Consider the following 57,671-nt stretch of genomic DNA (forward strand, 5'->3'; position numbering starts at 1 on the left):
TGAGCAGATACCTGAAAAACGCAGATGAGAAAGAATACGTGTTGATTGATAAAATCACCAAGAGTATGATGCAAAAAATCCTCAAGGTGCCAGTGGTCCAACTTAGAGCAGCATGCCAGCGGGATCAGGCTGAGGAAATGATTGAAATCATCACCGATCTTTTTGACCTTGAAAAAGTCAAATCCGAAAAATAAACCAGCCTAAATAAATATTGAAAAGGCCAAAGGTAAATGAGAGTTCCTTTGGCCTTTTTATATTTAAATCCGTTTTTGATTTATCCTAAAATGAACGCACCCATTTCAAAAATCTCCCTACTGATCTCGCTCTTGGGAATCCTAGCTTTTCCCATCTCAGCCCAGACTTGGGAAGCCTATGATTTACAAGGCAACCTGAAATCCAGAGCTGTCTATGATGAAATCAAAATCCTCTCCGAATCTGTCATAATCGGCAAAAAAGGATCCTCACTCTTCCTTTTATCGAGAGACTTAAAGCCAATTGTCAATTTAGAAGGGGAAGACATATACCAGTATCTAGCTCCATGGATTCTTGTAAAAGGCCCAAATGGATTAGGTGCTTATCATGAATATGGGCAGCAAGTTTTAAAACTTGAGTATCAGGAAATCCAGACTTACATCACAAGATTATTGGCCAAAAGAGGAAATGAATATTTTGTCTTTGAAAGAGGCTCTGGCAAAACGACTTCTTTGGGATCTCCCGAATCTGCCAAACTCACCAAATTAGGAATGGTGATTACCCTAGATCAAGGGAAATACTATTTACCTCTTTCAAGTAATCCCCGCAAGGCTTATAACCTATTGGAAGAAAATGAGGGAAAATACCTATTGGCAAAAGAGTCTACAGGTTTTGGAATCATCAATCTAGAAGGCGACTATGTCATGCCTCCTACTTTAAGCCAACTTGAATATTCTAAGAATGACTATTTCTTCGGCTTTGACCAAAACCAATACTTACTCATCGAAGGAGATGAAATCAAAGCTGATGTCAGCTATAACTCATTTCATAAAATCACCAAAAGTGGGGACTTGATGCTGGAATATATTCATGGCAAGCTCAGAAGAGTCATGAACGAAAAGGGAATTCTGCTTGACGTAGTCGGCATGGAAGAGGTAAAATTGGTAGAAAAGGACCATTACTTCATCCGATTTCGGGAAAATAAGTCTGGACTGCTGGGAAAATCAGGCTGGCTGGTTAGACCCGAGTCAGATGCAGACTGGATTGGAGCGGGTTCGGACGGACTCTTCCCTGCAGGAAAAAAAGGAAGCCAAGGCTTTGTGAATTCTTCCGGAAAATGGGTGATCGAGCCCAAATTTTCCAATGTTAAAAAGTTTTCAGAGCAGATTGGTGAATACCAAAACGGCTCTTCCTTCTGGGGCTTATTAGGCTCAAACGGACAAATCATTTCTTCTCCAGAATGGGACGAAATCAAGCCCTTCATATCAGGAAAATCTATTGGAAAAAACTCCTCAGGCCTATTTTTACTAGATAGATCCGGTTCAAAAATCAATGCTATGCCTTACGACCAGATTTGCCGGGTCAATGAAGGATATTTTTTGGTGGAAAAAGGAGGCAAAAGAGGGCTTTTAAACCCGGAGGGTGTGGAAATCGTCGCTCCCGAATTTGACTTGATTCAATTTGAAAACAAGGACTTTGTTCTGTTGGGTAAAGGAGGAAAAGTGGGAGCCATCAAAGATACAGGGGATGTGGTCTTCCCCATTAACTATGAAGCCATCATCCCTGATTGGAGCAATGGTCAGATATATTTGAAAGAACTTTATGTGCCGGTCGTGATTCCGGTAGAAGAATCTAAAAACGGTAAACGCAAAAAGGGAGCTTAATCGCTCCCTTTTCTTATTTTTTCTCTCCTTTGCTTCCGCTGGATTCCTTAGAATCCTTATCAGGATTGGCGATAGATTCTCTCATGGTAGTATCCGCTTTGATATTTTCCATTTTATAATAATCCAACACACCAAGATTACCTGTTCTAAAGGCCTCAGCCAGAGCTTTTGGAACCTCAGCCTCAGCTTCAATTACCTTCGCTCTCATTTCCACGGTTTTGGCTCGGTTTTCTTGCTCCAAAGCCACGGCCATAGCACGTCTTTCCTCAGCTTTTGCTTCAGCTACTTTTAAATCTGCAGAAGCTTGGTCGATTTGAAGTTTTGCACCAATGTTTGTCCCAACGTCAATATCAGCAATATCAATTGAAAGGATTTCAAAGGCAGTACCCGCATCTAAGCCTCGCTGAAGCACTAGTTTGGAGATTTTATCAGGATTCTCGAGGACAGATTTGTGAGTGGATGCTGAACCGATGGAAGTTACAATCCCCTCACCAACTCTAGCAAGAATGGTTTCTTCGCCTGCTCCACCAACTAGCTGAGCAATGTTCGCTCTTACAGTTACTCTAGCTTTTGCAATCAATTGAATCCCATCCGCAGCAACTGCCGCGACACTAGGAGTATTGATTACTTTCGGGTTAACTGAAATTTGAACCGCCTCAAAAACGTCTCTCCCTGCCAAGTCTATTGCAGTGGCTTGCTTAAAACTAAGATTGATATTTGCCTTGTCTGCCGAAATCAATGCCCGAATTACAGTAGGCACATTACCGCCTGCCAAATAGTGAGTTTCTAACTCATTGGTGGTCAATTGAAGTCCGGCCTTAGTAGCGGTAATCAGGGAATTCACAATCACACTTGGGGGAACCTTTCGGATTCTCATCCCTATAAGCTCTCCGATTCCGACACGAACATTCGCAAATTGAGCTGTAATCCAAAGATTAACAGGAACAAAATACAAAAAGATAAACAAGAGAATAATGCCTGCAAAAGCAGCCACCAATACAAACATTGAACTAGATGGATCCATATTATTTGACTAAAATTTTATTATTTTCGATTTTAACAATTTCAACATTTTTTCCGACTTCGATGAAGCCTTCTTCTGATTTCACCTCGTAAACAGCATCTTCAAACATCACTTTTCCGAAGGGTTTGATGTCTGAAATCGCCTTTCCTTTCATTCCAATCTGAAGTCCTGTAGTTCGCCCGTCAAATGCTCCTCCCTGCATGGAGGATTTCAGAGAAAATTTATTCCAAACTCCTGAGGAAAATCCATACCAAACCGCACCTAAATTGACAATTGCAGCTCCTGCTGTAATCCAAAGGGCCAAATTGTAATCAAAGGTGATAAAAGCAAAAACAACTCCTGCAAGAGACACCAAGAATCCCAAGATTCCAACGATCGTGGTTCCAGGAATAAAAAGCATCTCAACCATCAGTAAAATAAGCCCGATTAGAAGTAGACTGGAGAGAATAAGGATTTCCATAATTTGAAAGTCGTTGGACTAAAATACTACTATTGATGAAAACAAAAGCCAATAAAAAATAAAACCCGGAAAAACCGGGCTTTATCATCAATAGGCTTTTGCAAAATATACTCTGCCTTTAGAAGGTTTTCCAGAGTAAACGCAAAGTCCTTCTTCTTCTTTTTGATTCAAGGGGATACAACGGATCGTAGCCTTTGTCAATTCTTTGATTTTCTCTTCAGTTTCTGAAGTTCCATCCCAATGAGCAGAAAGGAAGCCACCTTTTTCTTCCAGTACTTGCTGGAATTCTTCCCAAGAGTTGACTTCGGTAGTTTTTTCAGCCCGAAAATCAAATGCTTTTTGGTAGATGTTATTTTGAATCTCTTCCAGAAGTGAAGAGACCTTCTCTCCGACTGGCATCTCACTTAATGTGAAAGATTCCTTGGTCAGTGTATCTCTTCGTGCTATTTCGATAGTACCATTTTCCAAATCTCTCGGCCCCATGGCGATTCGAAGAGGCACACCTTTCAATTCATATTCTGCAAATTTCCATCCTGGCTTGTGCGTATCCCGATCGTCGAATTTCACGGAAATTCCTTTCTTTCTAAGCTCCGCCATGATTTCTTTTGCCTTTTCAGAAATAGCCTCCAGTTCAGCCTCTCCTCTGTAAATGGGAACTATGACTACTTGGGTTGGCGCTAATTTAGGAGGTAGAACCAATCCATTATCATCAGAATGCGCCATAATCAAGGCACCCATCAATCGGGTAGAAACGCCCCATGAAGTTCCCCATACGTATTCCAATCCACCTTCTTTGGTGGCAAATTTGACGTCAAATGCCTTGGCAAAATTTTGACCTAAGAAGTGAGAAGTCCCCGCCTGAAGAGCTTTACCATCCTGCATCATAGCTTCAATACAGAAAGTCTCGTCAGCACCTGCAAATCTTTCATTTTCAGTCTTTCGCCCTTTGACCACAGGTAGAGCCATAAATTCTTCAGCAAACTGAGCATACACATTCATCATCTGGACAGTCTCATCCATTGCTTCTTGGGCAGAAGCATGCGCTGTATGTCCTTCTTGCCAAAGGAATTCAGCAGTACGCAAAAACAATCGGGTTCTCATCTCCCATCGAACCACATTGGCCCATTGATTTACCAAAAGTGGGAGATCACGATAAGACTGAATCCAATTTTTATAAGTACTCCAAATGACAGTTTCTGAAGTTGGCCGAACAATAAGTTCTTCTTCCAATTTAGCCTCTGGATCTACTATTACTCCGGATCCATCCTCGGCATTTTTTAGGCGATAGTGGGTGACTACAGCACATTCTTTCGCAAATCCCTCCACATGGGAGGCTTCTTTGCTCAGATAAGATTTTGGGATGAAAAGTGGAAAATAGGCATTGGTATGGCCGGTTTCTTTGAACATTCGATCCAACTCGGCTTGCATTTTTTCCCAAATCGAATAACCGTATGGCTTGATCACCATGCAGCCTCTTACTGGGGAGTTTTCAGCCAAGTCGGCTCTTTTTACCAATTCATTGTACCAGAGAGAATAATCTTCGCTCCGCTTAGGTAGTCCTTTACTCATTAGGCTTTGAGGTATATAGAAATGTGGTTAATTTTGCTTAATTAGGGCTGGCAAATATAAACCAAAAAGTATAACCTCAGGTCAATCAGCCCGTATAACAAAGTAGCAAATCAACTTCAACCATGAAGATTATCCCCAATATCTCTCTTTCTTTATTAATAGGTGCTGCAATTCTTTCTTCTTGCAACACTAACAAAATGGCAATGAGCGGTGTGCAAGACAACATGTACTTCCGAGCATCGGATGTCAGCATTGCTACCCAATATGCCGTAGAGAACAATAACCCAAAAACTTTCGAAAATTTAAGTCAAAGCCCGACGCAAGTTCAGGAAAATTTCAGTTCCCGAAATGTCAATCCGGAATACATATCCAGATATCAGGCAACGACTACCGAACTGGATAATGGTCCGGTCTATTTTGATGAAGGTCAGATGGATCAATCCTCTGCCAACATCAATGCTTACGACAATTATTATTCTTCCTCAGGAAACTATAGAAATAATTTCAATTCCTTCCCTTCCATGAATTTCAACATAGGTCTAGGGTTTGGGTATGGATTTAGTCCTTGGGGATATGGATTCTACGATCCTTTCTGGGGCCCATCTTGGGGATGGAGACCAGGTCTAAGTCTTGGAATGAGACTAGGCTGGGGTAATCCTATGCTAGGTTTTGGACCAGGCTGGGGCTGGGGACCTGGATTTGGTTGGGGATCTGGTTTTGGTTGGGGTTACCCGATGTACGGTGGCTGGGGATTCCCTGTCTATGCTGGTTATCCAGTCTATGTAGTACAAGGCGGTGAATTCGGATCCAGAAGAGTGGTTTCTGGAGCAAGACCTACCCGAGGCGCATCAATGGCAGGATATTCCAATAATTCCCGTCAAGCGGCAGTATTACCTTCGACAGGAAGAGCTCAAAATCGAGCCACTGCTTCTGGCTTAACTCCTTCCGCAAGAAGAGTAGTTGCTTCTGAAGGTTCAAGAACCGCAAGCAGGGATTTCAGCAACTCTCAAAATGATTATTATAACAATAGCAGAAGTAGAGTAGCTACTTCAAGAAATGTTAATTCTCCTGCAGCAGACAGATCAAGCTACACTCGATCAAGATCCAGTATTCCTTCAGCTAGACCATCTTCGTCTTACCCTGGAATGAATTCCAGATCTTATACTTCTCCATCAAGAGGGACTAATTCGAATTTCAACAACCGATCTACCAGTCCTTCCTATAATAGATCAAACAGTCCTTCCTATAATAGGTCAACCAGTCCTTCCTACAATCGCTCAACAGCGCCAACATACAATAGATCAGTAACACCATCAAGATCAAACAATAACACCGGAGGCTTCAGCGCTCCAAGCAGAAGCTCCTCAGATGGCGGAATCAGTGCTCCGAGTAGGAGTTCCGGTGGATCTAGCGGATCAAGCTCCGGTGGATCCAGAGGAGGAAGGGGGAATTAATTTCCCCTTTTTTTTTTCAAAACATAAGACCAATACCTCTATCCATCCGTTATTTACAAAAACCCAATTCATCAAATTCATGAGGAAATTAGGATATCTCTTAATCGTTTTTTCCATTTCTTTTTCCATCACCAAAGCCCAGAGTGGATACTTTGAAGACGCCTATCGGTTTGGAAAAATAGTCCCTTCTGGCTCGGCCAGAATTACTGCAATTGGTGGCACACAATGGTCTCTTGGCGGAGATGTTTCCAATCTTACTGGAAACCCTGCAGGATTAGGGTTTTTCAGATCTTCTGAAGCCAGCTTCACTTTAGGATATTCCAATTGGGGAGTGGACACTCGATATTTAGATCAACCCAGATCTTACAAGACTTCCAACTTCTCATTACCACAATTGGCGTATGTCGGAGCTAAGCCTAAAGGTGTCATGGAAACAAAAGCCTTTAAAGGGGGCGCTTGGGGTTTCAGCGTTCAAAGACTCGCTAATTTCAATACCGAATTCGGTTATTTCTCCAACCTTCAAGGAGAAAGCTCCATTCTGGACTTTTACCTAGATAATTCTTTTGGAGTCCCAGAAAATCAAATTGAAAATTTTGGTATTACTGGTTTGGCTTACCAAACCTACCAAATCAACCCGGTGACCCGAGATCAAAACGGCAACCCAATCTCCAATCCAAATACCTACGATTCCTTTGTTCTTGGATTCCCTTTTCAAGATGAAAACATCCGACAAGAAGGAAGTGCCAGCCAGGTGAGTTTTGGATATGGAGCCAACTTTAACCATAAAGTTTTTGTCGGAGGTAGCCTTGGTATCAGGAGTATTTCTTTTGCTTCCTACAAGACCTATAATGAAGAGTTCAACGATGAGCCACTTATCAACTCTTCCTTGCGTGAAAACCTATTTATCGAAGGCCTTGGCGTAAATCTCAATTTAGGATTGATTTACAAGCCAATAGACGAATTGAATTTGGGGCTGGTTTTCCAAACTCCTACCTGGTACACTATGAGTGAAGAATACGAGGCCTCTATGTTTGCCAACTATAATAATTACTATTTCGAGGAGGAGGATATCACGCTCGGCAATCAAGAAGCATTTTCGGATATTATAATTAGTAATTACGGACTCAACACTCCGCTTAAAATTGGAGCAGGGGCTACTTACTTCTTTGGGAAAAAAGGCTTTATTTCTGCTGATGTGGACTGGGTAGATTACAGCCAAGCAAGGATTAATTCCAACGACTTTAATGCAGAACCAGACAATAATGTGATTCGGGACTTCTATTCCAGTACGGTAAACTATAGAATAGGAGGAGAAGCTTGGGTTAATAAATTTAGAATCAGAGGAGGATACTCATTCATTGGAGATCCTTTTAAAGATTCGGGAGATTTTGACCAAAGTGGCCAAATGCTAAGTGGTGGTGTCGGTCTAAAAATCAATTCAATGACCATTGATTTCGCTCTAGTAAATCATAAATATTCCACCCTGTACCGAAGCTATCAAGTTTTTGATCAAAACGGTTTTAACTATGGTCCTATTACAGAAGTCAACCATAGTATCACCTCAGGCGTGTTAACCCTTGGTTTTAGCTTCTAAGCTGATTTATCAACTCATACATCATTAGCTCAGCTGAGAAATCATCTCCGCTGAGCTTTATTTTTGCCTGATTGTAAAAATATTCTCGCTGAGAAAGCAAACTTTTTAGCTTCAGAGTGATCTCACCTTGATCAAGACCTTGAAACATTGGTCTGTTTTGGACTTTAGAAGCCTGAATTCTACTTGAAATTGTCGATAGAGGCACATCCAGATACACTGATATAGATTTGGCATTTATCAAATCCATATTGTCATTGAAGCAGGGAGCTCCTCCACCTGTAGCTAATACATAGGAATCTTCCCTCGAAAGCAATTCATCCAGAACTTGAGTTTCTAATTCCCTGAATTTTCCTTCTCCATGGATTGCAAAGATTTCAGGAATCTTGCTTTGCGTTTTGACTTCGACTTGATGGTCCAAATCCACAAAAGTAAACCCCATGTGCTCTGCAAGCTGTCTTCCAAAAGTGCTTTTTCCAGACCCCGGAAGTCCTACCAAAACAACTTTTAGATTCTTTTTCATGGGATAATTATTTGATTGTCCGAAAACATAAGAAAATGGGCCTACAAAGAAATCATAATGATTTGTACACCAGAAACCCTCCCTAGCTTTATAAGAATAGATCCAAAACCTCTGTTGCTTCTGGAGTATTGTTATGATGGTATTTTTCGAGCACCACCCCATCTTTCAACACCATAATACCGGGATTTGCCCGCATGATGGTCTTGACTACTGTAGCATCGGCCTGCAGTCCAAATATGCTCCAATTCTGTTGGTTCAAAAAAGCATCAATATCCTCCTGAGGAGCTGCTGCTACAAATACCACATCTATTGGAGCACCTTCCAATGATTTTACCATTGCAGTCAATTTATCCAGATTTGCAGAGCTCATTTTACTAAGGTTACTGCTTAGAATCACCACTTTGTTCCCAGCAAAAAGGAATTCAGTCTGATCGCTATCAGAATTCCAAACTGCGAAATCAGAGATCTTTGGCAATGCCTCTGGGTTTTTCAAAACCATTTCGACAAACTCCAAACCTTCCTCGCTGGGATATTGGTCAAATTCCAAGACTTCCTCTCCTCTTTTCATCACATAGGTATATTGCAAAGGAGCAGAAGGCTGCATATTCACTGGAATATTCACCCCATTTTTATAGGCTCTAAAATCAATAAAAGGAAGGTTTTGAATGGCATAGTAGGCTAAGCCAAAAGACAAAACCAAGACTACCCAGGTGAAATTCACTGCCCATTTCGGGCTTTCCTCAGGAAGATCTTCTCGAAAAATGAACAAGAAAGATATCATCACCAACAATACTATGTCCTTATAAAAAGACTCCCAAGGCGTGAGTTTGATCGCATCTCCAAAACATCCGCAATCTGTGACTTTATTGAAATATGCAGAATAAAAAGTGAGAAAAGTGAAAAACAGAATCATCAGGCCAAGAGCCCAGACGGTCTGTTTGAGTTTTACCCCAAGAATAAGCATGACCCCCAATACCACCTCTGCTACCACCAGTACGACGCCAATGTATAAGGCAAAGGGTTTGAAATAATAGAAAAAACCAGCGATGTCATTGGAAAACACATCAAAATACTCTTCCAGTTTGATCGCCGTTCCAACAGGATCATTGACTTTGATCAGTCCGGAGAAGATAAAAAGACCACCTACCAAAATCCGCAGAAGCCAAAGAATTCCTTGTTTATTCATGTCATTGTTATTTTGCTTTGGTCTATATGGAAATCATAAAGTCCAAATTCGTCTCCTTATTTAATAATGATTCAGTTTTTCTCCACTTGGTGATATCCTAATTTGATCAGGCAGAAAACCGCATAATTGATCATGTCTTGGTAATTGGCCTCAATTCCTTCTGAGACAATGGTTTTCCCCTGATTATCCTCAATTTGCTTTACTCTGAGAAGCTTCATCAGGATAATATCCGTCATGGATGACACACGCATGTCTCTCCATGCTTCCCCATAATCATGATTTTTGTTCTCCAAAAGTCCCTTAGTAGCTGAGGCCCAATGGTCATATAAGGGCTCCAATTCTGAAAAAGGAATCTCCAAACCTTCTTCTTTTTCTAGAGAAATTTGAATCAATGCGATCAAGCAATAATTAATGATTCCAACAAATTCATCGACTATAGGATCATCTACTTTCTGATTTCCTTTTTCCTGAATAGAGCGAATTCTTTGGGCTTTAATGAAAATTTGATCTGTAATAGAAGGAAGTCTGAGAATCCTCCAGGCAGTTCCGTAATCGACGGTTTTCTTGCGAAAGAGTTCTTTACATCGGGCGATTACTTGCTTATATTCGTTGCTGGTTTTAGTCTCCAAAATCGTTAATGTTAATGCTCCACGGATCCAATCCGCCATCTTTTTTCGAAGATAGATTATTTCCCCAAAAATATACACTTCAAATTAAGGGACGGCTAATCAGCTTAGAAAAGCCAAAAATAATGGGGATAATCAACCTCACCCCTGATTCGTTTTTTGAAAAAAGCAGAATTGAGGTATCTAAGGAAAAAGTAATCTCCCAAGCCAAACAAATGTTAGAGGAAGGAGCAGACTTTTTGGATTTAGGAGGCTACAGCTCCCGACCCGGGGCAGAAGAGATTTCCATTCAACAAGAAATAGACCGGGTGATCCCTGCTGTCCAATGGATCAAAGAAGAATTCCCCAAGACTTTGATTTCAGTGGATACTTTCAGAAGCAAAGTAGCTTTTGCAGCAATCAAAGAAGGAGCGGATTTAATCAATGATATTTCTGCTGGAAGCTTGGATCCGGAAATTCTGACCGTAGTGGCAAAATCAGAATTACCCTTTTTGGCAATGCATATGAAAGGAAATCCCAAAAACATGCAGGAATTAGCAGTCTATGGGAATTTATTGCCGGAGATTTTGTATTATTTTGCTGAAAAAGTGGAGATTTTTAGAAAAATTGGCATCAAAGATGTAATCATTGATCCAGGTTTTGGATTTGCGAAAACGCTAGAACAGAATTACGAATTATTGAGACTCCTGAACTCTTTTAGGGTTTTTGGACTTCCACTTTTAGTAGGGATTTCGAGAAAATCCATGATCTACAAAAGCCTGGGTGTTTCGGCACAAGAAGCCCTAAATGGAACCACGGCATTAAACATGTTCGCACTCTTAAATGGAGCGAACATCCTTAGAGTACATGACGTTAAGGAAGCTAAAGAAACGATTAAACTATACGAACAATTATACCCTTGAACCTGCTTTTTAAAATAGGATTTTTAGACATCTCCATCGTCAATATGATTGATATTGCGTTGGTGGCTGCGCTATTATACCAGGTTTACAAACTGCTAAAGGGTAGTGTCGCAATCAAAATTTTCCTTGGGTTTCTGTCCATCTACTTAATTTATTTATTGGTGAGAGCTGTCAGAATGGAGCTCCTTTCAGCAATTTTAGGACAATTTATGGGGGTGGGTGTGATCGCTGCGATTATCATTTTTGCTCCAGAAATCCGTAAGTTTCTCTTGTTGATTGGAAGATCTTCCTTTCTATCTAATGATACACTTTGGAAGGACATCCTGTTTTTCTGGAGAAAAAGAGAAAATTCCGCATTCAACATCGCTCCGATCATTGATGCAACCAAAACTCTCGCGGGCACCAACACAGGAGCTCTGATGGTTATATCCAGTAGCACCGAATTGAAGTTTTACGCAGAAAGCGGTGATATCTTGGATGCCGAGCTATCAAAGCGTCTTTTGGTTTCCATTTTCAACAAGTTTAGCCCGCTTCATGATGGAGCTGTAATCATTCATCACGGCCGTATCAAAGCAGCCAGATGTATCCTTCCGGTGACTGAAAGAGAGGTTCCAGCACAGTTTGGCTTAAGGCATCGAGCAGCAATAGGTATGTCTGAAGCGACAGATGCCTTGATTTTGGTAATTTCAGAAGAGACAGGCCAGGTATCTATGATGAAAAATGGAAAAGTCCTTCACAACCTCTCATTTCAAGAGGTTAGGGAAATCATTAATGATTACCTCAACAATGAAGATCTGGAAGACCGGTTTGAAAATCTATCGGAATACGAACTGGCCAAAAAGAATAAATTGAGGCTGACCACGAAATAAAAAAGAGCTGATTGAATTCAATCAGCTCTTTTGCTTTAATAGGTAAAGATTTTTTATTGAATCACTCCCAACTCTTTTCCTACTTCGATGAATGCTGCAATCGCCTGATCCAAGTGCTCACGGTCGTGGCCTGCGGAAATCTGAACCCGAATTCGAGCTTGACCTTTCGGAACGACCGGATAATAGAACCCAATTACGTAAATACCTTTTTCCAAAAGCTTCTCAGCCATCTTCTGGGAAAGAACCGCATCGTACAACATAATCGGAACAATGGCATGCTCGCCCGGCTTGATGTCAAAGCCAGCTGCTGTCATTTTCTCTCGGAAATACTTCGTATTCTCCTCCAGCTTATCTCTCAACTCAGTAGTCTCAGAAAGCAAATCAAAAACCGCTATAGAAGCTCCAGTGATGGAAGGAGCCAAGGTATTTGAAAACAAGTAAGGTCTGGAACGCTGACGGAGTAGCTCAATGATTTCTTTCCTTCCTGAGGTAAACCCTCCAGAGGCTCCACCCAAGGCCTTTCCTAACGTTCCTGTGATAATATCAATCTTACCCATTACACCTCGGTATTCATGCACACCTCGGCCGGTTTTGCCCATAAAGCCAGTGGAATGACATTCGTCAGACATCACTAAAGCCTGATATTTTTCAGCCAAGGCAACGATTTTATCCAATTGAGCAATGGTGCCATCCATAGAAAAAACACCATCAGTCACGATGATCTTTTGCTTGGCTCCAGCCGCATCTGCATCCTGAAGTTGCTTTTCTAGGTCCTCCATGTTATTGTGCTCATAGCGATAGCGCATGGCTTTGCAAAGCCGAACCCCGTCAATGATGGAGGCATGATTCAAGGCATCGGAAATAATGGCATCTTCAGGACCCAAAATTGGCTCGAAAACCCCTCCATTTGCATCAAAAGCAGCGGCGTACAAAATGGTGTCTTCGGTACCTAAGAATTCTGAAATTTTCCTTTCCAGCTCTTTGTGAATATCCTGAGTACCGCAAATGAATCGTACAGAAGACATTCCAAAACCATGGGAATCAATCGCGGCCTTTGCTGCTTCAATTACCTTAGGATGGGAAGAAAGGCCCAAATAATTATTGGCGCAAAAGTTAAGGACTTGCTTTCCCCCAGCTATTGTAATCTCTGCTGATTGAGGAGAAGTGATAATTCGCTCTCTTTTGAAAAGTCCAGCTTCTTCAATCGATTTAAGTTCTTGCTCTAATTTGGGTTTAATCTGATCGTACATTCTTGTAGAATTAAATTGTTTTAAAGTTTGAATGCTCCACTGGTCAAAAAACAAGAGTGGAGAGGTGATTTTTACTACTTTTGCGCAAGCAAACCCAAATATAAACAAAAACCCTCAAGGCGACTTTTGGGGTTTTTCGAAAGACCTTTCTATGGAAAAAATCCTAGTCATTGGAGCTGCTGGTCAGCTAGGCTCAGAACTCACCAAATCACTTGCAGACCAATTTGGCGGAGAACAAGTCATCGCTACAGACCTGCGAGACTCCGCAAAAGCAGAATTTGATTATTGCAGATTCGAAGTACTTGATGTCCTGAATAAAGAAGGAGTTAGGGATTTGATCAAGGAAGAAAAAGTTACTCAGATCTATCATTTGGCCGCTGTTCTTTCAGCCACGGGAGAGAAAAATCCGCACTTCGCCTGGCATTTGAATATGGACAGCTTACTTTCCGTACTGGAATTAGCCAAAGATTTGAAACTGGACAAGATCTACTGGCCATCTTCTATTGCCGTATTCGGCCCAAATACTCCTAAGGTCAACACCCCTCAATTTTGTGTAAAAGAACCAAACACAGTCTATGGAATCAGCAAACAGGCTGGGGAAAGATGGTGTGAATATTATTTTGAAAAATACGGGGTAGATGTCCGAAGCTTGAGATATCCAGGTTTGATCGGTTACAAATCCCTGCCAGGAGGAGGTACCACAGATTATGCGGTAGATATTTATCACAAGGCTTTGGCAGGAGAAAAATTCGAATGCTTTCTTAGCGAGGACAGCTATCTTCCAATGATGTATATGCCGGATGCCATCAAGGCTACTTTAGACCTGATGAATGCACCAAGGGAAGCTGTGAAAATAAGATCCAGCTATAATTTATCGGGGATGAGCTTTTCTCCTAAAGAGATTTACGAAAGCATCAAGAAGCACCTTCCTGATTTTGAAATCAGCTACAATCCTGATTTCAGACAGGCAATCGCGGATTCCTGGCCTGATAGCATCGATGATTCCCGTGCTCAAGAAGATTGGGGATGGAAGCCAGACTATGATTTGGATGCGATGACGGCCGATATTTTAAAAAACCTGCCGGACTATTTTCCACCTCAAAAATAAAAACTAGGCCTGAAATGATTTCAGGCCTAGTTTTTTGGTGCGTTTACCACTTAGAATAATTTGTAACTTTTTGTCAAAGTCTTTCTTCGATTTCCTTGGGATCAAATCCCAAAGTCAATCCACCTTCTGGATAAATGATTACCGGTCTTTTGATCATGCTGGAGTTTTCTACCAAAATAGGAATGGCAGTCTCCTTTTTTTCCAAGGCAACTTTCTGGGAATCATCCATCTTTCGGTAGGTTGTGCCCTGCTTATTTACCAGAGATTCCAGAGTGGTTTTCTTCAGAAAACTCTCTAGTAAATCAGGACTTGGTTTTTGCTTTTTGTAATCGATAAACTCGTAAGACACTCCTTTTTCATCCAAGAAATCGAAGGCTTTTTTCATGGTATTGCAATTCTTGATACCATATACTTTCAATGACATAACTAATGTTTTTATAATTTTTGAAATATATCGAGCAGGATATTCAATCAACTTTTTCCCAAAGCATTCACAAATGGGAAAAGATTGCTGAGATGAATTAACCAAATTGCTATTATTTAGAAAGTGATTTTGATGGAAATTGTTCCTCAAAACTTTCCTTAGATCAAGATTCGTCGGTAATCCGACATCCGATATCCGACATCTAAAAACTCTTTAATCCCCCAAACGATTCCAATTGATCAAGGCATTCCAAACCAATGGCGCATCATGATGATTTAAATAGCGGTGCAAGGGATCAAAAGTAAAGGCGACTACTCTACCCTTTCCTACCGGAACATTGAAAATACCTCCTTGACCTATGATTGTTTGCTCATTTCGAACCATACCTGATCGAACATAAGGAACCGGTTTGCCTTCTGAGTCTTTTTTATCCAGCTTTTTATAAGGATTATCCATCCCCATGATTTCACCGGTATAAGGTTCTTCATCCTTCAATGGCTTGGTTCCATACTGCAAAACCATCTGATTTCTTTTGGCCAAATCCACTTTGTAAAGGGGACCATTTCCTCTAAAAATAGAGAATACTTCAGGAAATCCGTAAAGCAAAGGACTTGATGAATCTTTAGCTTTCACCGTCACCACAGATCCAGGATGGAATAGGCCCGAAGCAGAATACAGCTCCAAATCCCGGGTAATCCCTGTTTCAGCCACCATTTTAGTAGAATTATCCAAAGTGATCACCAAGCCTCCCGCCTCAATGAATTTCTTTAAGTTTTCAATTCCCATAAAGCCTGGTCCTCCAGTCATGTCAGGAGTAGAATCTGGATATCCATGATGGGGGAATTCAGCTGTTTTTGTATAAGGCATTGGGCCAAATCGGCTATCTACCCCATGAATAAAATCCGAAACTTCCCCTCTGGATCTCGGGATTAAAATCACATCAAATTTAGAATTCAGATTTCCAGCTTTTAAATCATCCTTGTCAATGGAAGTATAAGGAATTCCTCTTTGTTCAAAAGTATATCGAGACCATCCTTCGTCTTGGGTATAAAACCAAGTATGATAAATTGCCACACGAGGCAAGGTAACAGGGTGAGTCTCCTCATTGGATGGAGCTTTTCCACCTCTTAGCAAATCCAATTCAAACTTTTTGGTAAGCTCATCAGCTTGGGAGGAAGATAAACCTTTGATCCAAATTGAACCGGCTTTTAGGGTATCCGATCCTGACACGAATTCCTTCTCCAGGACCTGCATTTCAGCAGATTTATTCTGACCCTTAATCCAGTACAAAGCCGGTAAAACCGTGTTTTGAGCACTGTAGGAAATGAAATAATTAGATCCGTTACCATTGACTTTTCCAGAGTATTTGGCATCCTCAGCGATCAAAGTCAACTGACTCCTGTCAAAATCAATAGAATCCTTGGCCTTCACATCTACGCCGTATAAGTAACTCAATGTCCAGGCAATGTCATCGTAAGGTGGAAATTTGGCATCTTTTGGATAATTCTGCTCGGAAAGCAGAGTCACTGCCAAATTACGGTAAGGCTGATCTAGCAATACATAATAGTTTCCATCCTTGTCTCCGTGAACTTCAATAGCCTGTGCTCTTAATTGATTCACCAGATAAGCTGCCATGGCAGGATCCCTTTGATCAGCGGGAATCATATAAGCTCTAGGGCCTTCTGAGGTTCCTTTCCTGATGGAGTTTACCCCTTTCTGATAAAAATTACGGAGTAACTGCTCTCCATTTTGCGCTGCATAGGACAAAGAGGCCAATACACCTGCCTGCATGTAATTCACATTATTTCTAGCTGACCAATACACTTTTTCGGTAGGAGGATCTGGTCGATACCATTCCCGGGTAGTCGCAGGATCTCCTGCATAACGGGCATTGGACAAATCTCTCAAATAGGTATTGGCTCCTGCATTCCCGAAAGTCTCATAAAATCGTCCATTGGAGTTGTGGTTATTTGCAACCCAAATTCCATAACCCGGCCACCAGCCATCATAAAAAGCCCAGGTAAATGCCCCAGGCATACCTTGCGCTGCCAAGGTGGTAATATCATGATTGGCCATGACCTGCCATTCTCCAATAGTCACTGGATCTACCTGCTCATTGTATGGCCCTGTCCCTGTGGAAATGTAAAGCAAAGGAACAGACTCATGCAGATCGAGCATCACGGTTGGATGCCAATCGTAGAAAATGTTAAAAATGGCTTTGGTTAAAGCCTGTGAAACCTGAAGTCCATCTCGGTTATTGTCGTGATAAACATACTTACCCCAGTAAGGAGCAGATCTCGGAAAGCCATCTTCCCATTCCGTGCGATGCTTTGAGTATCGATGATACCAGTCTACAACTTTGTCACGCCCATCAGGCTCAGAGACCGGATTGATTAGCACAATGACATTATCTCGAATCTGTTTGATTGTTTTTTCCTCACTGGTGATCAGTCGATAGGCTAATTCCATCAGCATCTCCGGAGAACCCATTTCAGTGGAATGAAGTCCCCCATTGAGGTAATAAATAGGCTTTGCCCGTTCAATAATTTCTTCCGCTTTCTCCGGATTGATTTTTCTAGGATCTGCCAATTGATCCAAGTATTCCCGATAAGTCTCCAGATTATTCATACTTTCCTCATTTCCGATCATGACCAGGTAAATCGGCCTACCCTCTTCCGTAGTTGAAATCTGCTTGAGTTGGAGCAAAGGTGAGGCTGCTGCAAGGGCTTTATAATATCCATAAATATCCTGCGTATGGTGCATGATTCCCGGAGCACCGATGATTTGCCCAAAATGCTTGGAAGGCGAAGGGATGGTAGGATGGCTAACCAAGTTCAATACCGAACTTGGCAAAAAGCGGGTATCAGTGGTATACTCCCTGATTTTCTCATTATAGGATTGGTCTATTTGCTGAGCTTGTGAGAAAAAATTGATTCCCAAAAGACACGCAGCAATTCCCAGGATCTTGAAGCGCATAGAATTAAGATTTGGTGATGAAAGGTTGAATCCAGAAGTTAAGGCAAATCACCAAAATCACCTGAGAATTTTATATCAACCATCAGATTCTTTTTTAAAATGTGAAGGACCGCATGGTAAAGCTGGACCAAATCCAAAAAATCAGAGGCTGTCTTCACAAAGTGACAGCCTCTAAGAAAAAATAGGCGAAAAAATATTTCTCAAGTATTATCTGAGGTTGCGAAATCAATTTCACGTTGGCTTATTGATTTTGCTTCACAAAGATCAAAAAGAAAAAAACCTCCAGAAATACCCTATTTAGGGTATTTTTGAAGGTTTCCTATACTTAATTAACCTTTCGCTTAGGAGAAAATCTCCTGCATACTTCCGCGGTGCGCATCCAAAATTCTCTGGATCAACTCATCAGAGAGAGCTGTGGAAAGAAATAGGCTTTCAAACTGGCTTGGGGCTAAATACACTCCTCTTTTCAGCATGGCTTGAAAATATTTACCAAACAAGGCAGTATCAGAACCTTTGGCAGACTCAAAATCCACCACCGGATTCGGAGTGAAAAACAGAGAATACATACTTCCCAAATGATTCAAGGTGTACTCCAGATTCAAATCAAGATTGATCTTGGCAATCCCTTCCGTCAATTTTCTGCCAATTTGGTTCAACTCCCCATAGGTCTGAGGATTTTCATTCAGAAAATTTAGCATTGCCAATCCCGCAGCCATGGCAATTGGGTTTCCGGAAAGCGTCCCTGCCTGATAAACTGGGCCTGCCGGAGAGACAAACTCCATAATTTCCTTCTTGCCTCCATAAGCACCAACAGGCATTCCACCACCGATGATTTTCCCCAAAGTAGTCATATCAGGTGTGACACCGAATAATTCCTGTGCACCACCGGGAGCAAGGCGGAAGCCAGTCATAACCTCATCAAAGATCAGCACGATGCCCTCTCGTGTACAGATTTCCCGCAAGCCTTCCAAGTAGCCTGGAAGTGGAAGGGTCAATCCCATATTTCCGGGAACTGGTTCTAAGATCAAAGCTGCTATTTCCCCCTTATTAGCTTCTACAAGTCTTTCAATCGCCTCCAAACTATTGTACGGAGCCAGTAAAGTGTCTTTAGCAGTTCCTTGAGTTACTCCCGGAGAATCCGGATTCCCCATCGTGATAGCTCCAGAACCGGCAGAAATAAGGAAGGAGTCTCCGTGTCCATGGTAGTGTCCCTCCATTTTGATGAATTTGTCACGTCCGGTGAATCCACGCGCCACCCGAATTGCAGACATGGTCGCTTCTGTCCCTGAGTTCACCATACGCACTTTCTCCACAGAAGGCACCATCGCCACGATCAATTCGGCTATCTCTACTTCCTTTCCAGTAGGAGCTCCAAATGAGGTTCCGCTTTCAAGGGCTTTAATTATTGCTTCTTTGATCATAGGGTGATTATGGCCCAGAATCATGGGCCCCCAACTATTGATCAATTCGATGAAAGCATTTCCATCGACATCGTATAAAAAAGCTCCTTCGGCTCTGCTGATAAATAAAGGCTCTCCACCCACTGCCCTGAATGCCCGGACAGGAGAGTTTACTCCACCAGGAATGGAGTTTTTAGCTTGGGCAAAAAGCCTTTTGCTTTCTGAAATTTGCATGGTTTAGTTTAAAGGTATTAACTCCCCATTTTCCAATTTGAAAACAGGAGAATATAGATTGTTTGTTGAATTTCGGAAGTTAAACCCATAGGTGTACTTCCCTGCTTGGAAGGACTTTTGATCGAGATTTTCCCGGAATCCTACCCCATATTTCAAGTCAGAATTGGAATAAATCCAATAAACCAATTCCGCCCCTAGAATGGCGTTGATGCTTGGGTAAGACAGGTATTTTTCATAAAACTTCTCCTTGAAAACCTTTATTTCAGGGGAACCAAACTTTGGGGTATTGTTGGAAATGAAGTAGAAATTCGGAAACTCAAGCATTTCATAATTGGCGAAATTGAAAGAAAGCCAAGAATCCATAACCAAAACTGGGACGGTTGCGGTAATACTCTCAATCAAGGAAAAAGTCGGCTGGGCGATGGCAGGATCATCCGTCAGCAAAATAACCTGATGGACATTGGAATTTGCTCCGCGGCTGATTCCCAATCCCTGTAGAAATGAATTCACAGATCTTTGGTCTATTTTTTCGGATTTGACTACATCAAAACCGGATTTTCGTAATTCATCCTCCAGCTCGCGGGCCATTCTTTCATCCCGGGAGGAGTTGGAGAAGCCAATGGCAACTTTTTTCCCCCAATTCTGGGACTTCAAAGCAGTCACTACTCCATCCACCAAGGATTTGGCAGAAGGTCTGAAAAGATAACTGTACGTCGAAAGTTCAAATCTCTCTCCAAGATTGGACAAGGGGTGAATTAGAGGGATTTTTTCTGACTCAGCAAACTCGCTGACCAAAATAGTTTCATCCCTATAAATAGGACCCACAATCACGTCTGCATCAGAGAGTACCGGATCTTTCAGCAGATTGGACAATACTTTTATGTCTCTCTTCGAATCGAAGGTTTGGAGATTCACTTTTGTCCCCTGCTTTTTCAATTCCTCCACACCAAGCTCTATCCCTTGATATAACTCAAACACAAAATCACTGGTGGAAACCGAAGAAATCGGGCTATTTCCAGTGGTAAAAGGAAGTAAAACGACCACATCCAAGACCTCATCTTGGATGATATTTCGAGAAGAAGGATTACCTGCAACTTCTTTCAGGGCTTCCCGCTCGCTGGCCGTCATGATTTCTTTTTCCTGAAGGACTTTAGCCAAGGCTGCCAAAAAACCCTCATTGGTCTTGAATTCTCTCAAATTGGTTACCAAAAAAGTAGATGACTCATCCTTCACATATTCAAAAGTGGCGTTATAGGCCTTCTGCAAAATATCGGCATCCTTAATCTGCTTTATTATCCGCAAAGCGTCTTCATTCTGATTATTTTGGAAATAGCTGACCGCCAAAAGATATTTCATCTCATCATTCTTATTCCAGTTTCTTGAATACACCGGTCTAAGTACTTCAATCGCCTGCCCCGGTTGATTTACCTGGAGATAAGCTTCAGCGGAATGGAAAGCAGCATAGTTGGCTAGATTTCCATATTTCTCATAGTCCAAAAAAGGCTTGAAGGAATTTACCGCTGACCAATAGTCTTTATTGGAAAGTTCATTTTTTGCTTTCTGGAAATTATCAGGAAGCCCCTGAGCATATCCTAGCTGAAGGGTAAAAAATAGAAGAATGACCAAGAAGATTTTATGCATTTGACCTAAGAGTATGTCTTTAATTTCTTTGCACCCAAATTTAAAGCATTATTTCCAATCCCAAAGACCAAGCCTAAATGGGATCTAAAGAGAAAACCCGAAGCATTGGCTCCGGGTTTTAACATCTTTTCAATTTATTGAAGATCAGGTATAAATTATTCCCACTCGATGGTTGCTGGTGGCTTGGAAGAAATATCGTAAACCACTCTATTGACGCCTTTTACACGGTTGATGATCTCATTGGACATTTTGCCCAAAAATTCATAAGGTAGATGAATCCAATCCGCTGTCATTCCATCCACTGATCCAACTGCTCGTAAGGCCACTACTCGCTCATAGGTTCTTTCATCCCCCATTACTCCTACTGATTGGATCGGCAAAAGGATTGCTCCTGCCTGCCATACCTGATCATAAAGACCATGGTCTTTCAGTCCTTTGATAAAGATATAATCCACCTCTTGCAGGGTTTTTACTTTTTCTTCGGTGATATCTCCCAAAATTCGAATCGCTAGACCCGGACCAGGGAAAGGATGCCTTCCGATGATAGTTTCAGGGATTTCCAAAGCACGACCTACTTCCCGAACTTCGTCTTTGAACAAAGTATTCAAAGGTTCTACAACGGATAGTTTCATAAAGTCTGGAAGTCCACCAACATTGTGATGAGACTTGATCGTGGCGGAAGGACCCTTTACGGAGACAGACTCAATCACATCCGGATAAATCGTTCCTTGACCTAGCCATTTTACGCCCTCGATTTTGTGTGCTTCGTCATCAAAGACTTCAATGAAAACCCGACCGATTGCTTTTCTTTTTGCTTCAGGATCTGTCAAACCCGCTAGAGCATCGTAAAACCTCTGTTTGGCATCGACTCCGATCACATTCAAGCCCATATGTTGGTAAGAATCCAGAACCTCTTCGAATTCATTTTTTCGAAGCAGACCATTGTCCACGAAAACGCAAGTCAACTGATCTCCAATGGCCCTGTGAATCAAGGTAGCTGCAACCGAAGAATCTACACCACCAGAAAGACCCATCACTACCTTATCAGCTCCGATTTTTTCTTTAAGCTCGGCTACTGTAGAGTCAATGAAGGTGTCTGAAGTCCAGTCTTGCGCACAACCACAGATTCCCACCACAAAATTTCTCAGAAGGTTTTTCCCTTCTAAAGAGTGGGTTACTTCTGGGTGAAACTGGATCCCGTAAGTTTTTTCTCCTTCCACCTTGAAAGCTGCCACACGTACAGAAGTCGTACTGGCAATCACCTCAAATCCGGAAGGAAGTTCTTTGATGGTATCTCCATGGGACATCCAAACCTGAGATCCATGGGTCATCTCTTTCAAGAGGTCATGATGAAGATCGATGTGATCCAAATTGGCCCGACCGTATTCCCGGATAGTGGAAGGCAATACTTCTCCTCCATATTTGCTGGCTAGCAACTGAGCGCCATAGCAAACTCCCAAAAGGGGCAGTTTTCCTCGGAATGCATCAATATCCAAATCCGGAGCTCCCGCATCTCTTACAGAGCAGGGAGAGCCTGAAAGGATGATTCCTTTAATATCGGCCGTGATTTCAGGAACTTTATTATATGGGTGGATTTCGCAATAAACGTTGAGTTCGCGGACTCTTCGAGCAATGAGCTGGGTGTATTGAGATCCAAAATCTAGGATCAGGATTTGTTCTGCCATGCGCAAAGGTAAGAAGCTCAGACGGCTTGCAGAAATCAGACGAAGAATATTTGGCAAGAGATTTTACCTACAGGCAACATCTTCCACAAAAATTACTGAATTTCAAAAACTTAAACTTAACTCCCTTCAAAACACAACTGGCGATACGGAGATATAAATTTATTTTCTTCGAAAGATCAAGGAAGAAGATTGAAATTCATCTCCTCAAATTTCCTTCGGTGCCACATGTGGCTTAGGGTATTCTAATCTACTGAGTTTTTTCCCGAGATGGTATTCGTCCAATCCAGTAACGGAAACCGTTTCTAAGGCATTCAAGTCCAGAGAACCATCTTTTCTAACTCCCTTTTCCTCCAAAAAAATATGTTCAATACTACCAATCACCAGCACGGTCTTATTGACCTTTAGGGTCTGAGACTCTACTAGCTTGCAGCCAACTTGCACCAAACTTTCCGCTACAAAAGGTGCAAAAAATTCATTTTTAAACTCTTCTTTGATTCCGGTGGATTCAAATTCACTGCCCTCCCAAGATGCTGCGGTCCAGTGAGCTTCTTTCAAGAAATTGGGATGGACATGGTTAAGGGTGAAAAAGCCAGTTTCGTAAATATTTTCTAAAGTGTCTCGCTTGACTGTATGAGGCCGGAATAGAATTCCAACTAAGGGTGGAGTAGCACCCACATGAAAAACCTGCGAGAAAGGAGCAAGGTTATTTTGCCCAATTTTGCTTCTTGTCCCAATCAAATTCAGGCTTTTATATCCCGAAAGGGCATTTACCAGATTTTTCCTATAAAAGGAATCCATGTCTTGAAGACTTGCGAAATCAAAATGAATTTTCATCGTCCGATTGCCTCTTCGATTGAATCGCAATACACAATATCCAATTGATCAATGATATTGTCTGGGTTGTTTTTCATGATCTGCTCTTTGGCGATCTGCACCATTTTTTCAAACCATTTTTCGGCCGGAAGGATTTTTCGGTGCTGATTGAGCCCATATCCAAGCATTTCTTTTTTCCATTCCAGGAAGTACCACTCCATGGTAGGTTGATGGAATGCTCTAAGTGCCCGCTTGTCGAAGATGAATTTTTGGTAAGAGCCATTTTTGACAAGTTCTCCAATTTTCCCAAAGGCAATCTTGAAATCCTCTATCGGAACATAATCAGCCAATAATTCACAGATAATTATCTTTTTGGAAGGGTTATTACTCACTTTACAATATTTTCCTTCAAAGGCTACTTCAAAACCCATCATCTCAGTAGTATCAATTGTGGTGTTCATTTCATTTGGGGATTAAAACAGTGATTTCTTGGAATTCTCCTCAGCTTTTTTGATTTCCCCCTGATAATCACAGAGTCTTTTCTCCAAATTGGAAGCATATTCCAAAGTGGTCTTCATCATCTCCTGCTGAGCAGTAATCTGTTCTTTCAATCGGGATAACTCCCCGTTGACTTCCTCTAGCTTCGCTTCGTATTCAAGTTTAAGCCTTTCTTTTTCAATTTTGGCTTTTTTCAATTTCTCCCTGAACAGCAAATAGGAATCTGGCAATGCCTTCATATTCATCAATGCTTTCTATCCGTCTATCTCTTTGTAAGACAAAATACCCCCCAAATTGTTTTCGGTTATTTTAAAACCGACATCCCTCCATCTACATGAAATATCTGCCCTGTCACCCACGAGGACTTGCCTGAAAGAAGAAAGAGGGTGGCTTCTGAAATATCTTCCGGTTGTCCTACTCTACCCAAAGGATGTCGCTTGTCTGAGGCTTCCTTTTTTTCCGGGCTGGAGAGGATTTTTTCAGCCAGAGGAGTATCAGTCAAAGATGGAGCAACAGCATTCACACGGATGCCTGAGGGAGCCCATTCAGCCGCCAATGACCTTACCAAACCCTCAATAGCGCCTTTTGCTGAGCTGATTCCTGCATGAAAACCCATTCCAGTCTGAACGGCCACGGTGCTGAACATCACCACAGAGGCTTGAGAAGATTTTTTCAAACCTTTCATGCAGGCCTGCAAAACTCTGACTGCACCAAAAAAATTCACTTCCATTTCTTGTTTGAAGTCATCGAGGGAAATTCTATGAAAAGGCTTCAAATTGATGGTGCCCGGACAATACACCAGTCCATCAATGACCTCAGGAAGATTAGGGATTTCAGAAAAATCTTGGGAGATGTCCAAAACTGTGGTTCCTTCTCCGCTTTTCGAATACAAGTAAACTTCTGCTCCATCTTCCCGAAGACGATCAGCAATTTCTTTTCCTATCCCAGAATTCCCACCGATGATTACAATATTTTGTCCTTTCATGAATTATAGATTTTACTCATAGAATTAAAAAAACCAGGAATTGTTTATCCAAAAACAAAAAACCCCGGCTTGACCGGGGTTTAAATGCTTTATAATTTGCTTGGTACTACTTCACCAAGGTGATGTACTTCATAAACTCGTTTCTGCTTTGTTCGTCCTGCTCGAATTTGCCGGAATAGAAAGAAGTAACGGTAGAACTATTGGTGTCATTTACCCCTCTGGAGCTAACGCACATGTGGTATGCATCCATGATTACTGCCACGTCATCTGTGCCCAAAACCTCCTTGAGCTCATTACCGATTTGCATTGTCAGTCTTTCCTGAACTTGGGGCCTTTTGGCATAGTACTGAACAATTCGATTGATTTTGGATAGACCAATTACGTTCCCGTTGGAAATGTAGGCCACATGAGCTTTTCCGTAAATCGGAACGAAGTGATGCTCACAATGAGAATGGAAGGTGATGTCTTTTTCCACCAACATTTCATTGTATTTGTACTTGTTTTCAAACAGCTTCGCTGCTGGTTTGTTCTTTGGGTTTAATCCTGAAAAGACCTCTTTGACATACATTTTTGCAACTCGGTGTGGAGTGCCTTTTAGGCTGTCATCTGTCAGATCCAATCCTAGGATATGCATGATTTCCCGAAAGTGCTTTTCGATAAGTTCGACTTTCAGATTATCATCCATTTCGAAAGCATCCTCTCGAAGCGGGGTTTGAAGGGAAGTGCCTACGTGCTCATCGCCTAGCTCCTCTAAAGAAGCTCTTACCAAGTTAATTCCCATCGTATTCAACAAAGTTTCTTTCTGTTTCATAGAGTCGAACTGTTAATTCGAATTTCCGATCAATTTTTTCCCTCAAAATATTCCAAATAACCACAGCGATATTTTCAGCTGATGGGTTGAGATTTTTGAATTCATCGGTATCCAAGTTTAAATTTTTGTGGTCAAATTTATTTAAGACGTGCTCTTTAATCAGGTCGCTGAGCACCTTCATGTCATAGACATACCCTGTATCCGGGTCAATATCCCCTTTTAATTTTACGATCAATTCATAATTATGACCATGGAAATTGGGATTATTGCACTTTCCGAAAACTTTTTCATTCTGCTCATCCGTCCAATTCGGGTTAAATAATCTGTGAGCCGCATTAAAGTGCTCTTTTCGGTAGACTGATACTCTCATCATTTAAGCAAACATAGATTTCCAAATTATTGTTTGTTTTCTCCTATTTTATTTGAAAAAAGGCAAACAACTCTTTAAAAACCAATAGTTTAATTTTAAAACCACGCAAAGGTAGAGATAATTCACTTCCTGACAATTCGTCGCATTAAATGCACTTTCAAAGTTATAATCTGGAATATTTTGCCCAAAATCGGGAAAATCTGACCCAATTCGGAGTTAATGCCAGCAATACCCTACCTTGGCAAAGTTTTTGAAAATGAGGATAATACCTTAAATTTAAATCTCCTTCTCACCCAAACTCAAACGAATGAATTTAGGAATCTCCCTTTTCTTAATCTGGTCATTACTCTTCTCTTCACCCACCCCTTCCACCGAACTTACAACCGAAATCAAATCAGAATCTGAGATTTTGATCGAAGTTCTAGAATCCAAATATTCCGAACTTCCTTCTCTGGAAGCTTTGGAAATGGCTTTGGAGGGCTACGAGAAATTGAATGCCAAAATCAAAAATGAGGTCTTAACAGTCATCGATTTCAGTCTTCCATCCACTGCTAAAAGAATGTGGGTCATTGACCCGCTGAATGGAGAAATTCTTCTTCACACTGTGGTGGCACATGGAAGAAATTCAGGAGGTCTAATGGCTGAAAAGTTCTCCAATACCCCTGAATCCTATCAAAGCAGCATCGGCTTCTACATGACAGCGGAAACTTACCATGGAAAACATGGCTATTCTCTTCGCTTGGATGGCCTGGAAAAAGGCTATAATGACATGGCAAGAGCTAGAGCGATTGTGATTCACGGAGCTGATTATGCTACCGAAGCCTTTGCAAAATCTGTGGGAAGATTGGGAAGAAGCCTAGGTTGTCCGGCTTTGCCTTCCGACCTTTCTAAAGAAGCTATCGATCTGATCAAAGATGGATCTCTGTTGTTCATTTTCGGCAAAGACCAAAATTATCTTGAAAAATCAAGCCTGATCAAGGCTTGATTTTTTCCTTTTTAAAGCTCGGATGAGAGCTTCGTCTCGCCCATAAATATCCGGTCTATAGTTTATTTTTCCATTTTCACCAGACCAGAAGGTCAGGTACAATAGTACCACGGGGATAGATTTTTGAAGCTTTACAGTTTGCTCATTATCTTGATTCATCGCTGAATGGATCTTCTCCTCCGTCCATTCTGAATTATCCAATAAAATCTTGGCAAACTTGTCCGGATACTGGATTCGGATACAGCCATGACTTAATGCCCTTGACTCTTTGGTAAACAAATTTCTGTTTGGAGTATCATGGATATAAATGTTGTATGGATTGGGAAACATAAATTTCACCAAACCCAAGGAGTTACTTCCACCTGGTTTTTGACGGATTCGAAAAGGTAAATCCTGACCTTCTACTTGTTCCCATTTCACGGAATTTGAATTAATCAAATCCCCTGATGAATCAACTAGCTCCATGTTTTTTTGAGCCAAGTAGCTTTTATCTTTTTTGATCGCAGGGATGATTTCTTCTTTGGTAATAGAACTCGGCACATTCCAATAGGGACTAAATACGATATAACTCATTGGCGCCGTAAAGGAAGGAGACTCGCTGTAATCCTTTCCTACAATCACTTTGGTGGAAAATAAGGTGTCATTATTATTGAGGTAATCCAATTGGAAATTGGCCACATTGACCAATACCATCTCCTGATCCCATTCTATTTTGGGCAACCACCTCATACGTTCCATATTTGCCGCTGCGAGGTCAATTAAGTCCTGAGGGGATTTGTTGAGCTGAGTAACCAAGAGTGGTCCAATGACCCCATCGGGCTCCATCCCCTGAGCGGCTTGATATTTCTTCAATCCCTCTTCCATTTTCGCGTCGAAGGTCAATGGATTATCCAAAGAATAGGGGGAAAGAAATCCCCAGAAAATCAATCGATCCCTGAGTTTTGGAACTTTAGGATGGCTCTCTCCTACTTTAAGTGAGGCACTAAGCTTCACCTCTGACCAATCCAGGGTGTCCTTTTCCTTCAAGCTATACAATTCGCGGATCGCATCTCTTCCGTAGGTATAAAGCTCAAATTCGGGATTTAATTTCTCCAAAGTCTTTGCGACGGAAGCCCCTTCCGCTACTTCATTCAGTAAATCGGCATAAACAAACTCACCCTTTTTTTCTTCAAATTTCCAATTGGCATCCAACTTCCTAGGATCGACTTTTCCATAGTCCAGATCCTTGGCCAAGATGAAAAAGGCATGAGTCATCAATAATTCCATCCTTGTCAACTCTTCTTCTGAAAGCTTTCTGTGAATCTCAGGATCATCCTTTTTCTCGGAAAGCAATTCCTGAATTTCTTCCCAATGGTAATCTTCAGGCTGAAGTCCTTCAAAGGAAATGGTTTTTAGATGAGTTAAAAACTCTTTACCGGAAGGAGAAAGTTTGTGGTTAAAAAGCCACACCTCCAAAAACTCCCGATCCTGATAAAATTTGCGAATATCTTCCCAATAAGGTGATTCGACCAAAAAGCCAGGCTTGTCCACTTCTAGCAATTGTTCAAGCTTCTCGGAAAGGTCAACGCTCCTCTGATTCAAAAGCCAAACAATCCCAAGTCCAAGGATTACAAATGAGGCAATTCCTATGAAAAATTTCTGGTTCATAATGAGGTGTTTTGGTTCACCACCTCCTTATTTCAAAATTTGTACTGTTTCCTATTCCAGGAGAAATTATCCAAATCATTTATTTTAACTACTGTAAATCAATGATATACAATAATTTTTCTGAAAATGGACTATTAGTATCCAATACAAAAAAAGCGGAAGGATTACCCAGGTTGGGGAAAAGCGTCTCCAGTCTTAAAATCTTATTTTCTTAACAAGTCCAAGACCTCGGGGTCCCGATTGTAAATATCCGGTCTAAAATGTGCCTCTCCCTTAGAGTCCGCCCAAAAAGTAAGATACAAGATAACGACAGGGATTTTTTGAGGAAGATTCACTATTTGCTCCGATCTTCTGTGCATCGCCAAATCAATTTTTTCAGGCGTCCAAGTTGGATCATGTGACAGAAGAATCTGGGCAAATTTTGCCGGGTTTTGTAAGCGGATACAACCATGGCTCATAGCCCTTACCTCCCGGTCAAACAAAGATCGTGTAGGGGTATCATGGATATAAACACTGTACCGATTGGGAAACATAAACTTGACCAATCCTAATGAATTATTTTCTCCAGGTTTTTGTCGAATCAAGTACGGGAAGGATTTCGAACTCCAGTTGATTGTCGAAGGATCCACCACCCTTCCCGAGGAGGTGATGACCTCCATGTTCTTTTGATAGAGGTAGTTGGAGTTTCTTCGTACAGCTGGAATTATTTCTTTCCGAGTGATGGAATTGGGAATGTTCCAATATGGACTAAATACGATGTAGCTCATTTGAGCAGAGAAAATCGGAGAAGCAGTGTATTCCTTGCCTACAATTACTTTAGAAGAAAAAAGCGTGTCCAACTTACTGAGGTAGTCCAATTGGAAATTGGCTATGTTTACTACAATCAAATCCAGATTTTGAATAGTATCAGGAAGCCATCTCAACCGTTCCAGATTGACAGCCGCTTTGCCCATTAAGTCAGCAGGAGAAAAGTTCAAAGCACTGACTGTATTTTTCCCAAGAATCCCATCTGACTCCATTCCGTTTTTCTTTTGAAAAGCCTGGACGCTTTCAGCCATAAGGGAATCATAGACCTTGGAGTCCTTTTGAAGGGTGTCATTTAAATATCCCCAAAAAGCCAACCTCTCCCTCAGCGCCGGGATCGAGGAATGAGTATCTCCGACTTTAATGGATTTATCCACTTTTATCTTTTTCCATTCCGGCAATTCACCTTTGGTTTGCTCATCCAAGGCCCGCAGGACTTCCCTGCTTTTCTTGTAAATGGTGAAATTGGGATATAGTTTTTCCAGATTCCTACGGATATCTTTTTCTACAATTGCGGTCTTCAGCAATTTCGAATAATCCATAGTGAGAGGTTTTCGAGGAATTCCCCATTGCCCTTTCAGCTGGGAAGGATCGACTTTTCCCTGATGCAAATGTTCGGATAAATGAAAAAAAGAATTGGTCAGAAGTAAGTCCAAGGAGGCAAGATCACCCGGTTCATTTTCAGCTTGAGAAGCTTTGTTGGTTTCAAAAGTCTTGAAATAAGCCTCAATCAGCGAAAGATTGTAATCCTCGGGATTGAATCCGTCATATTTGGATTGACGGATTTCAAACCTCATTTCATAGGCAAGTTCCAACAATACCCCATTTTCTGACCAGATTTCTTCAAAATTCCTGTCAGCATAGAAGGCGAGGATTTTAGCTCCCGATCTTAGTTCTTTTCCGGCTACGATGATATTTTCTCCGGGTCTTTCATAATCCAGTTTTGCCCGAATCTGGTCGGTAACATCACTTGAGATCTCTTGAAAGCCAAAAGAAAAATTCACATAACTCAGGAGAATAACCAAAACCAGAAAAATCCTCATCGCTCGCTCTATTTTAAATCACTGAAAAGTCCTGATACTTTCTTCCTACCTCCCAAACTTCCTTGAGCATGGCAATAAAATCGCCCATTCGATGCAAAGGAATCAAATTAGGACCATCACTGAGAGCTTTCGCTGGTTCAGGGTGGGTTTCAATGAAGAACCCGTCAATCCCCGTGGCGGCGGCAGCTCTTGCCAAAATCGGCGCAAATTCCCGCTGACCTCCACTGCTTCCACCTTGTCCACCAGGCTGCTGCACGGAGTGAGTGATGTCAAATACCACTGGAGCAAACTGACGCATAATCGGAAGCCCTCTCATGTCCACAACCAGATTGTGGTATCCCAAGGAAAAACCCCGCTCCGTCAAACATACATTTTCATTGCCCGTGGATCGGACTTTCTTCACTGCATACTGCATGTCTTCAGGGGCCATAAACTGCCCTCTTTTGATCTTAACAGCTTTTCCGGTATTTCCTGCGGCTAGCAAAAGATCAGTTTGTCGACAAAGAAAGGCCGGAATTTGAAGTACATCCACCACCTCTGCCACTTCTGCAGCTTGGTAACTTTCATGAATATCGGTCACCAAGGGCACATCTAGAGCTTTACCTACCCGTTGCAATACTTCCAAGGATTTATCCATCCCTATACTTCGGAAAGACCCAGAAGAGGTACGGTTTGCCTTATCGAAAGAGGCCTTGAACACATAAGAAAATCCATTTTCTTCGGCCCAAGCTTTCACTTGAGTTCCAATTTCCAAACAGATATCATAACTCTCTACAGCACAGGGACCCGCAAAAAGCACGGGTTTTTCGGAACCGAGTACAATGCCTTCTCGGATATGCATCGGTTGGGTATTTCTATTCATCATTCTTCGGGATTAAGGATTCAATTAGGGGAATTAGATTGCCTCGCGAATGGAGTAAGATATCTCCGACTTCTCTGAAAACGCCTTTTCCACCGGCAAATAGAGAGGTATAATGAACTGCGGATTTAACGTAAGGCAAGGCGTCAGCAGGGGCAATCGAAAGTCCTACCCTCGTCAAGATAGGAAGATCAATCAGATCATCTCCGATGAAGGCGACTTCCTCAGGCTGGATTTCCATGGTTTCGAGTACTTCCTGGAGTTTTTTCCATTTGTCCTTGATCCCATGATAATGAAAATCAAACCTGAGTTCCTCACATCGATTTTGCACGACTTGGGAATCTCTTCCGGTAATCGCTCCGACCAGAACTTTATTTTTTCGAAGATGCTGGACAATCAAGCCATCCTTTACATTGTACTTTTTGTATTCGGTGCCAAAGTCGTCATAAATGATCCCTCCGTCAGTCAACACTCCATCAACATCTGTGATTAAGACTTTGATATTTTTTGCCCTTTCCCATATCTCTTCTGAAACATGGCTTAGATAGGCTTGAATTATTTTTTCTGTTTCCATTGAATTGAATAAAGGTCCAGTCTTCGCTGTTCCAAATTTCTAACACTACCTGCTTTCCGCTGCTTGGTCAATAGATCCAAATCCACATCCGCCACGATGGTAGTTTCGGCATTTTCAGAGGCTTGGGCCACTATCGAATCATGAGGGAAAGAAAAGTCAGAAGGAGAATAGATCGCTGCCTGGGAATATTGAATGTCCATGTTTTCAACTTTTGGCAGGTTACCCACCGAACCCGTGATGGCTACATAGCACTCGTTTTCTATAGCTCTGGATCGGGCACATGTATTGACGCGAAGGAAGGCGTTTTTGGTATCTGTCCAGAAAGGAACAAATAAAATATCCATGTCCTGCTCGGCCAGAATTCTCCCCAACTCCGGAAACTCCACATCATAGCAAATTAGAATTCCAATTCGACCAGCGTCTGTCTCAAACACGTTGATTCCGTTACCTCCTTGAAGTCCCCAGTAAGCTTGCTCATCGGGGGTAATATGAAGCTTGTACTGCTTGTCCATCGTACCGTCACGACGGCAGAGGTAACTTACGTTTCTCAGTTTCTTCCCGTCATATTCAGGCATGGATCCTGCGATGATATTGACGTTATAAGATACCGCCAAATCACTCATCCTACTTACGATTTCTTGGGTATAATCCGCCAAATTCCGGATCGCTTCGGAGGCATCCATGTCATTGAATTCGGCCAGCATAGGAGCATTGAAGAATTCCGGCAAAAGGCAAAAGTCTGATTTGTAGCCAGAAACTGTATCCACAAAAAACTCCACCTGCTGCATCAAATCGTCCACGTTGGAAAAGCGGCGCATTTTCCACTGGACCAATCCGAGTCGAACGATGGATTTCTTGTTTCCGATGAGTTTTTCGTCTTTCTCATAGTAAATATTGATCCACTCCAAAAGAGTCGCATAAGCCCGTGAATCAGTATCGTCCGGCAGGTATTTGGTAATTACTTTACGAACGTGGAATTCATTGGCCAGCTGAAAAGACAATACAGGATCAAATATTTCCCGGTTTTTCACCAGATCAATATATTTCCGCGGAGTCATCTCATCGGCATACTTGGAGTAGCCTGGGATTCTGCCACCTGCAATGATGGAGCGGAGATTTAGGTTTTCACAAAGCTCCTTTCGGGCATCATATAGACGTCGCCCAAGACGCATCCCGCGGTATTCGGCATGTACAAAAATATCGGTACCATACAGGGTATCTCCCTCCGGATCATGGGTATTAAACTTCCCATATCCAGTGATTTCATCGTAAGTATGGTTATCACCAAATCTTGCATAGTCCACAATGATGGATAGGGCAGCTGCAATCACCTTTCCGTTATCTTCAATACAGATCTGGCCTTCAGGAAATGCCTTCAGTTGGTTTTTGAGTTCTTCTTTAGACCAAGCACCACCCTGATTTCTGTAGATAGAAACCATGATTTCTCGGATGTCTTCGTAATCCGAGAGCTTGATATTTCTTAATCTGAGCCGGTGCTCTAATTCTTCTCTATGTTTACTCATGCCTCAAAATTAGGGAAATCAATCAATTGTTTTAAAACTAAGAAAGCTTAGTCTGTCAATCCAAATTATATTTTGATCAAAAGTTTTATTTCAAATAAAATAAATAATCAACCTCTTGATCATTCATTTTTTAGATATATTCTTGCGTTGAATCTGCAAGTTCAACTTATTCTTGAGATCAAAACATGAAGGAGCAAAACGATTTCTGGGCTTGGTTTGAAAATATTTTAAACCAAAACATATTCACCCTTGGCGAATCCAAATTGACTGTCGGACTCATTTTGACTTTGGCGGTTTCATTCACCCTGTTATTTGTAATATCTGAGTGGATAAGGAAAATATTGGTCAAAAAGATCCTCATGAAGCGCCAAGTAGAGGTGGGCACACGAGAATCTATCGGAACTATTGTCAAATACATCATCATTCTGGCCGGTATTTTTTCCATTCTCCAGACCAATGGAATTGATTTAAGTGCCTTTGGAGTATTGGCGGGAGCAATCGGTGTAGGTATTGGTTTTGGTCTCCAAAATATCACCAACAACTTTATTTCCGGGCTTATCATCCTTTTGGAACAACCCATCAAAGTCGGTGATCGGATTGAAGTCGGAGAGGTGAATGGAGATGTAATTAAGATCTCCGGAAGATCTACCACCATTCTTACCAATGACAACATCAGTATCATCGTTCCAAACAGCCAGTTCATTGACAGTCAAGTCATCAATTGGTCTCACAATGAACACCGGGTGAGGTTTAACTTTCCGGTAGGAGTCTCCTACAAGGAAGACCCTCAGAAAGTGAAGAGAATTCTTCTGGAGGTTTCGGAGGCCAATTCAGGAGTCCTGAAATTCCCGGAGCCGGATGTGCTTTTTGACAGCTACGGTGATAATAGTATTAATTTCAACCTTCGGGTTTGGACAACAGAATATGTTAACAAACCCAAGGTGCTTAAGAGTCAGTTGTATTATGAGATCTTCAAGAGATTTGGGGAAGAAAACGTGGAGATCCCATTCCCACAACGAGATTTGCACTTGAAATCAGGGTTCGAAAAATTGAAAAATTAGGTAAATTTTCGATAGTTTTGGAGGTAGGGGAGATGATTACCCGGTTGATAATGAAAAGATTACTAATTATTATTTTTTTAATTGGTGGTTTGGAACTCCAAGCCCAGAGCTTTTATCGGTATAGATTTGAGGAGCCATGGTCTATATCTGCCGGGATTGGCCCCACCCAATATTTTGGCGAATTGTATTCTTTTTGGAAATACAATGAAGGCATACAGCCAGATTACAATGCCAACTTTGCTTTCAATTACATCTTTGGAACCCACCTTAAAGCCCGAGGAGAATTCACCTATTATCAAATTTCCGGTCAGGATCCCCCTTCCGATCCGAGAGCATTCAGAACTCCAAGAGACCTTCATTTCCGGGCTAGAAACTGGGAGGTAGCCGGAATTGTGGAGTATTACTGGCATCCCATCAAGCTAAACAACATTACGCGCCACCTCTGGAATCCTTATATATTTTTCGGAGTTGGGATGTCTACCAATAATCCACAGGCAAGGCTGGATAAAAACGACAACACCTCCTGGGTAGATCTACGGCCTTATCAACTGGAAAACAATCCCTATGAGAAATACATCATCGTATTCCCAATGGGCCTAGGCTTCAAATACAAGCTCAATGTGTACATGGACTTCAAATTTGAAGGAAATTATAGATATACATTGACCGACTACATGGATGACATTTCGGCCTACAATGTCAGTGAGTTTTATCTTGACCTGGTGGAAGACTATGTAAACGGAACCAACCCTGACAGACTTCGACTGGCCATTCGGAATCCTAGTTTTTTATTGGACAACGGCGAACCGGACGTTCAAAAGATTTTGGATAACAGGGGCAGAATCCGTAGAGGATCAGGACTTACCCATAGATATGACGGATACCTCACCTTCAACGCGGGGGTAGAAATCTTCCTATCCAGAGATATTTTTGATAACTGGATTTTCAGAAATCGTATTTACGAAAAGAGGTTTAGATTCTGGTAAGAAAGAAAAAGAGCCGCCAGAAAAACATTCGGCAGCTCTTATATTACCCTGAAAAATTATTCTCCATTAATGCTGAGTACTCCAAATTCAGATTTGAAAATCAATGTCTCTGTAGTTCCGATCATGTAAGCAGAGCTAGAGACTTTAGGTCTAGCTGCCAGAGAAACAAGATTGATCCCTTTTCTTTCGCAGAATTCCAAGATACCTTCTTCGGCCTCCTTGTGATTATAGATGTGTCTATGAATCACAAATTGCTCATATCCTTTGGCAAAGGCAGCCATTTTCTCATCAGATTCGGAAGAATTGGTGAAGTGTTCAGGAGTATTGACAAAGAGCAAATGAATGGAAGATTTAAAAGCCTTGGCCAGGGGAAGGATCTTTTCAAAGGCTTTCTTTCCGGAATTATCAAATACTGTGGCGAATGCGATTTTACGGAAGGCATTTCCATCCAACTCTTTTTTGATTGCCAATACAGGGCAGTGAGCTTTTCTTAGCACCTTTTGAAGGTTTGAGCCTATGAATTTTCCTTCCTCATATCCTTTGCCATAGGCACCGAGCACCAGAATATCGGCTTTATGTTGATCGGCAACACGGACAATCTGCTCGTGAGGAACTCCAATTTTCACCACAGCCTCAATCGGGGCTTTAGCAGGAGCCACAGACCGGATATATTTAGGAAGGACTTCCAAGGCTTCCTCACGCTCTTCAATCAAGTCAGGGTGCTTGTTTTTTGCCTCTTCAGGCAGCAAGTCCCAATCAATTTCAGAAGGGATCACGGACACGCACAGAATCCTTGCCCCAGTTTTGGTGCTGATTCTTTGGGCTGTTTTCAAAGCTTCAAGTGAATAGCTGGAAAAATCAAATGGAACAACGATGGTTTTCATGGCTTTCAGGGTTTTTGTACATCCCCAAGTTGCCAATAAAATCTAAAAAATAAGGTGTGAAAAATCACCTCAAAAAATGACAAATATTAGGTTTTCAGGACATTACAATACCAAAATCATCTTGACATCACATCGTCCATAGGGGTTGCAACCGACCTCAACCTGCTTGAAACCCAGTTTTTGATACAATCTCAGGGCCGATTCAAGTTTAGTACTGGAATAAAGCTCCATACTGGAAAACCCGAGTTCTTTTGCTTTTTGAATGATGGATTCTCCCAAAATCATCCCTACTCCTTTCCCCTGAGCCGAGGGTTTCACCCCCATTTTGATCATTTCGCAGGAGTTTTCTCCATGAGGAACTAAAGCAACTGTGCCGACAATATCGTCCTCAATTTGTGCAAAAATGATTTCGCCACCCTTGTTTAGAATTGAATCTTCAGGATTTTCAAGTTGAGCCAAATCAAAGGGTTCAAGCGAAAAATATTGGCTCACCCATTCCTTGTTGATTGATTCAAAATGAGGTTTGAGATCCGGACTGAAAGGTATAATTTCTACACTCGCCATTTTTTGGAGAATTTTTCGGCAGGAAAAATACTGAGAATGCCTTAGCTTAGAAGAATAAAAGTAAGGCAAAATGAAAAAAATCTATCTCCTCCCCTTCCTGTTCCTCTGTTTTCTTGCTTTTTCCAAGGTAAAAGCCCAAACCCCTGAGGAAAAATTAAAACAGCTTGGCCTTGAATTGCCTGAAGTCAGCCAGCCTATGGCAAATTATGTGAAGTGGAAGCAGGTGGGTAACCTTCTTTTTTTGGCCGGAAACGGTCCGGATATGTTTGGCAAAGTCGGGGAAGACCTGACTCCTGAGCAGGGCTATGAAGCCGCAAGACTCACCGGTTTAGAAATTATCGCAGTGCTCAAAGCGGCTACTGGTGACCTCAGCCGAATCAAACAATTTGTCAAAGTGCTAGGCATGGTAAATTCAGCTCCTGACTTTACCGGACATCCCAGAGTAATCAATGGCTTTTCAGATCTGATGGTAGAGGTCTTTGGGGAAAAAGGCAAGCATGCACGATCCGCGGTCGGAGTTGCAGCCCTACCAAATAACATCGCGGTAGAGATCGAGGTGATTGTGGAACTGGAGGAGCAGAAGTAGGCAGTTTTCAGCTTTTCAGTCTTAGCACCAGTCTGACCTGTAAGCAGGAAGCATCCTTTTTTCAAAGAAATCCGCTGGTTGCTGCGACTTTTACTGCGCCAATCTGCAGGAACTTAATCAATAGGCAATGGGCAAAAGACAAAAAGTAAAAGCTTTTGGATTTATCGATCTGCGGAAATCTGCGATTTTTTCTGCACCAATCTGCGGGAAATTTAATCTGTGAAAATCTGAAATTTTGATCAGTGAGAATCTGTGGGATAGGAGACAGCATTTGGGGATCAGTCATCAGTCTCAGTAGGCAGTTTTCAGGTTTTCAGTCTTAGCACCAGTCTGACCTGTAAGCAGGGAGCATCCTTTTTTCAAAGAAATCCACTGGTTGCTGCGACTTTTACTGCGCCAATCTGCAGGAACTTAATCAATAGGCAATGGGCAAAAGACAAGAAGTAAAAGCTTTTGGATTTATAGATCTGCGAAAATCTGTGATTTTTTTCTGCACTAATCTGCGGGAAATTTAATCTGTGAAAATCTGAAATTTTGATCCGTGAGAATCTGTGGGATAGGAGACAGCATTTGGGGATCAGTCATTAGTCTCAGTAGGCAGTTTTCAGGTTTTCAGTCTTAGCACCAGTCTGACCTGTAAGCAGGAAGCATCCTTTTTTCAAAGAAATCCGCTGGTTGCTGCGACTTTTACTGCGCCAATCTGCAGGAACTTAATCAATAGGCAATGGGCAAAAGACAAAAAGTAAAAGCTTTTGGATTTATAGATCTGCGGAAATCTGCGATTTTTTCTGCACTAATCTGCGGGAAATTTAATCTGCGAAAATCTGAAATTTTGATCCGTGAGAATCTGTGGGAGATAAATGGATTTAGGCAGTGATTTGACAATTGATCATTTTTTTGGAGGATTGAAAATTACTCAACTCATCGCCAAACGATATTTCCAAACTTCCCGAATCTGACTTGCTTCAACTTCGAAAGGAGAATAGATGGGATTAGCCGAACAAAGCAGCAGTTTCTGGTCGGCCTTGATTTTATTGTAAGCAATTTTAAAAGTCACCCCGTCTTGCTCGGTGACGATGACATAGCGTTCTCCATCTTTGATTGCAGTCCAGTCCTCTACATACTCACAGACTATCCAAGCTCCATCCGGAATAGGCAGCATGGAATCTCCGTCCACTTGAAAAACCCGGTGCTTTTTATCCATAGGAAGGAAAGGCAAGGAAAACCTGGGCAATTCAGAAATAAACTCCGGATCTGAAAATCCCGCCAAATAACTTGCTTTTGCTCGTTGTGATACCACTTCAATGAGCTCCCTTCCCTGTTCATCCACGGTAGTCGCCAAGATCCGAAGCTTTCGGCCCCTCAAAAATTGATCTGTCTCTAAGAGTTCACGAAGCTTATATTCAGTATAGCTTCCTAAGTTTTCCTTAATCAGAATATCCAAAGAGATACTGAAATATTCAGCTATCCTTACCAAAGTATCCAGCGGAGGAGTAATATTCAACTCATATCCGGCGAGTTTGGACCGGGAAATCATCAATCTCTCAGCAAGTTCTTCCTGAGTTAAACTCTTCTTTTTTCTTAAAAACTTAATGTTCGAATGGAGATGCATGAGCCAGTAGAATTAAGACACTTTCAGTCAATCCTTTTTTATTCTATCATCCAAATTTATTCTTTTTGATTAAATTATAAACATATAAATGTTAAAATAATTAACAAAAAGATTATGGAGGGGAGAAGGAGTATCGCACACATGGATTTGGATACGTTTTTCGTATCAGTGGAACGGCTTTTTGACAGCAGGCTCAATGGCAAGCCTATATTAATCGGAGGATCCAGTGACCGGGGAGTCGTGGCTTCCTGCAGCTATGAGGCAAGGAAGTTTGGCGTACACTCGGCCATGCCGATGCGGACGGCGAGGCAGTTATGTCCCGAAGCCATCATCGTGAAAGGGGATTTTGAAAAATACAGCCAAAAATCACACGAGGTCACTGAGATTATCAAGGAATCTGTTCCGCTTTTTGAAAAGTCCTCCATCGATGAGTTTTATATCGATCTGACGGGAATGGACCGCTTTTTCGGTTGCTTCAAGCTCGCCCACGAGCTCCGCCAACGCATCATCAAAGAGAGCGGATTGAACATTTCCATGGGACTGTCGGAAAACAAGACCGTGTCCAAAGTAGCCACTGGCGAAGCCAAACCCAACAATGAAAAGCAGGTGCCCATTGGAGAGGAAAAACCCTTCCTCGCTCCCCTATCTGTGCGCAAAATTCCCATGATCGGAGAAAAAACCTCCCAAACGCTCTATAATATGGGCGTGAAAAAAGTCCAAACGCTACAGCAGATGCCCTCTCAACTGCTGGAGGCAACCTTTGGGAAAAATGGGAAGATGATCTGGGAAAAAGCTAACGGAATCGACAAAAACCCGGTCATCCCCTACTCCGAGGCTAAGTCAGTCTCATCTGAAAACACCTTTGAGCAAGACACCATCGATATCAAGATGCTCGAGGCAACCCTCACCGCCATGACCGAGCAACTTGCCTCTAAACTCAGGCAAAAAGGGCAACTCACCGCCTGCGTGAGTGTGAAGATCCGCTACTCGGACTTTGAGACACACACCATGCAGCAGCGAATTCCTTACACTTCGGCTGATCATACCTTGCTGCCGATTGTGAAGGAGCTATTCAAAAAACTATACAGTCGTCGCCTCCTCATCCGACTTATCGGGGTTCGATTTAGCAGCCTAGTCTATGGAAATTATCAGATCAAGCTCTTCGAAGACAGTCAGGAGCAAATCAACCTCTACCAGGCATTGGATAAATTGAACGTAAAATACGGGGACAAAACCGTCTGCCGAGCCGTAGCAATGAGTGTAGGAAGGCGCAGATTTAATCCCTTTAATGGGATGGAGGTTTGAGAAGTTTGACGTGAAAAGTTTAAAGTTTAAAAAGCCTGTAGCTTTTTGGGGAATGTTGATTTCAGCGAGTCTTATATCCCATCTTTTCCGCTTTTTCTTCGAATCTCAGACTGCCGCATGGGCATGGAGTCTATTTGCCGAAGCAAAAGTTCCATCGGCACTTTTCCTGCCCCCTGGTTTTTAATTCCTCCATCCAAGCCGATTAAAGCCCATGAAGAACCGGTACGAATCTGCTTCCGCAATTCCAAAAATCCGGGGAGATTCAAACTCTCCTCTGAATTAGTCCAATGAAGATTATCTTCAACGAAATGGACCAAAAGCAGCTTTCGTTCCTGAATGTCACTCAGATGTCCTTTCAGAAAATTCTCCTCAAAACCATCCTCCCCAAAACTGATCAAAATGCGTTTTTCCCAGCGAAAATCTTCAGGGGATTTAGGATTAGAAAACAAACCAAAACCAATCAATAAACTGAAAATCAATGCATTCATAAGAATAAAACTCATCTCCCAAGAACTTGTTTAGCGAAAGCTCAAGCTATATTTTTGAAATCCCCAATTTCTCAATGAGCATCTATCTTTTCACTACTCCCCGGCTGGGATTCCGAACCTGGCAATCCTTCGATTTGGAGGACTTCTCCCTGATCAACGCTGATCCAGAAGTCATGAGATTTTTTCAAAAACCCTATTCCAAAGAGGACACACAAGCCATGATGGAGCGGATGCAAAGGATGTTTGAGGACCGGGGATACTGCTATTTCGCTGTCGATCATTTGGAGACCAAGGAATTGATCGGAACCATCGGTTTGGGTTGGAAAACCTTTACCTCAGACTTTACTCCTTGCGTGGATATCGGTTGGAGAATCGGGAAAAAGTGGTGGAATCAAGGACTCAGCAGCGAGGGAGCGAAAGCTTGTCTGGACTTTGCCAAGCAAAAAGAAATCCCGGAAGTAGTCTCCATGGCATCAATAGGCAATTTGGCATCCATTGAGGTCATGAAAAAAATCGGCATGAGCTTTTGGAAAAATTTTGACCATCCTGACCTAAAAGATTTCCCTGAAATCAGCGCCTGTGCCCTTTATCGGATCCAGCTATAAACCGGACTTTAATTCATAATTTCTAATTCATAATTATAAATAAAAAAAGGCCACCCCCTTTCAGAGGCAGCCCATACCAACCTTTACCCAGCTTAGTTGGTACCCAAAAATAACCCCGCTATATCCAAAACCTGATTCATTGACAGTGGCTCATCCCAAGCCTCGGATACAGCACCTGCATCGATTCCAGTCAAGCTGACCACATTTACTCCGGCATGGCTGACATTTTCTTCTCCCGCATAAATCGCCTGAGTAGCTGCTGGCAAACTTCCTATGGAGGCATTGGTAATCCAGCCCTTTTGTGTATCCAGCCCTTTTTTGGTTCTCAGCCTTCTGACCATGGAGGCATGTCTGGCTTCTACCGAATGAATGGACAAAGCCGCCGTCAACACCACATCACTTTCCATCACATTGGCGGCTTGTCCTTTGTAAGCTCTTACTCCGGTATCCTCAAAAGCCTGTGCTAAGGCCAAAAACGTAGGATAATCCGAAAACGGTGCAAATGCACCACCGACGGTGAAATCAAATTTAGGCTCTGCCACCGGAGTACCTTTCAGCACATTGGCAATCACTTCTGTTAAAAACTTAACGTGAGCCAATTCATGATCTCTGATTTTCTGAAAAATCGGACGCTCAGATGCCTGAATCACCCCTGAGTCTAAGCCCAACTGGTAGTATCTGTATTCTAAATGTTCCAAAGTCAAGGCGTAATTCAACACACCAATCAAGGTGGCGGTATCTGCTTTGGCTACATTCGGAAGTGCTGTCAGTATAGAAAGTGGAACTGCTCCTAAAGCAACTTTTTTACTGAAATCTCCAAACTGCCGAAAGGCATCCCTACGGGAATAAAATCGGTCTTTTTCTTCTGCGGTATTGGTATCCGGACAGATGCTGTCCAATAGTTTGATCAAATTCATGTCTTTAATGTTTTGGTGAATGGATTATCTTGGCAGCTGACTAAAGTCAATTTCAGTCTTTACAAAGGCACTTGCTGCAGTCAGCACCTGCTGGAAGTTGAGTGTTCTTTCCAGACCATTGGCATCAATCAGATCATCTCCGGCAAAATCCACGGAATTGGGATTGATCAAATCACGAATCGCCGCGGCATGCCTGGCTTCTACAGACACGATTTTTCCGGCAATCAGCAGAAGGTCTGCACTTTCCAGAAATTGTCCGGCACCATTGTAAGCTGCTACTCCCAAGTCTTCAAAAGTCTTTGCGGCAGCGAGTACAGAATTTCTGTTGCTGAAATCAATACTGCTAAAATCCACTTCCAGATCCCCAATAGCATTGGCTCCCAGAGCAACCTTAAAAAACTCACGATGTGCACGTTCGTGCTTCTCCAGGTCACCGAAAATTATCTTTTCTTCAGCCGATGCATTGGCAAAAAAGCTTCCCATCATCACTTGCGCATAAAACGCCGCCTCCAATTGCTCCAATGCGTAGGCATAATTTAGAATCCCTGTATCTCCAGAGCCTAAACTCACCTTGCCTCCCATATTTGGCATACGGTCCTCATCATTACACCCCATTAGAAGCAATCCAGCTCCTGCTACGGTCAGACCGCTCATTTTGAGAAATTGTCTCCGGGGGTTTTCTGTCTTCAGCCCTTCAGGCTTAAATAATTCATTTTTCATTGGTCTTGTGTTTAGGTTAAAATCCGGTTTAGAATTCCATGGAAATTTGGTCTTGGACCGTATGAAAAAGACTTACGAAGTGTACTTGGGAATTGGATTTTAGGGATTGAAAAAAATCTGATTAAATAAGGTAAAGCCTGAAAGTTTCATCTAATAAATGAAAACCCACTCTTACTCATTGAAATAGATCACTTAATCAATTTTGCTTAGAGTTTAGATTAAAAGAGGGGATTTTATAGGATTAAAAGCACATTCTATGAAAACCTACACCCCTACTCACCAGCGTGCCTTTACCCTTTACCATTTTACCGGAACCACCGAAGAATCCGGGAAAAACATGGAGACCAAAGTCTCAGGCGGAGGCGGAGGCGGAGCAACCTATCAAGGGACAGGCGGCACTGCTCCAGTCACCATCACTTCCAGAACAGTAGTTCACGACCAAGTTTTTTTGATAAACAAAGAGGGAAAAGAAAAATCATTTCAGCTTCAAGATTTTAACCTCGCTGCTCGAAAAGGCAACCAATTGACCGTCTTTTGGGGAATCAAATCAGGAGACCAGACGGGCGAATATTTCGCAGTAAAAAATCACAGCACAGAAGAGGAATTTTACCGGAATGATCTGCTCAAGAAGTTTTTTATCAAGGGTTGGTTGCAAGGGCTTTTAATGCTGATTTCCTCATTCACCCTTTTGATAGGTTTGTTTGGAGACGGTGGATTCCTTTGGATTTTAATAGGAGGCGCTGGTTGGTTCTGGGTTTGGAAAAGATGGAATACAGCCAATCGTGAAATCCAAGCATTTAAGGCCGATATCGCATCATTTTCTGCGGAATAGATTGGATAGGGCTTTAGCTTATTGTCTTTACTATTAAAGGCCAGTTAAACAATTGAAAGCTCAATTTGGAACTTGAATTAGTAGATTTTAAGAAAATGAAACCATCAATAATCTTCTATAAAACTGGCATCTCCCCCCATTTTTTTCTATTTTAAATATTCATTAAGCTGATTATCAGCATATTTTCCCTAAGAAACCCCTTCGAGGGGTGACTTTCTTTTATTCACAATTTCAGTTAACTCAACCCAAAATTATGATGAAGTTTTTAAACCAAACCCAAATGCTAGGGGTGGCAGTCTTGCTGTCTTTTCTCCTATTTTCAGGCTGTCTTTCCGAAGATAGTACTTTGACCGAACCGCTTCAACCAGAAGCCAAGGTGGAGCTTAAGTCTTCCAATCTTTGGCCCAACCCCTTAGAAAATCTAAGGATGGATCCCGGTACTCTGAAAATGTTGGCTGACTTGAGAAAAGCCACCACCAAATATCACGACATCGAAGTTGCCATGGAAGATGGCTATGCCCTAGGATCAGAATGTGTTTCACATCCCGATTTAGGCGGAATGGGCTATCACTTTGTTAATTTCACATGGGTAGATGGGGTTTTTGACCCCACTCAGCCAGAAGCTTTGCTTTATGAAATGGACCATCATGGAAACATGCACCTGGTCGGAGCCGAGTTTGTGATTGTCCAAGCTCCTTGGGATTTTGAAAATGAAATGCCTCCCTACTTTGGAATCCGGGAATTCGATTATGACCCGGCAAATGTCCTACCCTTTCCGAATTACCAACTTCATACTTGGATCTGGAAAGGAAATCCAAAGGGGATTTTCACCAAGTTTAATCCCAACGTTTCCTGTAATTAAGCCTAAAAGCCTTCCAAAATTGGAAGGCTTTTTCAATTCCCTATTTTAGATTTTTTATCTTCAGGACATACAATCATCAAACTCCAAATGAAATTTTCTTTTCTAATCCTTTTCGCTTTTTCTATTCAAATTTCAGCTTTCTCTCAAAGTCCCTCCACCCGAGAAATGGACCGGATCAACTGGATGGAATTTGCGGAATTTATCCCTGAGAAAATCAATACCGTCCTCCTCCCGACAGGCACACTCGAGCCTCATGGAGTCATCAATAACGGCGCCGACAATACCGCTCCTTTTGCCATGGCAAAGGGCATCGCCGAGGACCTGAATGCGATGATCGCACCCACACTGAACTATGGAATTACCGGTTCCATGGCTGCCTATCCCGGTGCTTTTCAAATCAGTGAAGAGGCCTATGCCCCATTTATCAAGGATATTTTAAAAGGACTAGCTAAAAACAAATTCAAAAACATCATCATCCTCAACGGACACGGAGGAGGACAAACTGCCGTTTTGCAGAAAGTAGCCGCAGAGGTGGCGAATGAACTGGGTGTTCGGACTTTGGTGATCAATTGGTGGTCGTATGCCTCGGATGTGACTTTGGAGGTATTCAAGGAAGACGGAGGACATGCCGGATTGAATGAAACGGCTTATATCCAAGCGATTGATCCGACTTTAGTGCATAAAGAAAGATATAACCCGGATCAAGCTACTGCCTATCCTAAGCCTAATACCTGGTCTGCAGTGCCTTTCCCATCCTCCATCGGCTTGTATCAAGAAGGCCAAGGCTATCCCAATTTTGACGAAAAGCAAGCCAAGGAATACTTCGAAAAAGTGAATGCAAAAGTGCTGAAGCTGATTCAGGAGACGATTCGAAAGTGGGATTTGGCCGGTTTATAATCTTCGACATTCGATATTCAGCGTTCGATGTTCTTTATTAAGACTAAGAAATATCGAATATTGAACACTGAATGATGAATACCGAAGTGATCTTGAACAGGATTTAATTCAAAATGACCCTCTTCTCCGACCAAACCTTCCAAAACCTTACTGCTTCAGATTTTCAGATTGGAGAATATGACCATTGCACATTTCTAGGCTGCAATTTTTCCAACTTCAATTTTCATGGAGCCAGTTTTGAGAATTGTTCTTTCAAGGATTGCGACCTAAGCAATGCTAAAGTTTCGGGGGTAAGCTTTCAAAAAGTCAAGTTTGAGCGATGCAAAGTCTTGGGTGTGCACTTCAATTCAGCTAATCCCTTTTTGTTGGAATTCAATTTCCAAAACTGCCAGTTGGACTACTGCAATTTTTTCAATCTCCAACTCAAAAAATCCATCTTCCAAAACTGTCGATTGCTGGAAGTAGACTTTTCTCAAACTGATCTCAGCGGTGCCAGTTTTTCGGGTTCAGATCTCAGCGGAACCGTCTTTGACCGAACGAATCTGGAAAAAGCTGATTTCAGGGAAGCCATTCACTATCGTCTCGATCCCGAAATCAACAAAGTCAAAGGAGCTAGATTTGATCTGGAGGGATTGCCGGGTTTGTTAGGGAAGTGGGGGATTAAGATTGGATAAATGAGCAATTTTCAATGTGCAAACTCAATGATCAATATTCCATGAAATCCCCATGCCTCAAAAGCAAAAAAGTGCCTGCAAGATGAAATTGCAGACACTGAATATAATTAAAGAGCGAGAATTAGAATTCGGCAGGTTTGGGGGAGAATTTGGTAAGAATCGTTCTTTCTTAATTCATTCCAAAAGGCATACCCATTCGGCTCAAATTTATCCCAATTCCCAAACCCCACCATCTTTTTCCATGGTAAACATAACTTCTTCCAACGTTGTCTAAACCAAAATCCCATCCAAAAGGAACAAAAGAAAAATTAACATTATTATAAGAATAATTAACATTGACTCCAGATGAGAAAAATACTTGGGTTACATCCTTAAAATCATTCTCATTTTCCATATTTATGTTATCCTTTGTTAGAGGAATGGCAGTAAATCCAAGCAACCCTCCAATTGAAAACCTATGAGTACTTGATGTTCCAAATGAAAAATACCTATCTCTAGTTAAGTTTAAAAAATTCACTCCTAAATAGATGTTTTTGATATCGATTCCACCCTCCATAGGTCTATCTACATTTTTTGCTAATTCCTTATTCGAATAAGAAAGATCTGGTCTTAATTTAATGGGAACTGAAAGAATTGAAAACTTTGGTGAATAAAACTTTGGGCTATAATCTTCCTTAATTACATCATCTTTATTTACAGTCACATCAAAAATCGAATAATTATCACCTTCCCATCCTTCAAATTTCCAAATACCTCTACCCTCAACAAACTTCGAATTCGCAATTAAAAATTGATCACTATCTAGTATTTTTTGAAATTCCGATTTACTTATTTTAGTTTGTGAGTATGAAAATTTACCAGAAATCAGAAACATCAATATGCAGGCAAGAAACAAATTACTTATTTTTTTCATTTTAAATTTCGTTTTATTAAGTCCGTTTACAAAAATTAAATTTCACCCTAACTAGATTTATATTTTTATCAAACTCATACATTAAAATACAACAAAGAAATTTTTAATCTTTCTTATCGCTTTAATTTAAAATCATTTTAATTTTATTTTAAAATAATTAAGCATTCAATCATAAATTAGATTCTGGCAACATTCTATTAGAATTTGGTCATTTTTTTCCTTATTCATCACAAAAATCCAAAACTGATACAGATTGCGCAGTTTCCAAACTTGGTGAATGATCTCGGCGTGAGCGATCAGATCGATAAAAAACGTCACGAAGGATTAGAAAAAAATCCCGGAGAGGATCTAAAAACTAGGGTTATCAAACTCAATGGTCAATTATTAAACCCAATTTTCAAGGTTCAATGAGTACTGCCAATTAAGCTTGATCCATGGTCATTGATAATTGTCAATTGGTCATTGATAATTGAGAATTGGCAATTCTCATAAGCCCCACCACAAAAAACACATACTGGATCATGTTCAGAAGTGTCCGGAATTTCCAGAGTTCCGGACCGATGGCGGTATAGGTAAGCATATCGATAAAAAAGACTGAAAAGCTGTAAAAGAATATTCCGGATAAGATCCAAAACCAGGGATCTCGCATGATTTCCCCATTTTTCTCTGCCAAACCGAGTAAGGCAAAAGCCATTAAAAATGCATTAAGCACCAACACCCCGGAGACAATAAATGAAGTATAAATATCCATGGGATTACCAAAACCGAAACGGATAACCCCCTCTATCAAAAAGAGAATTGATATTCCTATCCAAAGTACCCTTTTCCAAAAGGTGTTTCTCTTTGTCTCTAGAAACTCAAAAACTACCCAGATAAAAAATAAGGCTTCAAACCAAAGGTAGAAGTACAGCAAATACGCATGGTAATTCCCGATTTCTAGATTTTCTAATATCCCATAAACCAGCCAGCCAAACCCATCTGTAATTACCCCAAATAGCAGAAATACAAAAAACAGGCGGATCTTTTGATCGCCTGTTTTCCAACGCATTCCTGCCAAGATCATAGGAATCCAAATAGCAAAAGTGGAGATTTCTTGAATGGGAAGTTGATTCAGCATAGAAATCAGGAATTCGGTGGAGGTGGCCAAGACTTTTGGAGTAACTGAACATCATTAAAAAAACGATTTGATACAGTTACAACCTCCGTATTTTTCCCTTTTTCATCTACTGGGACTAAAATTAGCCTAAGAAACTTTCCTTTCGAGGTTTCTTCAAAACCCAAATAATATCTCAGAAAGGCTACTTCTCCCTGGGTTACAAAATACTTTAGAAAGGATTTAACTTGAGGTTGATCTTCAATGAAATCTGAAAAATAAGCCATTCCATATTTATGATTCTCCTTATAGAATGAATTCTGTAAAAAATTCGCATTGTAACCTTGCATATTTGATTTAGATATAATTCTATCCAAAATTGGAACCGGTCTTTTGTCGTTCCTCAAAAATCTCTCAAAGTCTCTTCGTATAGGTAAGGAGAAATTAAATTCAAGCCCAGGACAGACAAAGATATCAGCGCTAGGCTTATAAGTACTTACTGAATTTTCGTCGTATAAAAAATTAAATTTCGGCTCAACTCCGACAAAACATTGTCCATCAGGTTGGTTTGGATCTAAACCGTACCAAAACATTAATCCAGAAAACCCTGGTAAATTTGCCCAATACCAAAAGTTTGAAATAGTAAAAGTTCCACCACATAAGTATTGTTTTTTATTGGGTGGATATTTTGTGTCCGGCAGGTTCCCCATGTATTGTCCTGCTTTTTGGTAAGAAACAAAATCAGATAACATCATTTTTTTCATAGTTCTTAAATTAGATGTAAACCCGGAAAAAATACCTCCGGAAAATTGCTTAATCACCCCAATAAGTTTTCCTTGGTCCGGTGGGAAGTCAAATCACCCTTATTCTTTTTCCCTTTGTGAAAAGTCTCTTCAAGCTGACTTTTCTTCCTTTCCAATAAAACCATAAATCAGATTTCGGTGAATCTGAACCAGATTTTGGCAAATCCTATTTTCCCACTATCCTAACCAAGTTTGAAAATCCTCAAGCCCCCTTAGAAAGTGAGACTTGGATCAGTTTCCAAACCAGATTAGTCATACCAATGCATGATTTCTTATCATTCAAAAACTTTTCACTTTCTCCAAAAACTCCTCCTTTCTTCTCCTCGATACATCCACTGTGCTTCCGTCACTGAGCTTTACCTGTCCGCCTTCTCCCTTTAAATACTCCGTAACCTCTTCCATATTGATCAGGTGAGAATTGTGCACCCGGAAAAAACCATAGCTTTCCAGCATACTTTCTACCTCTTTGAGAGTGCGGGACACCAAAATTTTCCGCTTGTCCTTCAAGAAAAAGGTGGTGTAGGTATTGTCTGACTCACAGCGGATAACTTCTTTAATTTCTACAAACAAGTAGCCATGTAGAGTAGGCAAAGCGATTTTGACTTTCTCTTTGGGAGCCTTAAGATTCTGAAGCAAAGACTGAATTTGAGCGACCTGACTTTCTTTTTTCTCCAAAAACCGTCCGATTGCTGCCTGAAAATCCGCTGGATCCAGAGGCTTGAGCAGGTAATCCACTGCAGCTAATCGAAAGGCCTGAATGGCAAAATCCTGAAAAGAAGTGATGAAGATCAAGTCGAAATCGATCTTTTTCAAATTGAGTAACCAGTCGAAAATAGTCCCTCCAGGTAGCATCACATCACAAAAAACCAACTCCGGTTTCAAGGATTGACAAATCTGATCAGCTTCCGCTAGACTTCCAGCTTCTCCGACAACTTCAAATTCCGAATACCCAGTCACCAAAGTCTTCAATTGCTCCCTGGCCTTGGATTCGTCTTCAATTAATATTACTCGATATTTCTTGCTCATTCTTCTTCCATGGGGATTTTTAAGGTCACTACCCTTCCTCCTGACTCGCTTTCTTCTAGTTCAAATCCAGCCTTCAGGCCTCTTAATTCTGTCAAATTCTTGAATCGCTCCTCCATCAACTGCACGCCCAAACTACTTTTTTTGACCAGTTTGCTGAGGTCATATTCCGGTTTTTCAATCCGTGCTTGCCCTTCATCGCTGATTTTACAGATTAAATGGGTTCCTCCATTGGGTTGGAATTCCATTTGGATCCTGCCCTCCTGACTGAGCCCATGCCAAACGGCATTTTCTAAAAAAGGTTGAATTAACATTGGGGGAATAAAAATCCGGTCTGGATTAGCTATGTTTTGACATTTAAATTCGAACTGAAAAGCTTGGTTTAGTCGCAGCTGCTCCAATTGCAGGTAAATGGAATTTGCCTCTAATTCCTCTTCCAAAGTCACCCAGTTTTTCGAGGAACTCTCTAATACATAGCGAATCAGTTTTGAAAACTTGATCAAGTATTCACTAGCTAGTTTGGGTTCCTGTGTTTGGATAAAATGATGAATGGAATTGAGGCAATTGAAAATAAAATGAGGGTTGATTTGGGCTCTTAGGGCTTTCAATTCCCCTTCTGCTTTGCTCAATCGAAGTTCGGTTTCTTTTCTTCGAACATCCGCTTCTCTTCTGGACCGGTAAATCACAAAAATGATAAAAGCGAAGGCTAAAACCACTGGAATCAGACCTAAGACCAAAGCTTGGGACACATCCACAGAAGCCTGTGCTGATTCTTCCAATGAATCCGACAGATTATTTTCCTGAATTAATCCCAATAAAAATTGAATCATAAAAATGGTTAGGGTAGAATGGCACAATAAGATATTGAATATCAATCAAGTTTAACAATACTTCAACTTGATATTTCTGACTATGAAAAAATTTATATGAAAAAAGAAAAAGGCTGAGTTTCAAAACCCAGCCTTTTGGCGTAATCAATATTGAGTTCTTATTCAATCTTTGCCTGTAGTGGAAAGATTTGAATCTAATCTTGCTGAAGAAACTGATGGCAAGAGTCTCGCAGTTTGCAAATTAGAAATAGGAGTGGTATTGATAGCGGCAACACCTGCTAATAGTAGGGAGTTTCCTGTATCAAAGAATAATGGAAAATCATTGGGCCCTGGAACGATCACCGAGGCACAGGCCACTGTTAAACCTGTCATCCCATTAGTAATCTGATTGGGTCTGAGGGAGGTATTTGGAAGCAAGGTGTAATTACAATCCACAGCATTGCCGACATTTCTTAACTCTGCGCCAAGATTTATGAGAAGGTTATTTTCCACCTGGATTCCTTGGGAGGTATAGAATTCCAGATATTCACCTACAAAGATTATCCTTCCGCCTTCCTCGGCAAATTGTTTAAGAGAGTTTACTTCCTCAAGGGTATAATTTACCAAAGGCAGGATAAGAAATAAAACCTTTACTTCTGGATCTATCCCGATTATAGAGTTGGTGGGAGAGGAAATAGTTTGAACTGAGTAACCTTCTCCTTCAATTACCTCTTTGAATCTAGTAAACTCACTGCAAAAGAAAGGGTATCTGGAGTTTTTCCCACAGTCCAACCAAACTTTTTTAGCGGTAGAACGAAGGCCGGTGGAGGTGTAATTGACTAAATTTCTTAGCATGACTACATTATTCACGTCGGACTCCAGGGCAAAATTATCGAAGATGTTTACGTCATTGAAAACCACAATATCCCTACCCGGAGGAGGTGGGGTGTCACCTCTTTCTACAGCAATTGATGCACTTGCCGTCAAATAGGAATAAGATGCCCAAATATTGGTCTGGCCTTCTTCTACACCCATCGCTACTCCATCTTGGGATATAGTCGCTACTGATTCGTTTTCTGATGCCCAATAGATACTTAAACCATTTATCTCCTGACCATGCAAGTCCAAAACTTTCGCCTGAAACTCAATTTCATCTCCAACTTTAATTATTGCTTCCTCGGGATCAATTTCCATTGAACTGGCAATATTTTTTTCAATCCTGAATTTGATGGGAACAGTCTGATTTATAACTGCTTTAATTAATCCAGCCCCAACTTTTTGATTTGATTTCTGAACAATGAAAAAATCTGCGTATCCAAGAACCATATCTCCTACTCTTACCCGAATGCGGAAGTGTTTATTCGCCGACTCTCCAAAACTCCCAATATTCCAATTGAATTGATATTGCTGGTCAATTTCATTCAGCAGGATAGAAGAAACCGAGTTGCCCAATTCCACCGTTCCCAATATTTGTGTAAAATCTTTATCAACACCTATTTCTAATACTGGGCTAAGATTTGGATCAAATTCACCAATAAAGGATGGTTCCTTTACGATTGGAGGCAAGAAATAAAACCCTTCAATACCTCCATGGGCTCCATCCCAAACTCCAAAGGCATCATCTTGAAGTTTTGAAGCTATATCTTGATTTGGAGTATTTTGCCACATCAATACCTCTGCACAGGAGGACAAAATGACCAAAACGAATAAGTAGAAAACCTTTTTTGATTTTCCTAGAAAGCTTCTTCCCAGAAACTGATTTCTGGTTTTGACATTAAAATTTTTCATGAGATTAGAATTTAAAAGTTAGTATAACTGAGTTTCCCTATCTCTACCCTTTCTACAACTAGATTTAAAGGGGTTTTTAAGGTTAATAAAAATTAGATTTTTTAACTCAGCCTTGGGAGAGGCAATTAGATTTCGGCAGGTAAAAGAAAGAATTTGGCAAGTTTCAAAATGTTGGAAAAAATAGTTAGAAGCTCAAAAAAAAGGTCTGTTTGCACAGACCTTTATATCATTTATCTTTTCATATATCCATCCCGCACCGCCTTAAACTCCGATCCTTCTTTCCAACCCGGCCATTTGTCCGAGTTGGCTAGACTTTTACCAACGTTGTAAAGCACCTGCACATCGTCCACTGCCCCATCCAGATTCCATCTACTGGTATCGTATTCGTCTGAAGGCTTGTGGTAGTAGACTGCCACGTATTCATCTTGGAGTGATTTACCGTATTCTTTTCCTTTTTCGAAATGGTCTATTCCTGTTCCAAAATAAAGGGCTGGCACTCCGACTTTGGCAAAATTAAAATGGTCGGATCGAAAGTAGTAGCCGGCAACCGGGTTAGGCTCGGGCGCGCTGTAGCGACCCAGTTTTTCCAGTTCCACATTGAGCAAATCTTCCATTTCGGATTGGCCTACACCGATTATTGAGACATCTTTCATCTTCCCGTAAGGATTGATTCCATCCATGTTGATATTAGCCACGGTTTTTTCCAGAGGATAAATCGGGTTTTCAGCATAGTAGGCCGAACCCCAAAGTCCCTGCTCCTCTGCGGTAACTGCCAAGAAAATGACTGAACGATCCGGCTTTTCATCCGTTGCATAGGCCTTGGCCAAAGCCAAAAGCGCTGCAGTTCCGGAAGCATTGTCCAAGGCACCATTGTAAATGCTATCTCCAGTTTCATCCGGTTTTCCAATTCCAAAATGATCCCAATGCGCGGTGTAAATGATGAATTCCTCGGGTTTGGTCTTTCCAGTTAGCTTGGCAACCACATTCTGGGAAACATTGTATTCTGCTTCGACTTGAATGGAAGTGGTCAAATTCACTCCCAAAGACTCTCCTTGAAAACCTTGCTTTCTGGCTGCAGCCAAAAGTTCTGAGTCATTTTTTCCTGCCAATTCAAAAAGTTTCTTGGCTGAAGGCAAAGTCAACCAACCCTCAACGCCTAGCTTGTAATTTTCCTTTCCCCGATCATCCAGATACAAAATCGGTTGATGGTGCTTTCCCTGAACTACATTGAATCCATAACCTGCGGGGATGGTATTGTGTACGATCAGACAACCCAAAGCTCCTTGCCGGGCAGCTTCTTCATACTTATAAGTCCAGCGTCCATAGTAAGTCATGGTATTCCCCTTGAAAAAGGTAGCGTCCTCGGTTCCAAAACCAGGATCATTAACCAGTACGACTACGATTTTCCCTTTGACATCTAGTCCTGCGTAATCATTCCAGCCATACTCCGGAGCTACAATCCCAAAACCTGCAAATACTACTTCCGCATCTTTGATTTCTACCAAAGAATCGGTTTTCTGGGTCCAGATCACAAAGTCTTGGAAACCGGTTAGCGAAACGGAAGAACTTGAATTCTTCAGCTCCATGGTCTCAGCAGACTTGCTGACAATGGAAACCATAGGCACATCCTGATAGTAGGAATCTCCATTTCCGGGCTCCAGTCCTAGATTTTTGAATTCTGTTTCCAGAAAAGCGGTGGTGATTTTTTCCCCTTCAGTGAAAGGTCTACGCCCCTGAAATTCATCCGAAGCGAGTTTGATCAGGTTGGGCTCGAGATCAGAAACCTGAAATTGATAATGGGTTTCTTCTTGGGCGCAGCCTGTCAAAAACGATAGGGCTAGCCCGAAATAAATTAGATTTTTGTACATGGTAAAAGTTTTGTTTGGCTAGTGAAATTTAGGCTGAAGGTTTGATAATCAAAGCTCCCGGATTCGGATATTTTTAAACAGGACTCCCTGACCCTCACTCTGCAGACCAATATATCCAGACTGAAGCGGAGTTCCATCTACCTTAATCGAAGGATCAAAACGATTTGCTACACCTCCGCCAATCTGCGGAAAGCTGTAGGTCAAAACCGTGTCTCCATTCACTAAATGATGCACAATCGAATCTCCATAGACGATCAATTCGGCTTTCACCCATTCGTCCCATTGGAAAGTGGGCGAACTGGAATTAATGCAATGTCGGTCGTCCATTTTTCCTTCGAAAACCACATCTGTGCCGGGACTGCACATATTTCCAGTTGGCCTGGCTTCCCCTTCTTTTTCCTCCGCTAGCATCTGATATTCCACAGATATGGGCCAATCCTGTTCTTTCAAAATCGTCTCAGGAGCCTGGGAATGAAACATCACCCCGGAATTACGATAGGTGTAGCTAGGCGCAGTTTCCAGAAACTGCTCGGTAAACCGATACTCCCAAACGAGATGAAATCGGGAAAAGGGCTTTTCATAGAACAAGTGTCCAAATCGATCTTCAAAATCTCCATATCCGTCATAATTCACTTCAATCGCTCCATCTTCCACACGAAAGGTATTGGCATAATTTTCCCCTACTTCATGGTGATGGATTTTGGGAATCCAGCCTGCGAGATCCTTTCCGTTGAATAGTTCTTGCCATTCAGGTTCCTCAGCCTGGGATGAAGTTGCTTCTTTCTCGGCTTTTTGGCAGGAGATAAAAAGAATGAGAAAAAAGATAGGGATGAGCTGTTTCATAAGCTTTAGAAGTTAAGAAAAAAAGTGGTCTGTGAGGATTACTAACTTCGATGTTCTTTATTCGATATTCGATATTCGATATTCGATATTCGATATTTAAATCTTCAATATCGAACGCTGAATGATGAATGTTGAAGGTAGAAGGGATCAAAGAAACCCTCCAAGGGTTTAAAACCCTTGGAGGGTTTGAATTTAATGTTTCCAATCGTATCCATCAACCTGCTCTAGACAAGCCACCAAAAGGGAAATCGAATCAGCAATATCTTTTTTGTGTGCCATCTCAATCACCTGATGCAGATGACGGGTTGGGATTGAAATCGCTCCGGCAATCGCTCCCTGCTTACCCATTCGCTGCACTCCTGCGGTATCTGTGCCTCCAGCAGTCAGGATTTCCGGTTGCCAATTGATGGCTTCCTTGGTAGCAGTTTGCTTCATAAACTCCACCATACGGTAATCACAGATCGTCATCGCATCCATGATTTTGATGGCGGTTCCTTTTCCTAATTCTGTGACTTTTTCGTGAGCTGAAGCTCCGGGCACATCAAATGCAATGGTTGTATCCAAGGCAATCCCAAAATCCGGATTAATCCCGTGGGCCGCAACATTGGCTCCACGAAGCCCCACTTCCTCCTGCACCGTAAAAGTAGCATAGACATCGTAAGCGGGATTTTTCAGCTTTTTCAAGGCCTCAATCAGGATAAATACCGCTACCCGGTTGTCTATAGATTTGCAGTTGACACAATCCCCCATCTCGATCAGTTCCCGATCCCGGGTCACCGGATCTCCAATGGTCACATACTTTTCCACTTCCTCTTTGGGCATTCCCAGATCGATGAAAAAGTCGGTGGTTTTGGGAAGTTTGTCGCGCTCCTCTTGACTCATCACATGGATGGGTTTGCTGCCCATGACCCCGATCAGGTCCTTTTTCCCATGGACAATCACCCGCTGTGCAGTCAGGGTCTTGGGATCGAATCCACCCAAAGTATGAAATCTCAAAAATCCCTGGTCGTCAATATGGGTGACGATAAAACCAATCTCATCCATATGCGCGGCGACCATCACTCGCTTTCCGTCCGGGTTTCTCTTGCCCTTTTTGATGGCAATGACATTGCCCAGATTATCGGTTTTGACTTCATCGGCTAGAGGCGTGACTAAGTCAATTACAAGATCACGAACTCGTTTTTCAAAACCCGGAGCGCCGGCGATTTCACAGATTTGTTTAAGAAGAGGGACGTTTATTTCCATTATAAATAATAATTCAATTTTTGGTTGAAAATAGAAATTTTGAATCCAAGAACCACGGCCAAAAATGGAAAAAGGCACAAAGAAAAAATCTTTGTGCCTTTCCAGAATATTGAAATCCTTGAATTATTAATACGCCCTCACCGTCTTCCCTTCCATGTAATTGGCAAAGGCCCGGTTCACCACACGCATACCGCCGGTAGTCGGATAATCCCCTGTAAAATACCAGTCGCCTAGGTGGTTTGGAATACACTTATGCAGGTTATCTACAGTTTGGAAAATCACTTTCACTTCCGCACGGATCTCCGGTGTAGTCACGATCTCCGCAACTTTGTCGGAAATCTCTTCATCCGTAAAGTTGCTATAAACGCCCTTCACAAAATTCTCCATAGAGTTGGGCTGGGCCACACACTTGTCATAGACCTCGTCCAAAACGTTTTCCATTTTCCGTTCTTTGATCAAAGCAATCGCAGCACGGAAAGCGATGAATTCTTTCATCCTGGACATGTCTATTCCGTAACAATCCGGAAAGCGAATCTGAGGTGCGGAAGACACAATCACAATTTTCTTGGGATTCAAGCGATCTAGGGTAGTCAGGATGCTCTT

The 57,671-nt window shown here is 41.6% G+C and carries 56 protein-coding genes (2 of these 56 running past the window's edge); 17 read left to right on the forward strand and 39 right to left on the reverse strand.

All coding sequences use genetic code 11. The features are described from left to right. Positions 1 to 194, forward strand: partial view of a glutamyl-tRNA reductase gene (hemA, locus tag G458_RS0101820; RefSeq protein WP_026950395.1) — the 3' end only. The gene continues 1,075 nt to the left of window position 1, outside the view; only the last 194 of its 1,269 coding nucleotides appear in the window; its start codon lies off the left edge, out of view; the stop codon is at positions 192 to 194. A 90-nt stretch (positions 195 to 284) separates the two neighbouring features. Continuing rightward, the gene (locus G458_RS0101825) at positions 285 to 1,856 is read left to right on the forward strand and encodes a WG repeat-containing protein (RefSeq protein WP_026950396.1); all 1,572 of its coding nucleotides are present in this window, start codon (positions 285 to 287) and stop codon (positions 1,854 to 1,856) included. Positions 1,857 to 1,869: 13 nt separating this feature from the next. Here G458_RS0101825 and floA read toward each other — a convergent pair whose 3' ends face one another. The 3 genes from floA to proS form a co-directional block, all read right to left on the reverse strand. Beyond that, positions 1,870 to 2,880 carry a flotillin-like protein FloA gene (gene floA, locus G458_RS0101830; protein ID WP_026950397.1) on the reverse strand — a complete coding sequence of 337 codons (1,011 nt, stop codon included), beginning with the start codon at positions 2,878 to 2,880 and terminating at the stop codon, positions 1,870 to 1,872. Between the two features lies 1 nt (position 2,881). Beyond that, positions 2,882 to 3,340: an NfeD family protein gene (locus G458_RS0101835; protein WP_026950398.1), complete on the reverse strand. Its 459-nt coding sequence runs from the start codon at positions 3,338 to 3,340 to the stop codon at positions 2,882 to 2,884. Between the two features lie 87 nt (positions 3,341 to 3,427). Further along, a complete protein-coding gene (proS, locus tag G458_RS0101840) occupies positions 3,428 to 4,909 on the reverse strand; it encodes a proline--tRNA ligase (RefSeq protein ID WP_026950399.1) in 1,482 nt (493 codons plus the stop codon). Between the two features lie 122 nt (positions 4,910 to 5,031). Here proS and G458_RS0101845 point away from each other — a divergent pair, with 122 nt between their 5' ends. Then, complete coding sequence (locus G458_RS0101845; protein WP_026950400.1) at positions 5,032 to 6,363, forward strand: hypothetical protein; 1,332 nt, start codon at positions 5,032 to 5,034, stop codon at positions 6,361 to 6,363. A 79-nt stretch (positions 6,364 to 6,442) separates the two neighbouring features. Further along, positions 6,443 to 7,957: an OmpP1/FadL family transporter gene (locus G458_RS0101850; protein WP_035467636.1), complete on the forward strand. Its 1,515-nt coding sequence runs from the start codon at positions 6,443 to 6,445 to the stop codon at positions 7,955 to 7,957. Here the strand turns inward: G458_RS0101850 and G458_RS0101855 are convergent. The 3 genes from G458_RS0101855 to G458_RS0101865 form a co-directional block, all read right to left on the reverse strand. Continuing rightward, entirely contained in the window at positions 7,947 to 8,477 is a 531-nt protein-coding gene (locus G458_RS0101855; protein ID WP_026950402.1) for a shikimate kinase, read from the reverse strand. The genes G458_RS0101850 and G458_RS0101855 overlap by 11 nt on opposite strands. 88 nt (positions 8,478 to 8,565) lie before the next feature. After that, entirely contained in the window at positions 8,566 to 9,663 is a 1,098-nt protein-coding gene (locus tag G458_RS0101860) for a BT_3928 family protein (protein WP_026950403.1), read from the reverse strand. 71 nt (positions 9,664 to 9,734) lie between these two features. Continuing rightward, entirely contained in the window at positions 9,735 to 10,331 is a 597-nt protein-coding gene (locus G458_RS0101865) for a DUF1599 domain-containing protein (RefSeq protein ID WP_407636904.1), read from the reverse strand. Between the two features lie 83 nt (positions 10,332 to 10,414). Between G458_RS0101865 and folP the strand changes: the two genes are divergently transcribed. Then, a complete protein-coding gene (gene folP, locus G458_RS0101870) occupies positions 10,415 to 11,191 on the forward strand; it encodes a dihydropteroate synthase (RefSeq protein ID WP_157359657.1) in 777 nt (258 codons plus the stop codon). Further along, complete coding sequence (gene cdaA / locus G458_RS0101875; protein ID WP_026950406.1) at positions 11,188 to 12,060, forward strand: diadenylate cyclase CdaA; 873 nt, start codon at positions 11,188 to 11,190, stop codon at positions 12,058 to 12,060. Before folP ends, cdaA begins: the two co-directional genes overlap by 4 nt. Before the next feature lie 53 nt (positions 12,061 to 12,113). On the opposite strand, the gene kbl is transcribed toward cdaA, so the two are convergent. After that, entirely contained in the window at positions 12,114 to 13,310 is a 1,197-nt protein-coding gene (gene kbl / locus G458_RS0101880) for a glycine C-acetyltransferase (protein ID WP_026950407.1), read from the reverse strand. A 151-nt stretch (positions 13,311 to 13,461) separates the two neighbouring features. On the opposite strand from kbl, the gene G458_RS0101885 reads away from it, so the two are divergent. Then, entirely contained in the window at positions 13,462 to 14,418 is a 957-nt protein-coding gene (locus G458_RS0101885) for an NAD-dependent epimerase/dehydratase family protein (RefSeq protein ID WP_026950408.1), read from the forward strand. Between the two features lie 73 nt (positions 14,419 to 14,491). Here the strand turns inward: G458_RS0101885 and G458_RS0101890 are convergent, their stop codons facing one another. From G458_RS0101890 to G458_RS0101950, 11 genes are all read right to left on the reverse strand, one after another. After that, positions 14,492 to 14,842 (reverse strand): Spx/MgsR family RNA polymerase-binding regulatory protein, encoded by a 351-nt coding sequence (locus tag G458_RS0101890; RefSeq protein WP_026950409.1) that lies wholly within the window; start codon positions 14,840 to 14,842, stop codon positions 14,492 to 14,494. Between the two features lie 213 nt (positions 14,843 to 15,055). After that, positions 15,056 to 17,818, reverse strand: a complete 2,763-nt coding sequence (locus G458_RS0101895; protein WP_026950410.1) for a M14 family metallopeptidase — start codon at positions 17,816 to 17,818, stop codon at positions 15,056 to 15,058. Positions 17,819 to 18,159: 341 nt separating this feature from the next. Further along, on the reverse strand, positions 18,160 to 19,452 hold the full coding sequence (gene hemL / locus G458_RS0101900; protein ID WP_026950411.1) for a glutamate-1-semialdehyde 2,1-aminomutase: 1,293 nt from the start codon (positions 19,450 to 19,452) through the stop codon (positions 18,160 to 18,162). Positions 19,453 to 19,455: 3 nt separating this feature from the next. After that, positions 19,456 to 21,093 (reverse strand): ABC transporter substrate-binding protein, encoded by a 1,638-nt coding sequence (locus tag G458_RS0101905; RefSeq protein ID WP_026950412.1) that lies wholly within the window; start codon positions 21,091 to 21,093, stop codon positions 19,456 to 19,458. Between the two features lie 155 nt (positions 21,094 to 21,248). Continuing rightward, on the reverse strand, positions 21,249 to 22,778 hold the full coding sequence (gene guaA / locus G458_RS0101915) for a glutamine-hydrolyzing GMP synthase (protein WP_026950413.1): 1,530 nt from the start codon (positions 22,776 to 22,778) through the stop codon (positions 21,249 to 21,251). Positions 22,779 to 22,982: 204 nt separating this feature from the next. Further along, on the reverse strand, positions 22,983 to 23,576 hold the full coding sequence (locus G458_RS0101925) for a flavin reductase family protein (RefSeq protein ID WP_245579217.1): 594 nt from the start codon (positions 23,574 to 23,576) through the stop codon (positions 22,983 to 22,985). A gap of 32 nt (positions 23,577 to 23,608) precedes the next feature. Then, the gene (locus tag G458_RS0101930; protein WP_026950415.1) at positions 23,609 to 24,052 is read right to left on the reverse strand and encodes a hypothetical protein; all 444 of its coding nucleotides are present in this window, start codon (positions 24,050 to 24,052) and stop codon (positions 23,609 to 23,611) included. 12 nt (positions 24,053 to 24,064) lie between these two features. Then, complete coding sequence (locus G458_RS0101935; protein ID WP_026950416.1) at positions 24,065 to 24,328, reverse strand: hypothetical protein; 264 nt, start codon at positions 24,326 to 24,328, stop codon at positions 24,065 to 24,067. Between the two features lie 65 nt (positions 24,329 to 24,393). Then, entirely contained in the window at positions 24,394 to 25,074 is a 681-nt protein-coding gene (locus G458_RS0101940; protein ID WP_026950417.1) for an SDR family NAD(P)-dependent oxidoreductase, read from the reverse strand. Between the two features lie 106 nt (positions 25,075 to 25,180). Next, a complete protein-coding gene (gene folE, locus G458_RS0101945; RefSeq protein ID WP_026950418.1) occupies positions 25,181 to 25,885 on the reverse strand; it encodes a GTP cyclohydrolase I FolE in 705 nt (234 codons plus the stop codon). Beyond that, positions 25,845 to 26,255 carry a 6-pyruvoyl trahydropterin synthase family protein gene (locus G458_RS0101950; protein ID WP_026950419.1) on the reverse strand — a complete coding sequence of 137 codons (411 nt, stop codon included), beginning with the start codon at positions 26,253 to 26,255 and terminating at the stop codon, positions 25,845 to 25,847. The genes folE and G458_RS0101950 overlap by 41 nt, the downstream gene beginning before the upstream one ends. Before the next feature lie 307 nt (positions 26,256 to 26,562). On the opposite strand from G458_RS0101950, the gene G458_RS0101955 reads away from it, so the two are divergent. Further along, positions 26,563 to 27,240 carry a murein L,D-transpeptidase catalytic domain family protein gene (locus G458_RS0101955; protein ID WP_026950420.1) on the forward strand — a complete coding sequence of 226 codons (678 nt, stop codon included), beginning with the start codon at positions 26,563 to 26,565 and terminating at the stop codon, positions 27,238 to 27,240. Here the strand turns inward: G458_RS0101955 and G458_RS20020 are convergent. The 5 genes from G458_RS20020 to G458_RS0101985 form a co-directional block, all read right to left on the reverse strand. Then, positions 27,220 to 28,887, reverse strand: a complete 1,668-nt coding sequence (locus G458_RS20020; RefSeq protein ID WP_051286957.1) for a L,D-transpeptidase family protein — start codon at positions 28,885 to 28,887, stop codon at positions 27,220 to 27,222. The genes G458_RS0101955 and G458_RS20020 overlap by 21 nt on opposite strands. Before the next feature lie 203 nt (positions 28,888 to 29,090). Further along, positions 29,091 to 30,734 (reverse strand): L,D-transpeptidase family protein, encoded by a 1,644-nt coding sequence (locus G458_RS0101970; RefSeq protein WP_026950422.1) that lies wholly within the window; start codon positions 30,732 to 30,734, stop codon positions 29,091 to 29,093. 13 nt (positions 30,735 to 30,747) lie between these two features. Continuing rightward, a complete protein-coding gene (gene kdsA / locus G458_RS0101975; RefSeq protein WP_026950423.1) occupies positions 30,748 to 31,596 on the reverse strand; it encodes a 3-deoxy-8-phosphooctulonate synthase in 849 nt (282 codons plus the stop codon). Further along, positions 31,589 to 32,167, reverse strand: coding sequence for a KdsC family phosphatase (locus tag G458_RS0101980; RefSeq protein WP_051286959.1), 579 nt, complete (start codon positions 32,165 to 32,167; stop codon positions 31,589 to 31,591). Before G458_RS0101980 ends, kdsA begins: the two co-directional genes overlap by 8 nt. After that, complete coding sequence (locus G458_RS0101985) at positions 32,149 to 33,690, reverse strand: bifunctional GNAT family N-acetyltransferase/carbon-nitrogen hydrolase family protein (protein WP_026950425.1); 1,542 nt, start codon at positions 33,688 to 33,690, stop codon at positions 32,149 to 32,151. Before G458_RS0101985 ends, G458_RS0101980 begins: the two co-directional genes overlap by 19 nt. Positions 33,691 to 33,875: 185 nt before the next feature. Here G458_RS0101985 and G458_RS0101990 point away from each other — a divergent pair, with 185 nt between their 5' ends. Beyond that, positions 33,876 to 34,751 carry a mechanosensitive ion channel family protein gene (locus G458_RS0101990; protein ID WP_026950426.1) on the forward strand — a complete coding sequence of 292 codons (876 nt, stop codon included), beginning with the start codon at positions 33,876 to 33,878 and terminating at the stop codon, positions 34,749 to 34,751. Positions 34,752 to 34,801: 50 nt separating this feature from the next. Continuing rightward, the gene (locus G458_RS0101995; protein WP_026950427.1) at positions 34,802 to 35,737 is read left to right on the forward strand and encodes a hypothetical protein; all 936 of its coding nucleotides are present in this window, start codon (positions 34,802 to 34,804) and stop codon (positions 35,735 to 35,737) included. Between the two features lie 56 nt (positions 35,738 to 35,793). Here the strand turns inward: G458_RS0101995 and G458_RS0102000 are convergent, their stop codons facing one another. Both G458_RS0102000 and G458_RS0102005 read right to left on the reverse strand, forming a co-directional pair. Beyond that, positions 35,794 to 36,621 (reverse strand): universal stress protein, encoded by an 828-nt coding sequence (locus tag G458_RS0102000; protein WP_026950428.1) that lies wholly within the window; start codon positions 36,619 to 36,621, stop codon positions 35,794 to 35,796. Positions 36,622 to 36,723: 102 nt separating this feature from the next. After that, positions 36,724 to 37,185, reverse strand: coding sequence for a GNAT family N-acetyltransferase (locus G458_RS0102005; protein WP_026950429.1), 462 nt, complete (start codon positions 37,183 to 37,185; stop codon positions 36,724 to 36,726). A gap of 70 nt (positions 37,186 to 37,255) precedes the next feature. On the opposite strand from G458_RS0102005, the gene G458_RS0102010 reads away from it, so the two are divergent. Beyond that, the gene (locus tag G458_RS0102010; protein WP_026950430.1) at positions 37,256 to 37,771 is read left to right on the forward strand and encodes a RidA family protein; all 516 of its coding nucleotides are present in this window, start codon (positions 37,256 to 37,258) and stop codon (positions 37,769 to 37,771) included. A 916-nt stretch (positions 37,772 to 38,687) separates the two neighbouring features. Here the strand turns inward: G458_RS0102010 and G458_RS0102025 are convergent. Next, complete coding sequence (locus tag G458_RS0102025) at positions 38,688 to 39,383, reverse strand: XRE family transcriptional regulator (protein ID WP_026950432.1); 696 nt, start codon at positions 39,381 to 39,383, stop codon at positions 38,688 to 38,690. 114 nt (positions 39,384 to 39,497) lie between these two features. Here G458_RS0102025 and dinB point away from each other — a divergent pair, with 114 nt between their 5' ends. Continuing rightward, positions 39,498 to 40,688: a DNA polymerase IV gene (gene dinB / locus G458_RS0102030; RefSeq protein ID WP_026950433.1), complete on the forward strand. Its 1,191-nt coding sequence runs from the start codon at positions 39,498 to 39,500 to the stop codon at positions 40,686 to 40,688. Positions 40,689 to 40,759: 71 nt separating this feature from the next. Here the strand turns inward: dinB and G458_RS20025 are convergent, their stop codons facing one another. Then, the gene (locus tag G458_RS20025; RefSeq protein WP_084438800.1) at positions 40,760 to 41,191 is read right to left on the reverse strand and encodes a DUF4174 domain-containing protein; all 432 of its coding nucleotides are present in this window, start codon (positions 41,189 to 41,191) and stop codon (positions 40,760 to 40,762) included. 59 nt (positions 41,192 to 41,250) lie between these two features. Between G458_RS20025 and G458_RS0102040 the strand changes: the two genes are divergently transcribed. After that, positions 41,251 to 41,781, forward strand: coding sequence for a GNAT family N-acetyltransferase (locus tag G458_RS0102040; RefSeq protein WP_026950434.1), 531 nt, complete (start codon positions 41,251 to 41,253; stop codon positions 41,779 to 41,781). Positions 41,782 to 41,873: 92 nt separating this feature from the next. Here G458_RS0102040 and G458_RS0102045 read toward each other — a convergent pair whose 3' ends face one another. Then, positions 41,874 to 42,698 (reverse strand): ferritin-like domain-containing protein, encoded by an 825-nt coding sequence (locus G458_RS0102045; RefSeq protein ID WP_026950435.1) that lies wholly within the window; start codon positions 42,696 to 42,698, stop codon positions 41,874 to 41,876. A gap of 24 nt (positions 42,699 to 42,722) precedes the next feature. Continuing rightward, on the reverse strand, positions 42,723 to 43,418 hold the full coding sequence (locus G458_RS0102050; protein ID WP_026950436.1) for a ferritin-like domain-containing protein: 696 nt from the start codon (positions 43,416 to 43,418) through the stop codon (positions 42,723 to 42,725). A 256-nt stretch (positions 43,419 to 43,674) separates the two neighbouring features. Between G458_RS0102050 and G458_RS21280 the strand changes: the two genes are divergently transcribed. The 4 genes from G458_RS21280 to G458_RS0102070 all read left to right on the forward strand — a co-directional run bounded on the left by G458_RS21280 (position 43,675) and on the right by G458_RS0102070 (position 46,683). Continuing rightward, a complete protein-coding gene (locus tag G458_RS21280) occupies positions 43,675 to 44,250 on the forward strand; it encodes a hypothetical protein (RefSeq protein WP_051286961.1) in 576 nt (191 codons plus the stop codon). A gap of 253 nt (positions 44,251 to 44,503) precedes the next feature. Next, positions 44,504 to 45,112 (forward strand): hypothetical protein, encoded by a 609-nt coding sequence (locus tag G458_RS0102060; protein WP_051286963.1) that lies wholly within the window; start codon positions 44,504 to 44,506, stop codon positions 45,110 to 45,112. A gap of 87 nt (positions 45,113 to 45,199) precedes the next feature. Then, positions 45,200 to 46,009 (forward strand): creatininase family protein, encoded by an 810-nt coding sequence (locus G458_RS0102065; protein ID WP_035467558.1) that lies wholly within the window; start codon positions 45,200 to 45,202, stop codon positions 46,007 to 46,009. 113 nt (positions 46,010 to 46,122) lie between these two features. Beyond that, on the forward strand, positions 46,123 to 46,683 hold the full coding sequence (locus G458_RS0102070; protein ID WP_026950439.1) for a pentapeptide repeat-containing protein: 561 nt from the start codon (positions 46,123 to 46,125) through the stop codon (positions 46,681 to 46,683). A gap of 169 nt (positions 46,684 to 46,852) precedes the next feature. On the opposite strand, the gene G458_RS0102075 is transcribed toward G458_RS0102070, so the two are convergent. The 10 genes from G458_RS0102075 to G458_RS0102140 form a co-directional block, all read right to left on the reverse strand. After that, positions 46,853 to 47,596, reverse strand: coding sequence for a hypothetical protein (locus tag G458_RS0102075; protein ID WP_157359659.1), 744 nt, complete (start codon positions 47,594 to 47,596; stop codon positions 46,853 to 46,855). Positions 47,597 to 48,047: 451 nt separating this feature from the next. Next, positions 48,048 to 48,713, reverse strand: a complete 666-nt coding sequence (locus tag G458_RS0102085) for a hypothetical protein (RefSeq protein WP_026950442.1) — start codon at positions 48,711 to 48,713, stop codon at positions 48,048 to 48,050. 5 nt (positions 48,714 to 48,718) lie between these two features. Next, positions 48,719 to 49,510: a hypothetical protein gene (locus G458_RS0102090; RefSeq protein WP_026950443.1), complete on the reverse strand. Its 792-nt coding sequence runs from the start codon at positions 49,508 to 49,510 to the stop codon at positions 48,719 to 48,721. Between the two features lie 261 nt (positions 49,511 to 49,771). Then, the gene (locus G458_RS0102100; RefSeq protein ID WP_026950444.1) at positions 49,772 to 50,518 is read right to left on the reverse strand and encodes a LytR/AlgR family response regulator transcription factor; all 747 of its coding nucleotides are present in this window, start codon (positions 50,516 to 50,518) and stop codon (positions 49,772 to 49,774) included. Further along, a complete protein-coding gene (locus G458_RS0102105; protein WP_026950445.1) occupies positions 50,515 to 51,345 on the reverse strand; it encodes a sensor histidine kinase in 831 nt (276 codons plus the stop codon). Before G458_RS0102105 ends, G458_RS0102100 begins: the two co-directional genes overlap by 4 nt. A gap of 162 nt (positions 51,346 to 51,507) precedes the next feature. Then, positions 51,508 to 53,112 carry an Ig-like domain-containing protein gene (locus G458_RS21285; protein ID WP_051286965.1) on the reverse strand — a complete coding sequence of 535 codons (1,605 nt, stop codon included), beginning with the start codon at positions 53,110 to 53,112 and terminating at the stop codon, positions 51,508 to 51,510. Between the two features lie 230 nt (positions 53,113 to 53,342). Continuing rightward, positions 53,343 to 54,980 (reverse strand): M28 family metallopeptidase, encoded by a 1,638-nt coding sequence (locus tag G458_RS20040; RefSeq protein WP_035467559.1) that lies wholly within the window; start codon positions 54,978 to 54,980, stop codon positions 53,343 to 53,345. Between the two features lie 48 nt (positions 54,981 to 55,028). Next, entirely contained in the window at positions 55,029 to 55,823 is a 795-nt protein-coding gene (locus tag G458_RS0102130) for a 3-keto-disaccharide hydrolase (protein ID WP_026950447.1), read from the reverse strand. Positions 55,824 to 56,015: 192 nt separating this feature from the next. Then, a complete protein-coding gene (locus tag G458_RS0102135; protein ID WP_026950448.1) occupies positions 56,016 to 57,068 on the reverse strand; it encodes a M42 family metallopeptidase in 1,053 nt (350 codons plus the stop codon). 126 nt (positions 57,069 to 57,194) lie between these two features. Next, positions 57,195 to 57,671: the 3' portion of an amidophosphoribosyltransferase gene (locus G458_RS0102140; RefSeq protein ID WP_026950449.1), read on the reverse strand. 1,407 nt of this gene lie beyond the right edge of the window; only the last 477 of its 1,884 coding nucleotides appear in the window; its start codon lies beyond the right edge, outside the window; it ends in the stop codon at positions 57,195 to 57,197.

The organism is Algoriphagus mannitolivorans DSM 15301 (genome assembly GCF_000429425.1).
GTDB lineage: Bacteria > Bacteroidota > Bacteroidia > Cytophagales > Cyclobacteriaceae > Algoriphagus > Algoriphagus mannitolivorans.

What these genes read in the sequence shown, in the direction of transcription:
- G458_RS0101825 (WP_026950396.1), top strand. Translation starts at nt 285, where the DNA reads ATGAACGCACCCATTTCAAAAATCTCCCTACTGATCTCGCTCTTGGGA.
- floA (WP_026950397.1), bottom strand. Translation starts at nt 2,880, where the DNA reads ATGGATCCATCTAGTTCAATGTTTGTATTGGTGGCTGCTTTTGCAGGC.
- G458_RS0101835 (WP_026950398.1), bottom strand. Translation starts at nt 3,340, where the DNA reads ATGGAAATCCTTATTCTCTCCAGTCTACTTCTAATCGGGCTTATTTTA.
- proS (WP_026950399.1), bottom strand. Translation starts at nt 4,909, where the DNA reads ATGAGTAAAGGACTACCTAAGCGGAGCGAAGATTATTCTCTCTGGTAC.
- G458_RS0101845 (WP_026950400.1), top strand. Translation starts at nt 5,032, where the DNA reads ATGAAGATTATCCCCAATATCTCTCTTTCTTTATTAATAGGTGCTGCA.
- G458_RS0101850 (WP_035467636.1), top strand. Translation starts at nt 6,443, where the DNA reads ATGAGGAAATTAGGATATCTCTTAATCGTTTTTTCCATTTCTTTTTCC.
- G458_RS0101855 (WP_026950402.1), bottom strand. Translation starts at nt 8,477, where the DNA reads ATGAAAAAGAATCTAAAAGTTGTTTTGGTAGGACTTCCGGGGTCTGGA.
- G458_RS0101860 (WP_026950403.1), bottom strand. Translation starts at nt 9,663, where the DNA reads ATGAATAAACAAGGAATTCTTTGGCTTCTGCGGATTTTGGTAGGTGGT.
- G458_RS0101865 (WP_407636904.1), bottom strand. Translation starts at nt 10,331, where the DNA reads ATGGCGGATTGGATCCGTGGAGCATTAACATTAACGATTTTGGAGACT.
- folP (WP_157359657.1), top strand. Translation starts at nt 10,415, where the DNA reads ATGGGGATAATCAACCTCACCCCTGATTCGTTTTTTGAAAAAAGCAGA.
- kbl (WP_026950407.1), bottom strand. Translation starts at nt 13,310, where the DNA reads ATGTACGATCAGATTAAACCCAAATTAGAGCAAGAACTTAAATCGATT.
- G458_RS0101885 (WP_026950408.1), top strand. Translation starts at nt 13,462, where the DNA reads ATGGAAAAAATCCTAGTCATTGGAGCTGCTGGTCAGCTAGGCTCAGAA.
- G458_RS0101890 (WP_026950409.1), bottom strand. Translation starts at nt 14,842, where the DNA reads ATGTCATTGAAAGTATATGGTATCAAGAATTGCAATACCATGAAAAAA.
- G458_RS0101895 (WP_026950410.1), bottom strand. Translation starts at nt 17,818, where the DNA reads ATGCGCTTCAAGATCCTGGGAATTGCTGCGTGTCTTTTGGGAATCAAT.
- hemL (WP_026950411.1), bottom strand. Translation starts at nt 19,452, where the DNA reads ATGCAAATTTCAGAAAGCAAAAGGCTTTTTGCCCAAGCTAAAAACTCC.
- G458_RS0101905 (WP_026950412.1), bottom strand. Translation starts at nt 21,093, where the DNA reads ATGCATAAAATCTTCTTGGTCATTCTTCTATTTTTTACCCTTCAGCTA.
- guaA (WP_026950413.1), bottom strand. Translation starts at nt 22,778, where the DNA reads ATGGCAGAACAAATCCTGATCCTAGATTTTGGATCTCAATACACCCAG.
- G458_RS0101925 (WP_245579217.1), bottom strand. Translation starts at nt 23,576, where the DNA reads ATGGATTCCTTTTATAGGAAAAATCTGGTAAATGCCCTTTCGGGATAT.
- G458_RS0101930 (WP_026950415.1), bottom strand. Translation starts at nt 24,052, where the DNA reads ATGAACACCACAATTGATACTACTGAGATGATGGGTTTTGAAGTAGCC.
- G458_RS0101935 (WP_026950416.1), bottom strand. Translation starts at nt 24,328, where the DNA reads ATGAAGGCATTGCCAGATTCCTATTTGCTGTTCAGGGAGAAATTGAAA.
- G458_RS0101940 (WP_026950417.1), bottom strand. Translation starts at nt 25,074, where the DNA reads ATGAAAGGACAAAATATTGTAATCATCGGTGGGAATTCTGGGATAGGA.
- folE (WP_026950418.1), bottom strand. Translation starts at nt 25,885, where the DNA reads ATGAAACAGAAAGAAACTTTGTTGAATACGATGGGAATTAACTTGGTA.
- G458_RS0101950 (WP_026950419.1), bottom strand. Translation starts at nt 26,255, where the DNA reads ATGAGAGTATCAGTCTACCGAAAAGAGCACTTTAATGCGGCTCACAGA.
- G458_RS0101955 (WP_026950420.1), top strand. Translation starts at nt 26,563, where the DNA reads ATGAATTTAGGAATCTCCCTTTTCTTAATCTGGTCATTACTCTTCTCT.
- G458_RS20020 (WP_051286957.1), bottom strand. Translation starts at nt 28,887, where the DNA reads ATGAACCAGAAATTTTTCATAGGAATTGCCTCATTTGTAATCCTTGGA.
- G458_RS0101970 (WP_026950422.1), bottom strand. Translation starts at nt 30,734, where the DNA reads ATGAGGATTTTTCTGGTTTTGGTTATTCTCCTGAGTTATGTGAATTTT.
- kdsA (WP_026950423.1), bottom strand. Translation starts at nt 31,596, where the DNA reads ATGAATAGAAATACCCAACCGATGCATATCCGAGAAGGCATTGTACTC.
- G458_RS0101980 (WP_051286959.1), bottom strand. Translation starts at nt 32,167, where the DNA reads ATGGAAACAGAAAAAATAATTCAAGCCTATCTAAGCCATGTTTCAGAA.
- G458_RS0101985 (WP_026950425.1), bottom strand. Translation starts at nt 33,690, where the DNA reads ATGAGTAAACATAGAGAAGAATTAGAGCACCGGCTCAGATTAAGAAAT.
- G458_RS0101990 (WP_026950426.1), top strand. Translation starts at nt 33,876, where the DNA reads ATGAAGGAGCAAAACGATTTCTGGGCTTGGTTTGAAAATATTTTAAAC.
- G458_RS0101995 (WP_026950427.1), top strand. Translation starts at nt 34,802, where the DNA reads ATGAAAAGATTACTAATTATTATTTTTTTAATTGGTGGTTTGGAACTC.
- G458_RS0102000 (WP_026950428.1), bottom strand. Translation starts at nt 36,621, where the DNA reads ATGAAAACCATCGTTGTTCCATTTGATTTTTCCAGCTATTCACTTGAA.
- G458_RS0102005 (WP_026950429.1), bottom strand. Translation starts at nt 37,185, where the DNA reads ATGGCGAGTGTAGAAATTATACCTTTCAGTCCGGATCTCAAACCTCAT.
- G458_RS0102010 (WP_026950430.1), top strand. Translation starts at nt 37,256, where the DNA reads ATGAAAAAAATCTATCTCCTCCCCTTCCTGTTCCTCTGTTTTCTTGCT.
- G458_RS0102025 (WP_026950432.1), bottom strand. Translation starts at nt 39,383, where the DNA reads ATGCATCTCCATTCGAACATTAAGTTTTTAAGAAAAAAGAAGAGTTTA.
- dinB (WP_026950433.1), top strand. Translation starts at nt 39,498, where the DNA reads ATGGAGGGGAGAAGGAGTATCGCACACATGGATTTGGATACGTTTTTC.
- G458_RS20025 (WP_084438800.1), bottom strand. Translation starts at nt 41,191, where the DNA reads ATGAGTTTTATTCTTATGAATGCATTGATTTTCAGTTTATTGATTGGT.
- G458_RS0102040 (WP_026950434.1), top strand. Translation starts at nt 41,251, where the DNA reads ATGAGCATCTATCTTTTCACTACTCCCCGGCTGGGATTCCGAACCTGG.
- G458_RS0102045 (WP_026950435.1), bottom strand. Translation starts at nt 42,698, where the DNA reads ATGAATTTGATCAAACTATTGGACAGCATCTGTCCGGATACCAATACC.
- G458_RS0102050 (WP_026950436.1), bottom strand. Translation starts at nt 43,418, where the DNA reads ATGAAAAATGAATTATTTAAGCCTGAAGGGCTGAAGACAGAAAACCCC.
- G458_RS21280 (WP_051286961.1), top strand. Translation starts at nt 43,675, where the DNA reads ATGAAAACCTACACCCCTACTCACCAGCGTGCCTTTACCCTTTACCAT.
- G458_RS0102060 (WP_051286963.1), top strand. Translation starts at nt 44,504, where the DNA reads ATGATGAAGTTTTTAAACCAAACCCAAATGCTAGGGGTGGCAGTCTTG.
- G458_RS0102065 (WP_035467558.1), top strand. Translation starts at nt 45,200, where the DNA reads ATGAAATTTTCTTTTCTAATCCTTTTCGCTTTTTCTATTCAAATTTCA.
- G458_RS0102070 (WP_026950439.1), top strand. Translation starts at nt 46,123, where the DNA reads ATGACCCTCTTCTCCGACCAAACCTTCCAAAACCTTACTGCTTCAGAT.
- G458_RS0102075 (WP_157359659.1), bottom strand. Translation starts at nt 47,596, where the DNA reads ATGAAAAAAATAAGTAATTTGTTTCTTGCCTGCATATTGATGTTTCTG.
- G458_RS0102085 (WP_026950442.1), bottom strand. Translation starts at nt 48,713, where the DNA reads ATGCTGAATCAACTTCCCATTCAAGAAATCTCCACTTTTGCTATTTGG.
- G458_RS0102100 (WP_026950444.1), bottom strand. Translation starts at nt 50,518, where the DNA reads ATGAGCAAGAAATATCGAGTAATATTAATTGAAGACGAATCCAAGGCC.
- G458_RS0102105 (WP_026950445.1), bottom strand. Translation starts at nt 51,345, where the DNA reads ATGATTCAATTTTTATTGGGATTAATTCAGGAAAATAATCTGTCGGAT.
- G458_RS21285 (WP_051286965.1), bottom strand. Translation starts at nt 53,112, where the DNA reads ATGAAAAATTTTAATGTCAAAACCAGAAATCAGTTTCTGGGAAGAAGC.
- G458_RS20040 (WP_035467559.1), bottom strand. Translation starts at nt 54,980, where the DNA reads ATGTACAAAAATCTAATTTATTTCGGGCTAGCCCTATCGTTTTTGACA.
- G458_RS0102130 (WP_026950447.1), bottom strand. Translation starts at nt 55,823, where the DNA reads ATGAAACAGCTCATCCCTATCTTTTTTCTCATTCTTTTTATCTCCTGC.
- G458_RS0102135 (WP_026950448.1), bottom strand. Translation starts at nt 57,068, where the DNA reads ATGGAAATAAACGTCCCTCTTCTTAAACAAATCTGTGAAATCGCCGGC.